Origin of the sequence: Streptomyces sp. NBC_01089 (genome assembly GCF_045162975.1) — a bacterium.
Classification (GTDB): Bacteria; Actinomycetota; Actinomycetes; order Streptomycetales; family Streptomycetaceae; genus Streptomyces.
Genome location: NZ_CP108660.1, coordinates 5705239 through 5762909, shown reverse-complemented (window position 1 = coordinate 5762909; position 57671 = coordinate 5705239). Strand labels below are relative to the sequence as shown.

The window sequence follows — 57671 nt, the reverse complement described above, 5'->3', positions numbered from 1 at the left end:
AGAGCCGCAGAACATTTACGAAAATCGCCGCACACCATCACCCGCACCGGCGGATCAGGAGCGCTCGGCCGCCACCAGCGCCGGGAACGCGTCGGCCAGCGCGAGCCGCCATTCGCGGAGCGGTTCGATCCCCGCCGCCGCCCAGCGGTCGTGCCCGAGGACGCTGTACGCGGGGCGCGGCGCCGGCCGCACGAACGCCTCGCTGGTCGTGGGCAGCACCCGCGCCTGATCGGCACCGAGCAGCCGGAAGATCTCCCGGGTGAGCCCGAACCAGGTCGTCGCACCGCCGCTGGTGCCGTGGTAGACACCCGCGGGCGCGGTCCCGGCCAGGGCGCCGGCGCCGAGGCGTACCAGGAGATCCGCCAGGTCGGCGGTCCAGGTGGGCTGGCCGCGCTGGTCGTCCACCACGTCCAGGGTGTCCTTGACGGCTTCGAGGCGGACCATCGTCCGGACGAAGTTGCCGCCTGCCGCCCCGTACAGCCAGGCCGTGCGGACCACGTATCCGCGCTCGGGCAGCACACTCAGCACGGCCTGCTCCCCGGCCAGCTTGGTGCGGCCGTAAGCGCTGCGCGGGGCCACCGGGGCGTCCTCCGCGTACGGCTCACTGCCGTCACCGGCGAACACGTAGTCCGTGGAGAGCTGGAGCAGCACGGCGCCGCTCTCCCGGCACGCCTCGGCCAGCACCCGGGGGCCCGTGCCGTTGACGGCGAGCGCCTGGTCCTCCTTGGACTCGGCGTCGTCGACCGCCGTCCAGGCCGCGCAGTTGACGACGACCGCCGGGCGGTGCTCCGCCAGTGCGGTGCGGACGGCTCGGGGGTCGGTGATGTCGAGCGCCGCGCGGTCCAGGCCGACCGCCGCTGTGCCGTCCTCCGCCAGCCGTACGAGGAGGTCACGGGCGAGCATCCCGCCCGCCCCGGTGACCAGCCAACTGCCGCTCATGTTCCACCTGTTCTCTGACTGCGTCGTCGTTCTCCGGTACGTCCGGTGTTCTCCGCCCACCCCACCCTGCGGGTCAGCCGAGCGCCGCGCGCTCCTTCAGCGGCTCCCACCAGGCGCGGTTGTCGCGGTACCACTGCACGGTCTCCGCGAGCCCGTCGGCGAAGTCCCTGCGCGGTTCGTACCCCAGCTCCGTACGGATCTTGGCGCAGTCCACCGAGTACCGGCGGTCGTGGCCCTTGCGGTCGGCGACGTACTCGACGCTGGTGTCCCAGTCGGCCCCGCACGCTTCGAGCAGCAGCCCGGTGAGCTCCTTGTTGGACAGCTCGGTGCCGCCGCCGATGTTGTACACCTCGCCCGCGCGGCCCTTCGTACGGACCAGCTCGATGCCCTGCACATGGTCGTCGATGTGCAGCCAGTCGCGGACATTGGCTCCGTCGCCGTACAGCGGGACGGGCCTGCCGTCCAGCAGGTTGGTGATGAAGAGCGGGATGACCTTCTCCGGGAAGTGGTGGTGCCCGTAGTTGTTGGAGCAGCGGGTCACCCGGACGTCCAGGCCGTGGGTGCGGTGGTAGGAGAGCGCGATCAGGTCGCTGGACGCCTTGGCCGACGAGTACGGCGAGTTGGGTTCGAGCGGGTGGGTCTCGGGCCAGGAGCCCTCGTCGATCGAGCCGTACACCTCGTCCGTCGAGATGTGCACGAACGTGTCGACGCCGGCCCGGTGCGCGGCGTCGACCAGGGTGTGGGTGCCGACCACATTGGTCCGTACGAATTCGGCGCCGCCGTCGATGGACCGGTCGACGTGGGACTCGGCGGCGAAGTGCACCACCTGGTCGTGCTCCGCCATCAGCCCGCCCACCAGCGCCGGATCGCAGATGTCGCCCTGCACGAAGGAGAACCCGGGGTGGTCCCTGACCTCGTCGAGGTTGGCCGGGTTGCCCGCGTAGGTGAGCTTGTCGAGCACGGTGACCGTGACATCGCCCGGGCCCTGGGGGCCGAGGAGCGTACGGACGTAGTGCGAGCCGATGAAGCCGGCGCCGCCGGTCACCAGAATCCTGTGTGTCATGAAGAGATCTGCACCTTGCTGTGGTCGCCGAGGACGAGTCGGTGGGCTGCTGGGCTGCGGGGCGAAGGCGTCACCTCGACGCCCCGGCCGATCAGCGAGGCCGCGATCCTGCGGACCCCGGTGATCGAGGAGTCGCGCAGGACGATGGAGTACTCGATCTCGCTGTCCTCGATCCTGCACCCCTCGGAGACCGAGGTGTACGGACCGACGTACGCGTCGCTGATCACCGTGCCGGCACCGATGATCACGGGGCCCACGATACGGCTGCGGGTGACCTGGGCGCCCTTCTCGATCCGCACCCGCCCGATGATCTCGCAGTTCTCGTCGGCCGTGCCGTCCTCGCAGGGCTCGACGGTCTCCAGGACCGCGCGGTTGACCTCCAGCATGTCCGTGACGTTGCCGGTGTCCTTCCAGTACCCGGAGATCGTCGTGGAGTGGACGTCCTTGCGCTGGTCGATCAGCCACTGGATGGCGTGGGTGATCTCCAGCTCACCGCGCCCGGACGGCCCGATGGAGCGGACGGCCTCGTGCACGGCCGGGGTGAAGAGGTAGACGCCGACGAGCGCGAGATCGCTCTTGGGGACCTCCGGCTTCTCCTCCAGCGCGACGACGCGCCCCTCGCCGTCCAGCTCGGCCACGCCGAACGCCGTCGGGTCGGGGACCTTGGTGAGCAGGATCTGGGCGTCGGGGCGTGAGGCACGGAAGCCGTCGACCAGACCGGTGATGCCGCCGACGATGAAGTTGTCACCGAGGTACATCACGAAGTCCTCGTCACCGAGGAAATCGCGGGAGATGAGCACCGCGTGGGCCAGGCCGCGCGGTGCCTCCTGCGGGATGTAGGTGACCTTGATACCGAACCGGGACCCGTCCCCGACGGCCTCACGGATCTCCTCGGCGGTGTCCCCCACGACGATGCCGACATCGGTGATGCCCGCGTCGGCGATGGCTTCCAGCCCGTAGAACAGCACAGGCTTGTTGGCCACCGGCACGAGCTGTTTGGCCGAGGTGTGGGTAATGGGGCGCAGGCGTGTGCCCGCACCGCCGGAAAGGACGAGAGCCTTCACGTTGTGTGTCCCTTGCGAGCAGTCGTCTGGCTTGATCCGTCCTGTGGGATTTTATCCATTTCCGCGTTGCGAAACCGTAAGGACAACGCCGTACGGCCGTCTGCGCGAGGGGCGCGAACGGCCGTACGGGAGGATCGGACTGAGGTCTTGTCAGTCGCCGACCGCTGAGTCGACCCGGGTGGCGTCCGAGTCGTTCAGGCCCGGTGAGCCCTCGGGTTCGGTGGCGCCCGTGCGCTGGGCGACGGCCGCGTTGCGCGCTTCGGCCTTGGCCGTGAGCGCCCGTACCGCCGCGTTGAACTGCTCCATCGAGGTCGGCTCGTCGGGGCCGAGCAGATACTGCTTCAGCTCCCGCCTGGCGTCGGCCAGCGGGTCGGCCGACGACTCGGTGATCGCCGTGAGCAGCTGGTCGATCTCCTTGGCGGTGTTGGAGAGGATCACGGCGGCTCGTACGGCGGTGTTCTGCCGCTTGAACTCGTCGGCGCCCAGTTCGGCCGAGTCGGTGACGGCGTACGGCTTGCCGCTCGCGATGAAGTCCGAGACGACGCTGGAGATGTCCGAGACCATGCCGTCCGACTCGTTGAAGCAGTCGTACAGATGCGGCCGGCCGCCGGTGATGACGCGGTGCTCCCAGTAGCCGAAGGTCCGCCAGTAGGCGCGGTTCCACTCGGTGCGCAGGGCCGCGGTCTCGTCCTCGCGCTCCGGGTCGGCCAGCGAGGCGCGGGACTCCTCGGACTCGTCGGCGCCCGACGGGCCACGTGCGGCCAGCTCGTCGAGCTTGGCCTCGATACGGGTCAGCTCGGCCTGGGCGGCGGCCCGGTCGGCCGCGCCGGCCGCTGCCTGCTCGGTCCAGCGTGGCTCGGCCGCGCGGTCGGCGGCGGCCTTCTCGACCATGGCCGTGATCCGCAGGTGCGCCGCCTTGGCCTGCGCGCTGCGGGTGCCGGTGAAGGGGTGCGGCTTGTAGAGCACCCGGACCGGCTGCTCGGCGCCGAGCAGCCGCTTGACGATGTTCTCCCCGGCGAGCAGCAGCGAGGTGTTGCCCGGGTTGTCGTCCCAGCCCTCCCAGGTGGGGGCGTACAGCACGGTCGGGATCTGCTGCTTCGGGGTGCCGGTCCAGCTCTCGATGGGGGCCAGCTGGGGGCGGCCCACCTCGACGATGTCCTCGTCGCGCACCCCGACGTCGGCCAGCGCGTAACGGTCACGGCCGGCCCGGCCCGCGGTCCACACCTCGTCGTACGCCTTGCTGTACGGGTTGACGCTGGCCAGCTTGTCGCTGTCGCCGTGCCCGATGAAGACGTGCTTGATGGTCGGGACGCGGAGCATGTGGATGTTCTTGCCGACGTTCGCCGCGTACAGGGCGACGCGCACGGTGGAGAGATCCATGTTCATCAGGTGCACACCGCCGGGCACGCACACCACGGGCACCGCGGTGGAGGCGAGCTGCGAGACGATGGCACGCTCGCGCAGGATGATCAGCGGGCGCCCCTCGGTCTGCGCCATCGTCTCCAGCCACATGTTCACCTGGTAGGCGGAGTCCCTGGAGCCCGAGAAGTAGAGGGCGACGGTCGGCCGGTACTCGCGCAGCCAGCCGTCGAGCCCGGCGAGCACCGCGGCGGCGGAGGGGACGCGGCGGCCCTTGAGGATGAACGGCACGAGCACGGCGATGTAGAGGACGCCGAGGACCAGCGTGATCAGTATGCCGAGGTAGCCGAAGTCGTCGGTGCCGGTCTTGGCCGCGATCAGCAGGCCGACCATCGCGAAGGCGTCCAGGTGGAGCATCTTCTCGGCGGCCCGGTTCAGCAGCCTGCGCGGCGGCGGGCCGGGGATCGGGATGGCGCCGAGGTCGACGTTGCGGGTGACCACCGGCATGGTGCGGCGCAGCCTGATGAGGGTGGTCAGTGTGCCGTGCGCGGCCTGCAGACCGTAGAAGAGCAGGAAGCAGGCGACGGCGGCGTAGTAGACAGTCTGCTCGGCGAGCTGAAGGCGGGCAAGCAGCAGAATAAGCAGCAGTTCGCGCAGGAGGAAGCGGATCGACAGGCCGGCCCTGACCTTGGCCAGGCGGTTGATGAGGTAGCTGCGGCGCTGGTGCAGGAACCAGTCGGACACATAGGTCACGAAGGTGGCCGCGGCGAAGAACCAGATATTGGGGATCAGCGCTGCGATCATCACGCACGGGTAGCTGAGCCCCATGAAGGCTGCGGCGATCAGCTCGGACCGGCTGCCTACGCGCGCCAGTCGAATGGCGGTCGAAATCACGAAGAACCTGCTCCAGGGGGTGCCGGTTTTATTCTGAGGGTACTGACGTGGGTACTGGCTCGGGGTATTTGATTCGGTGGGATGTGATCCGGGGATTTCACCGGAGGCTTTATTTGGGGAAATTGTGAAGGCCGGGCTTCACGCATTCGGGCCTCTGCGATTCGCGCGACGCGATCACAGAGGCCCGAAAAGAAACGTCCACTTATGCCAGGGAAGTATTACACATCTTCCTGACGGTCCAGCACTGAGGCCAGCGCCTGCTCGAACCCGGACGCCTCAGCGCTGGCGTCGCGCGTCGGGTCCTGCTGGCGTACGTCGATGACGTGGCCGGTCAGCTCGGAGAGCAGTACGTCGAGCGAGGTGCGGGCCACGGCCTCCGATGAGAGCAGGCTGCCCTCGGGCTCCTGGCCGAACGCCTTGGTGCGCATCGGGGTCGCCGTGCGCTCCGGGTTGACGCAGTTGACCCGGACACCGTCGCCGGCCCACTCGTCGGACAGGGCCTGGGTGAGATTCACCATGGCGGCCTTGGTGGAGGAGTACAGGCTGTACTCGGCGCGGCCGCGCGTGTAGCTGCTGGAGGTGTAGAGCAGCAGCTGGCCCTTGGTCTCCGCCAGGTACTTGTACGAGGCGCGCGCGATCTGCACCGGCGCCAGGTAGTTGACGTTCAGCGCTTCCTGGATGGTCGTGTTGTCCGTCTCGGCCAGCTTGCCGATGCGCAGCACGCCCGCGGTGTTGATGACGTAGTCGACCCGGCCGGTCTCCGCGTACGCCTTGGAGAGCGCGTCGTCGACGTGCTCCGGGTTCTCGACGTGCGTACCGGTGGTGGAGCGGCCCAGCGCGTACACCTTCGCGCCGTAGGACTCGGCGATCGTGGCGATGTCGGCGCCGATGCCGTACGAACCGCCGAAGACCACCAGGGTCTTGCCGGTCAGCAGCTCACGGTAGGCGGCCTCGTCGGCCTGGACCGGGGCGGCGGTGGAGGCCAGCTGGAACAGCTTGTCGGTGATGAAGACATCGACGGGCTGGGTGACCTTCATGTTGTACTCGTCGCCCGCGACGACGTAGATCGGCACGTCCGGCAGGTACTTGAGCACGACCGAGCAGTCGTCGGTGGCCTGGAAGTTCGGGTCGCCGGCCGCGACGTCGTACGCCCGGCGGATGGTGGAGAGCTTGAACGCCTGCGGTGTCTGGCCGCGGCGCAGCCGGGAGCGGTCCGGGACCTCGGTGATGAACTCGCCGTCCTCGCCGTGCGTACGGGTCACGATGATCGTGTCCGCGGACGGGATGGCGACGTCGACGGCCTGGTAGCGCTCCAGCGCGTCCACACAGTCCTTGATCACGCGCTGCGACAGCAGCGGGCGCACGGCGTCGTGGAAGAGGACGTTGCGGTCCTCGCCGTCGGCCAGTCCCTCGCCGAGGGCCGCGATGGCGCGCTCGGTGGTCTCGTTGCGGGTGGTACCGCCCTCGATGACCCGGGTCACCTTGGTGAGACCGGACTTGGCGACGATCTTCTCGACCTCCGGTACGTATCCCGGGGCCATCAGCACGATCACATCGTCGATGGAGTCGGCCTGCTGGAAAATCGTCAGGGTGTGCTCGATCACAGCCTTCCCGGCGATCTTCAGCAGTTGCTTGGGGATCGACAGACCCACGCGCTGGCCAGTACCACCGGCGAGAACGACTGCTGTAGTCCGGGGCTTGGTTGCTTTGTGCTGCACAGACACAGACGACCTACCTTGCGATGACGAGGGAACGGTGTGATGGTCGCACTCTCCGTGACCGTCTCGCAAGGTGGACGCCAAGCCTCCACAACCCTTGCGATACCGCCTGTTCACCCTAAGGGCAGGAAAGTGACTGGGATCCTCCCAGCCACTGTGAGTGACCGACGCCACAGGGTGCGAGGGTAACTCATGGCTGGACGTCCGCCACGGTGAGGGCCAGGTCGTTGCTCACCGTGTAGTACGGCCGCACCCTGACCCACTGCTTGGGCCTGCCGCGGACCTTGCGTACGGCCTTGCGGAGCGCGCCCCAGGGCCTCGTCTTGCGCACCAGGGACGGCGGGTAGGAGTAGACGCCCTTCTTGTCCACGACGTCGTCGAGTATCCGGCCGACCTTGACCGGGGGCTCCTGCGGCGCGTACCGCAGCCACACATCCCAGTAGTCGTTCCTGGTGAGCTGGCGGGCCGCGGGACCACCGGCCGGGAATGCGACCCGGAAGCCGTCCGTGCCCTCGCGGCTGCCGGGAAAGGAGAGTTCCTCACCCGCGCCGCCGCGGCGGCGCAGCAGCAGGACCGGGTCGCCGGAGGGCGCGGCCGCCCCCAGCAGCCGTCCGGACACGGTGAGCCGCGTGCCGTCGACAACGATGTCTCCGGCCTCGGCGTGCGCGGGCCGGTTCCAGCTACGCATGGTCAGGAAGCCCTTGTCCTTGAGCCGGTAGGCGACCTGGTTGCGTACCCGTTCGCCGCCCTCCGCGCGCAGCGGGCCGCGCTGGTCGACGGAGCGTGCGGCGATCCTCACCCGTCGCCCCGAGCCGGCCGCCTCGGCGTAGAAGTCCCAGACGCCCTCGGCGAATTCGCCGCCGGCCGGGACGACCGCGACACCCCGCGCGTCGAAGGCGTACGAGCGCTGGTCGCCTCGGTCGCCGGTGCGCGAGCAGAGCAGCCGCAGCCCGTCGTACGCCTGCGGGCCGTCGCGGCCGGGTACGAGCGTGACGGTCAGCTCGCCGTCCGGCCGCACCACGCAGTCCGCCTCCGGTGCGAAGGCAGGCCGGCCGGCGCGGGTCGCGGCCTGCGGGCGCAGCTCGGTGAAGAGGTCCTCGTACTGCTTGGTGACCTGACTGGGGTCGAAGCGGCGGGCGTTGGCCAGCGCGGCCGCGCTCATCCGGTGCCGCAGCTCCTCGTCACCGATGAGCTTCAGGAGCGCGGCGGCGACCGCGGCGCTGTCGCCGACGGGCACGAGAAGCCCGTCCACGCCGTCCTCGATGATCTCGCGGGGGCCGTAGTCGCAGTCCGTCGAGACCACGGGCAGCCCGCAGCGCATCGCCTCGACCAGCGTCATCCCGAAGGATTCGTGCCGGGAGGTGGACACGGCGATGGCGCCCTTGGCCCACTCGGGCTCGATGGGTGAGTGGGGGCCCATCAGATGGACCCGGTTGTGCAGGCCCCTGGCGTCGATCCGCTCCCTGAGCTTGGCGCGCTCGGCGCCGCCGCCGTAGATCCGCAGGGACCAGTCGGGGCGTTCGGCGACCACATCGGCGAAGGCGTCGACCAGCACCTGGTACTGCTTCTCGGGCGCCAGCCGCCCGGCGGCGACCACGGTGGTGCCGCTGCCGTCGGACGGCGCGACCGGCGGTTCGGGGACGCTGTTGGGGATCGAAAGCACCCGGGTCGCGGGCAGCGGCATCTTCTCCCGGTACACGGCCGCGTCGCCCTCGGAGACGGTCACGAAGGCGTCGAGCGCGGCCAGGTGCTCGTACAGCTGGGAGCGCAGGGCCTGCTTGTGGTGGTTGTGCGTCATGTGCTCCTGGCCGACGAGCACCGCTCCGGCCGGGGCGAACTGGGCGACGTACGCCACCAGGCCGGGGCGGGTGCCGATGACGACGTCCGCGTCCGATGTCGCGTAGTGGTCCCGTACCCGCTGGTCGCTGAGGGTGCTGTACTCCCTGAAACGCGCCTCGGCCGACGGCAGGCACTGCGAGGGCTGCTGGTGGAGCGGGTGCTCCAGCTCATTGGCCATCGAGGCGGGATCGGTGTCGACCAGGGGGACGACGGTGATCCGGGAGTCGATCCGGAACAGCGGTATCTCCCGGTGCCGGAAGACCGACACGATCTCCACGTCGTGCCGGTCGGCCAGCTCCTCGGCAAGGTTCAGTGTGGTCTTGATCGTGCCGCCGATCCCGTAGACCGTGTGGATGAGGAAGGAGATCTTCATCTGCCCCGTTACTCCGCTTCCGTAGCTCCGGGCCCGTGCACACAACCCCCGCCATGACATCGCGGGCCCGCGTTCATGAGTGGTTGGTCATCCACCCACTGGCAAGACATCCGATGGCAACCATCGGTTGTGCACTTTCGGGAAAAGATCGCGGAAATCGCCCGGCACGATGGCCCGGAACAGCCGGAGGCCCGGGAACGCGTCGGCGTTCCCGGGCCTCCGGGCCTTGCTGCGTGGTGACGTCAGAACCTGCGCGGTTCTGACGGGACCTGTCCGAACGGGACCTAGAACGGCTTGAACTCGTCGTACTCCTTGTCCGATTCGTCCCGCTCGGCCTGCCGGTCCCTGCGCTTCTGCTCCGCGGGGCGGGGCGCCTCAAGACGGTGGTCCTCGCCACGGCGGCCGAGCATCTCGGCGCCCGCCATCATCGTCGGCTCCCAGTCGAAGACGACCGCGTTGTCCTCGGCACCGATGGCCACGCCGTCGCCCGCACGGGCACCGGCCTTCATCAGCTGGTCCTCGACACCGAGGCGGCTGAGCCGGTCGGCGAGGTAGCCGACGGCCTCGTCGTTGCTGAAGTCGGTCTGGCGGACCCAGCGTTCGGGCTTCTCGCCCCGTACGCGGTAGACGCCTTCCTCCTCCTCGAAGCTGACCGTGAAGCCCGCGTCGTCGACGGCCTTCGGGCGGATGACGACCCGGGTGGCCTCCTCCGCCGGCTTCGCGGCGCGTGCGTCGGCGATGATGCCGGCCAGCGCGAACGACAGCTCCTTCAAGCCCAGATGGGCCACCGCCGACACCTCGAAGACCTGGTAGCCGCGGGCCTCCAGATCCGGGCGGATCATGTCGGCGAGGTCCTGGCCGTCGGGGATGTCGACCTTGTTGAGGGCGACGATGCGGGGCCGGTTCTCCAGGCCGCCGTACAGCTTGAGCTCCTCCTCGATCATGTCGAGGTCGGAGAGCGGGTCGCGGTCCGACTCCAGGGTCGCCGTGTCCAGCACGTGCACGAGCACCGAGCAGCGCTCGACGTGCCGCAGGAACTCAAGGCCGAGGCCCTTGCCCTGGCTGGCGCCGGGGATCAGACCGGGGACGTCCGCGATGGTGTAGACGGTCGAACCGGCCGTCACCACACCGAGGTTGGGGACGAGCGTGGTGAACGGGTAGTCGGCGATCTTCGGCTTGGCCGCGCTCAGCACCGAGATCAGCGAGGACTTGCCGGCGCTCGGGTAGCCGACGAGCGCCACGTCGGCGACGGTCTTGAGCTCCAGGACGATGTCCCGGGACTCCCCCGGCTCACCGAGCAGCGCGAAGCCGGGCGCCTTGCGGCGGGCCGAGGCCAGCGCGTGGTTCCCGAGGCCGCCGCGGCCGCCCTGGCCCGCGACGAAGGTGGTGCCCTGGCCGACCAGGTCGGCGAGGACGTTCCCGTCCCTGTCCAGCACGACGGTGCCGTCCGGCACGGGCAGCACGAGGTCGTGCCCGTCCTTGCCGGAGCGGTTGTCACCGGCGCCGGGCTGGCCGTTGGTGGCCTTGCGGTGCGGGCTGTGGTGGTAGTCGAGCAGCGTGGTGACCGCCTGCTCGACGACGAGGATGACGTCGCCGCCGCGCCCGCCGTTGCCGCCGTCGGGTCCGCCGAGCGGCTTGAACTTCTCACGGTGTACGGAGGCGCAGCCGTGGCCCCCGCTACCCGCGGCGGCATGCAGCTCGACGCGGTCCACGAAGGTGGTCATGGGTGTGCCTCCAGAAACATACGGAATTGTCTTAGCTGTAACACGCGAAAGGCGGACCGGCTTCCCGTAAGCAACGGGAAACCTGGTCCGCCCTCGACAGATCGCTCTACGGCAGCCTAAGGCTGTGCCTGTGCAGAGATCAGGCGACCGGAACGATGTTCACGACCTTGCGGCCGCGGTGCGTGCCGAACTCGACCGAACCGGGGTTCAGCGCGAACAGCGTGTCGTCGCCGCCACGGCCGACGCCGGTGCCCGGGTGGAAGTGGGTGCCGCGCTGGCGGACCAGGATCTCACCGGCGTTGACGACCTGACCGCCGAAGCGCTTCACGCCGAGCCGCTGAGCATTGGAATCGCGCCCGTTCCGAGTGGACGATGCGCCCTTCTTGTGTGCCATGTCTCCTCAGTCCCTTACTTCGCAGCCGCGGGGATACCGGTGACCTTGATCGCCGTGTACTGCTGGCGGTGACCCTGGCGACGGCGGTAGCCGGTCTTGTTCTTGTAGCGAAGGATGTCGATCTTCGCGCCCTTGTGGTGATCCACGACCTCGGCCTGGACCTTGATACCGGCAAGCACCCACGGGTCGCTGGTGACCGCGTCACCGTCGACCACGAGCAGGGTCGAGAGCTCGACCGTGTCGCCAACCTTGGCGGTGGGAATCTTGTCAACCTCAACGATGTCGTCGACAGCAACCTTGTGCTGACGACCACCGCTGCGCACGATGGCGTACACGCGGATCTCTCTTTCGCTCGGAATCGGCCCTCTGATGCCAGCCGCTCACACGGGTCCGGGGACCCGCGACGATCCGGATTGGACGAGCGGCCTCTCCCGGCGGAGCCAGGAGGGAGTTGCTCAGAGGGGCGGCGCACAGGAAACACGCCGAGGGGTAAGGCTACGGGGCCGGATCCAGGGGGTCAAACCGGCCCCTGGCGGGGGCCGGATTCCGTCAGGACACCCGGCGTACGGACAGAGGTGCGGCCCTCCCGGAGGAGGGCCGCACCTTGCGTCCGGCGGGGCCGGCCCGGGTCAGTCCTCCGTGGAGGCCGTGACTCCGGACGACGACTGGTCCTCGGCGGCGACGGTCTTCTTCGTCGCCTTCTTGGCCGTCGTCTTCTTGGCCGCGGTGGTCTTCTTCGCCGCGGTCTTCTTGGCGGCCGCCTTCTTCGCGGGCGCCTTCTTGGCCGTCTTGCGCGCGGCCGTCTTCTTGGCCGGTGCCTCGGGCTCCGCCGCGGGGGCCTCGTCCGACGGGGACTCGACCACGACGACCGCCGCGTCGGCCGCGCCCGCGGGGGCGGTGGCCTTACGGGTCGCCCTGCGGCGGGCCCGCGGCGGTGCGGCCTCGGCGGCCGGCTCGGCGGGGGCCTGCGGCTCCTCGGTCACCGGGGCGGCCGGGGCCTCGTCGACCACGATCTCCGCGGTCTCGTCGGCCGCCTTGGGCGCACCGGCAGGAGCCGTGGCCTTACGGGTCGCCCTGCGGCGCCCACGGGCCGGAGCGGCCTCCTGGACGGGCTCGGGCTCGGCCACCGGCTCAGCGGCGGGCTGCTGGGCCGCGGGCTGCTCGGCGACCGGCTCGGGAGCGGCCGGCTGCTCGGCGACCGGCTCGGCGACGGGTTCCGCGGCCGGCTCCTGGACAGCGGCTCCGGACTCCGGCTGCGCGCCCTTCGGGGCGCCGGCCGGGGCCGTCACCTTGCGGGTCGCCCTGCGGCGGCCACGGCTGCGCGTGGCGGCCGCCTCCGCCTCGGCGGGGCTGCTGTACAGCTCCTCGTCCGGCACGAAGCTCTCCGGCTCGTCCGGCACCGGGACGACATCGACGTACTCGGTGTCCGCCTCATGGCCGTGCGCCTCGTCGTGACCGTGGTCCGCGATGTGCTCGTGGTCGGCCGTGTGCTCGTGATCGCCGCCCGCGCCGCCGCGGCCGCGCTTCTTGGAGCGCTTGCCACCGCCACCGGGGGACGTCGGCTGCTCCATGTGCACGATGACGCCGCGCCCGTTGCAGTGGACACAGGTCTCGGAGAAGGACTCCAGGAGCCCCTGGCCGACCCGCTTGCGGGTCATCTGGACCAGGCCGAGCGAGGTGACCTCGGCGACCTGGTGCTTCGTACGGTCCCGGCCCAGGCACTCCAGCAGGCGCCGCAGCACCAGGTCCCGGTTGGACTCCAGCACCATATCGATGAAGTCCACCACGACGATGCCGCCGAGGTCGCGCAGCCGCAGCTGGCGGACGATCTCCTCGGCCGCCTCCAGGTTGTTCTTGGTGACGGTCTCTTCCAGGTTGCCGCCCTGCCCGGTGAACTTGCCGGTGTTGACGTCGACCACGACCATCGCCTCGGTCTTGTCGATCACCAGCGAGCCGCCGCTGGGCAGATAGACCTTGCGGTCCAGCGCCTTCATCAGCTGCTCGTCGATGCGGTACGTCGCGAAGACGTCGACCTCGGACGTCCAGCGCGAGAGCCGGTCGGCCAGGTCGGGGGCGACGTGGGCGACATAGCCGTGGATGGTGTCCCAGGCTTCGTCACCGCTGACGATGACCTTCGAGAAGTCCTCGTTGAAGATGTCGCGGACGACCCGGACGGTCATGTCGGGCTCGCCGTAGAGCAGCGTCGGGGCATTGCTGCTGCCGCCGCTCTTCGCCTTCTTCTCGATGTCCTCCCACTGCGCCTGGAGCCGCTCGACGTCACGGCGCAGCTCGTCCTCGCTGGCACCCTCGGCGGCGGTGCGCACGATGACACCGGCGTCCTCGGGGACGATCTTCTTGAGGATGGTCTTCAGCCGGGACCGCTCGGTGTCGGGCAGCTTGCGGCTGATGCCGGTCATCGAGCCCTCGGGCACGTACACCAGGTAGCGGCCGGGCAGCGAGACCTGGCTGGTCAGCCGGGCGCCCTTGTGGCCGATCGGGTCCTTCGTCACCTGGACGAGGACCGACTGGCCCGACTTGAGCGCGGTCTCGATACGGCGCGGCCCGTGGGCCATGCCGAGCGCCTCGAAGTTGACCTCACCGGCGTACAGGACGGCGTTGCGGCCCTTGCCGATGTCGACGAACGCGGCCTCCATCGACGGCAGGACGTTCTGGACCTTGCCCAGGTAGACGTTGCCGACGTAGCTGCTGGCCTGCTCCTTGTTGACGTAGTGCTCGACCAGCACGTTGTCCTCGAGGACACCGATCTGGGTGCGCTCGCCGTGCTGGCGCACCACCATCACGCGCTCGACGGCCTCGCGGCGCGCCAGGAACTCGGCCTCGGTGATGATCGGGACCCGGCGGCGGCCCTGCTCACGCCCCTCGCGGCGGCGCTGCTTCTTCGCCTCCATACGGGTGGAGCCCTTGATGGACTGGACCTCGTCGAAGCCGGTGCCGGGCTCACGCTCGGCCGCTTCCTTCTTGCGCGGCTCCCGGACCTTGACGACCGTACGCTCCGGGTCGTCGGCCACGGCGTCGGCGTCCGTGCCCGCGTCACCGCTGCGACGGCGGCGGCGCCGGCGACGGCGGCTGCTGCTGGACCCGGAGGCCGCGTGGTCGTCGTCCTCCTCGTCGCCGCCCGCGGAGCCTGAGCCCTCGTGGGTGTCGGTCTCGTCCGCGCTCTCCGCCTCGGCGTCGTCACGGTCGTGGTGGCCGTTGGTGTCGTGGTGCCCGTTGTTGTCGTGGTCGTCCGCGTCCCCGGACTCACCGCGACGGCGGCGGCGGCCGCCCCGGCGACGGCGGCGCGAGGGCCGGTCACCGTACTCGTCGGACTCGTCGCCCTGCTGTGTGTCGTCGGCCGACTGCTCCTCGGCCTCGGGCTCGTCGGCCACGGGCTGCGCGGCGGCGGGAGCGGCCGGCTGCTGCTCGGGGGCCTTCTCGGCCTCGGCGGACTCGCCCCGGCGACGGCGGCGACGGCCGCGGGTGCCGCCCTGCGGCGCTTCGGCCGGCTCGGGCGCCTTGGCGGTCTCGTCGACGGCGGCCGCGTCCTCCTCATCGGCCTCTTCCACGGGCCGTGCGGCGGCGGCCGCGGCAGCGGTCTCCGGCGTCTGGAACATCGGCTCGGCGAAGACCGGGGCCTGGAAAACGGCCACGGCGGGGCGCTGCGCGCGGCGGCGCGAGCGTCCGGGCTCAGGGGCCTCGGCGGGCTCAGCGGAACGCCGGCCCTTCTCCTGGCCCTTGTCCTTCTCCTTGTCGGCGACAGCGGTGAACTGCGGCGACTCGGCCCTGCGGCGCTTGCGTCCGCGCGGCGCCGCCTCGGTCTCATCGGCGAGCACCTCTGCCACGGCCTCGGGCAGGCTCTCGCCCGTGGCCTCGGGCTGAGCGGCCTCGGACTGGGCGGCCTCGGGCTGCGGGCTGGCGGCGGGCGAGGTGGCACGGCGCCGGCCACGGCCACGCGGCGCTTCGGCGGCGGGCGCCTCAGCTGCGGGAGCCTCGGCCTCGGCGGCCGGAGCCTGCTCGGCGGCGGGCTGCTCGGCTGCGGCGGGCGCGGTGGCCTTACGGGTGGCACGGCGGCGGGCACGCGCCGGAGCGGCGTCCTGCGCGGCCTCGGCCTGCTCGCCGGAGCCGGCGGACGGGGCGGTCTCCCCGGCACCGGCGGCGTCCGTGCCGGCCTCGGTCTCGGCGCTCTTCGGCGCACCAGCGGGCGCGGTGGCCTTACGGGTCGCACGGCGGCGGGCACGCGCCGGAGCGGCGTCCTGTGTCGCGGCGGACTCGCCCGAATCGGCGTTCCGCACGGTCTCTTCCGCCACAGCGGCCTCCGGCTCAGCAGCGGCCACGACGGCCTGGGTGGTCTGCGGCTCGTCCACCGGCGCGCCGGTGGACCGGGTGGCACGGCGGCGGGACCGCGTGGGCGCCGCCTCTCCGGCCGGTTCTGCCGGTGCCGCGGCGGCGTCCGCCTGCGGTGCGCCGGCGGGGGCCGACGCACGGCGGCGCGCACGGCCACGGGGTGCTTCGGCGGCCGGTGCTTCGGCGGCCGGCTCGGCGCTCACCGCGTCGACGGACGCCGGTGCGGCGGACACGGCCTCGGTGGTCGCGGCCTCCGCTGCCCCGGCGGGGCCTGCGGGTGCGGTCGCCTTGCGGGTCGCGCGGCGGCGGGCGGGCGGCGCCGTCTCACCGGCGTCGGAGCCGGCCGCGGTACCCTCCGCGGCCGGTATGGCCGGCGTCACCGTCTCGGCCGCTTCGGCGGTGGCGTCGCGCGCACCTGCCGGGGGGCCTGCGGGGCGCGACGCGGCCCTGCGCCGACGGCGCGGGGGCAGCGTGTCGCTGGGACTGTTCTCTTCGTTCGCTCCGGTGGTACCGGAATCGTTCGACTCAAGCATTGCGGGCGGTTCTCCCGTCACGCTCCCGGGCGCCGCGTCTGTGTCCGGTCCGGCACGGTCCGCGTCAGATACGCGGTTCCGCTCGTCCGGGGCGCGGGCGCCGCACGGGAGCTGATGTCTGGCTCGCCGGTTCCCTACGCGATGTACGTACGGCCTGGCGAAAGTCTTCTGGTCAGTGCGCTGCCCGACCCAGGTGGCTCCCGGATACGAGGGCTGCGCTACGACGACTGGTCCTTACGCGGCGGGACCGCCTCCGAGGCCCGGGGGCCGGGGAGGTCCGTCTCACACCGTCGCGGGTGTCCCGTCGGCGGGAAGCCGGTGGGTGGCGGTTCCGGCGGCCGTGGGTGGAGCGGCCGGGGCTGCCTCGCGGTCGGGCGAGAGCGGGTCGGTCACCGTGCCGGACTCCTCGTCGAAGAGCCCCTGCGCCAGCCTGGTCACCGCTGCGGGGACCGGCGGCGCGAGGTCGGCCACAACGCGGAGACCGGACAGGACGTCGTCGGGTCGCACAGCAGGTGTCACGTGCCGAACAACCAGCCGCAGTATCGCACAGCGCTCACCCCCCGGCCTATTGACCGGCTCGGCGTCGCCGGCTCCGGTGGATCCGGCGTCCGCGCCGGGCTCCGGGCGGACGGCCCGCAGACCGGCCACGGCGCTGCGGGCGTCGAAGGTCCGTACGCCGTTCTTGGTGCGGCGCTGGACCTCCACGGTTCCGGCCGTGGTGAAGGCGGCCACGGCACGCTCGACCTCGTCGAACTCGACGCCGTCCAGGCGCAGTTCCCATACGGAGGCGGTCAGCCGCTCGGCAAGGCCCGAGGTGCGTGCCTCGACCGCGTCGGTGATGTCGAGCCCGTCGGGGAGCGACTCGTCGAGCAGCTTGCGCAGCGTCTCGGGGTCACGCGCCTCGCTGAGGGCGATCTCCAGGAATTCGGCCTCACTGCCGGTGCCGGTGGGTGCGGCATTGGCGTACGAGACCTTCGGGTGCGGCGTGAAGCCAGCCGAGTACGCCATCGGCACCTCGGCTCTGCGCAGCGCCCGCTCGAAGGCACGCTGGAAGTCACGGTGGCTGGTGAACCGGAGGCGGCCGCGCTTGGTGTAGCGCAGTCGGATGCGCTGCACTGCCGGTGCGGGCGGCGGGCCTTCGGGCTGTCGCTTGCCCAGTGGTTCTTCTCCTCGGTGCGGGGCCGACGCGGGGGGCGCGCCGCCCTACTGCGGGGTTCCCGGGGCACCGGCCCGCCGGTTCACCCCTGCTCTCGCAGGGAGATCTCGGGTTCGGGTGCCGCCTCGGGGACAGTCGTTGTACTACCCAGAGTACGCGCTCGGGCCCCTATTGGTTCCCGGGCCTCCACCGGAGCCGGCCCGCCGGAGAGCGCCCGCCGCGCCTCGTGCCCGGCCCGACGGCGCCCGGGGCCCGTCCGGACCTCCGTACGGAACGGCCCGGCCACACGGGTGACCGGGCCGGACGTTCGCGTACTTCCGGAAGCCGCTCCGAGAGCGTTTCCTGGAGCCGCTCCCTGGAGCTACTTGTTGACGACGGTCAGCGGCAGCAGCTTCTTGCCCGTCGGACCGATCTGGATGTCCAGGTCGAGCTGCGGGCACACCCCGCAGTCGAAGCACGGTGTCCAGCGGCAGTCCTCGACCTCGGTCTCGTCGAGCGAGTCCTGCCAGTCCTCCCAGAGCCAGTCCTTGTCGAGACCGGAGTCCAGGTGGTCCCAGGGCAGGACCTCCTCGTACGTGCGCTCGCGGGTCGTGTACCAGTCGACGTCCACGCCGAAGTCGGGCAGCGTCTGCTCGGCGGCCTTCATCCAGCGGTCGTAGCTGAAGTACTCGCGCCAGCCGTCGAACCTGCCGCCGCCCTCGTACACCGCGCGGATGACCGAGCCGACCCGGCGGTCACCGCGCGAGAGCAGGCCCTCGACGATGCCGGGCTTGCCGTCGTGGTAGCGGAAGCCGATCGAGCGGCCGTACTTCTTGTCGCCGCGGATCTTGTCGCGCAGCTTGGTGAGCCGGGCGTCGGTGTCCTCGGCGGAGAGCTGCGGGGCCCACTGGAAGGGGGTGTGCGGCTTGGGTACGAAGCCGCCGATGGACACGGTGCAGCGGATGTCGTTCTGGCCGGAGACCCTGCGCCCCTCGGCGATGACGTTGACCGCCATGTCACCGATCTGCAGGACGTCCTCGTCGGTCTCGGTGGGCAGGCCGCACATGAAGTACAGCTTCACCTGGCGCCAGCCGTTGCCGTACGCGGTGGAGACCGTACGGATCAGGTCCTCCTCCGAGACCATCTTGTTGATGACCTTGCGGATGCGCTCGGAGCCGCCCTCGGGGGCGAAGGTCAGGCCGGACCTGCGGCCGTTCCTGGTCAGCTCGTTGGCGAGGTCGATGTTGAAGGCGTCCACCCGGGTCGACGGCAGCGAGAGGCCGACCTTGTCCTCGGTGTACCGGTCGGCGAGGCCCTTGGCGATGTCGCCGATCTCGCTGTGGTCGGCCGACGACAGCGACAGCAGGCCGACCTCCTCGAAGCCGGTCGCCTTGAGGCCCTTCTCCACCATGTCGCCGATGCCGGTGATGCTTCGCTCCCGCACGGGGCGCGTGATCATGCCGGCCTGGCAGAAACGGCAGCCGCGGGTGCAGCCGCGGAAGATCTCGACGGACATCCGCTCGTGGACGGTCTCGGCGAGCGGGACGAGCGGCTGCTTGGGGTAGGGCCACTCGTCGAGGTCCATGACGGTGTGCTTGGAGACCCGCCACGGCACGCCCGACCTGTTGGGCACGACCCGGCCGATGCGCCCGTCGGGCAGGTACTCGACGTCGTAGAAGCGCGGCACATAGACACCGCCGGTCTTCGACAGCCGGAACAGCACCTCGTCGCGCCCGCCGGGACGGCCCTCGGCCTTCCAGGCGCGGACGATCTCGGTGATCTCCAGGACGGCCTGCTCGCCGTCGCCGATGACCGCGCAGTCGATGAAGTCGGCGATCGGCTCGGGGTTGAACGCGGCGTGGCCGCCCGCGAGCACGATCGGGTCGTCGAGGGTGCGGTCCTTGGAGTCCAGCGGGATGCCCGCGAGATCCAGGGCGGTGAGCATGTTGGTGTAGCCGAGCTCGGTGGAGAAGGAGAGCCCGAAGACGTCGAACGCCTTCACCGGGCGGTGCGCGTCGACCGTGAACTGCGGCACCTTGTGCTCGCGCATCAGTTCTTCCAGGTCGGGCCAGACGCTGTAGGTGCGCTCGGCGAGCACTCCCTCGCGTTCGTTCAGCACCTCGTAGAGGATCATGACGCCCTGGTTGGGGAGCCCGACCTCGTACGCGTCCGGGTACATCAGCGCCCAGCGGACGTCGCAGCTCTCCCACTGCTTGACGGTGGAGTTCAGCTCTCCGCCCACGTACTGGATGGGCTTCTGGACGTGCGGGAGAAGCGCTTCCAGTCGCGGGAAGACCGACTCGACCGACTCGACAGGCATGGTGGTGTCTCTCATGAGCGGGCAGGGATGACCATCCAGCGTACCCCGGCGGCCGGCCCCCGCGGGACGCCCGGAAATCCGCCCGTCCCGAACCGGCCGGGTCCGTCCCCGTCCGGGACGGACCAGGCCGGTTCGCGGGCCACGGGTCAGGCCGACATGGGCCGCTGCACCCGGATCGACTGGAGCAGTCCGATCGCGACCCACACGGCGAACATCGAGGATCCTCCGTACGAGACGAACGGCAGCGGAAGCCCGGCCACCGGCATGATGCCGAGCGTCATCCCGATGTTCTCGAACGCCTGGAAGGCGAACCAGGCGATGATCCCGGCCGCGACGATCGTCCCGTACAGCTCGGTCGTCTCCCGGGCGATCCGGCAGGCGCGCCAGAGCACGATGCCGAGCAGGACCAGGATCAGCCCCGCGCCCAGGAAGCCGAGTTCCTCGCCCGCGACGGTGAAGACGAAGTCGGTCTGCTGCTCGGGGACGAACTGCCCGGTGGTCTGCGAGCCGTGGAAGAGGCCCGTCCCGTGCAGCCCGCCGGAGCCGATCGCGATCCGCGCCTGGTTGGTGTTGTAGCCGACGCCCGCCGGGTCGAGCGCGGGGTTGGCGAAGGCGGCGAAGCGGGCGATCTGGTACTCGTCGAGCAGCCCGGCCTTCCAGACCCCGATGGCGCCGACCACTCCGGTGCCGATGAGCCCGACCACCCAGCGGTTGGAGGCGCCGGAAGCGAGCAGGACTCCGAGGACGATCATGGCGATCACCATGACGGAGCCGAGGTCCGGCATCAGCATGATGATCAGGATCGGGATGGCGGCCACGCCGAGCGCCTTGGCGACCGTGCGGTGGTCCGGATGCTCCTGATCGCCCGCGTCCACCCGGGAGGCGAGGATCATCGCCATCCCCAGAATGATCGTGATCTTGGTGAACTCGGACGGCTGGAGGGAGAATCCGCCGCCGATGACGATCCAGGCGTGTGCGCCGTTCACGGTCTGCCCGAGCGGCGAGAGGACCGCGAGGATCATCAGCACGGAGAGCCCGAAGAGGATCGGGACCGCGCCGCGCAGGGTCCGGTGCCCGAGCCAGATGGTGCCGATCATCAGGGCGAACCCGATGCCGGTGTTCATGGCGTGGCGCAGCAGGAAGTAGTACGGGTCGCCGTGCGTGAGGGAGGTGCGGCCGCGGGTGGCCGAGTACACCAGCAGCATGCCGATGAACGACAGCGCGAGCGACGCCATCAGCAGCGGCCAGTCCAGCCTGCGCACCAGGGAGTCGCGGGCGGTCAGCTTGGACCAGGTGCCCTGCTCGGGGGCGTACCGCGCTACGGAGAAACCACCCATGGCCCTAGTCCCTTCTGCCCGGTGCGGCCGCGATCTCCTGCCCGCCCGACGAGGAGGGCGAGGGCGCAGGCGGCGACGGGTCGGGCTTGGGCGGTGTGATCTTGGGCGAGACGATCGCACCGTCCCTGTTGATCTTCGGCAGGGACGTCTCCGGCTTCGGCATGAGCGCCTTCTTGGGATTCGGCTTGCCGTCCTTGCCGATGCCGTACATCGCCTCGTAGATCTTGCGGACCGCGGGTCCCGCGGCACCTGAACCGGTACCACCCTGGGAGATCGTCATGATGATCGCGTAGTCCTTGGTGTACGTGGACAGCCACCCGGTGGTCTGCTTGCCGGCGACCTCCGCGGTGCCGGTCTTGGCGTGCAGGGTGATCTTGTCCTGCGGCCAGCCGCCGAACTGCCAGGCAGCCGTACCGCTGGTGACGACGCCTTCCAGGGCCTTGTTGATGTACGAGACGGTCGACTTGGTGTCGGGGAGCTTGCCGATGCTCTTGGGCTTGATCGGCTGGACCTTCTTGCCGTCGGCGCTGACGATCGCCTTGCCGACGCTCGGCTGGTACATCGTGCCGCCGTTGGCGAGCGCCGAGTAGATCACCGCCTCCTGCACCGGGGTGAGGAGCGTGTCGCCCTGGCCGATCGCGTAGTTGACGGAGTCACCGGCGCGGATCTGCTTGCCGTCGGTGCAGTTCTCGTACTCGATCTGCTCGACGTAGGTGCCGTTCTTCTTGCCCTGCTTGCACCAGAGGTCCTTGTTGGCCTCCCAGTACGCCTTCTTCCACTCGCGGTCCGGGACCCGGCCGGCGAGCTCGTTGGGCAGGTCGATGCCGGTCTTCTTGCCGAGCCCGAACTCGTGGGCCGTCTTGAAGAACCAGTCCTTCGGGTGCTTGGGGTTGTTGCCGCCGTCCTTCTTCCACTGGTCGTAGGCCACGTGGTAGAAGACCGTGTCGCAGGAGACCTCAAGGGCCTTGCCCAGGCTGATGTCCCCGTAGTTCTCGCCCTCGAAGTTCTTGAACTCGCGGTTGCCGATGGTCATCGACGAGGTGCAGGGGTAGCCGCCGTCCGGGGCGTACCCGGCGTTGATGGCGGCGCTGGTGGAGATGACCTTGAAGGTCGAGCCGGGGGCCGACTGTCCCTGGATGGCGCGGTTCAGCAACGGGTAGTTGGACGAGGTCTTGGTGAGCTTGTCGTAGTTCTTGGCCGAGATGCCGCCGCTCCAGACGTTGGGGTTGTACGTCGGAGCGCTGGCCATCGCGATGACCTGCCCGGTGTGTACGTCCATCACCACGGCCGCACCGGAGTCGGCCTTGTAGTTGGTGTGGGTGACCGAGTCATAGGTCTTGCGGAGGGCCTTCATGGCCGCGTCCAGTTCCTTCTCGGTGAGCGCCTGGACCCGGGAGTCGATGCTGGTGACCAGGGAGCTGCCGGGCTGTGACGCGGTCTGGCCGGCCTTCCCGATGACCCGGCCGAGGTTGTCCACCTCGTAGCGGGTGACGCCGGACTTGCCGCGCAGCTGCTGGTCGTACATGGACTCCAGACCGGCCCGGCCGACCTGGTCGGAGCGGAGCAGCGGGTTGTCCGTCTTGTTCGACTTGGCGACTTCCTTGTCGGTGACCGGGCCGAGGTAGCCGAGCACCTGGGCGGCGTTGAGCCCGCCGGTACCGGGGTAGCTGCGTACGGCGGTGGGCTCGGCGGTGATGCCGGGGAAGTCCTCGGTGCGCTCGCGGATCTGGAGTGCCTGCTGGGTGGTGGCGTCCTCGGTGACGGGGATCGGCTGGTACGGCGAACCGTTCCAGCAGGGCTTCGGGGTCTTCGCGTCGCAGAGCCTGACCTTCGCGATGACGTCCGCGGGCTTCATCCCCAGCACACCGGCCAGCCGGGTGAGGACGGCTTTGCCATTGTCGCTCATCTTCATCAGGTCGGTGCGGTTGGCGGAGACGACAAGCTTGGTCTCGTTGTCGGCGATCGGCACCCCGCGCGCGTCGACGATGGAGCCACGGACGGCGGGTTGGACGACCTGCTGGACGTGGTTGTTCTTGGCCTCCGCGCTGTACTCCTGGCCGTTGCGGATCTGGAGGTACCAGAGCCGGCCGCCGAGGGTGAGGAGGAGGGAGAAGACAAGGATCTGGATGACAACGAGCCGGATGCGGACCCGCGAGGTCCGTCCGGTCTCGGGAATATTGCTCACAGCCGTGCCCCACTGATCGTCCGGCTGGGATCCGACGGCCGTGCCCCCGCGTGTCGCAGTGTCACAGCCTCTTGACCCCCTTGATGCGTCCGGCCTTCGCCGCGCGTGACTTGGCCGCCTTCATCCGCATACCGCCGCGCTGGCCGCCGATCTTCAGTCCGGTGCCCGTCGCCAGCCAGCCGGTCGCGATGTCGCTCGTGACACCGCCGCTGTCGCGGCCCTCGGCGAGCGGGTCGCGCTCGGCGCGTCTCGCCAGCGCCATGATGAAGGGGACGGTGAACGGCGCGAGCAGCAGGTCGTAGATCGCCGCGCTGAACAGCAGCCCGAGCAGGCCCACATGGCGGGCGGCGGTGTCACCGACGAGGGAGCCGACCCCGGCGTAGAGCAGGGTCGAACCGATGGCGGCCGCGACCACCACGACCATCGGCCCTGTGACGGACCTGAGGCGGCCGTTCTCCGGCTTGGCGAGCCCGGCCGCGTACCCGATCACGCACAGCACCAGCGCGTACCGCCCGGCGGCGTGGTCGGCGGGCGGGGCCAGGTCGGCCAGCAGGCCGGCGCCGAACCCGATGAAGGCGCCCCCCACATGGCCGTACACCAGGGCGAGTGCGACCACGGTGAGCAGCAGCAGGTCCGGGACAGCGCCGGGGAGTTGGAGTCGGGCGAGCACGCTCACCTGGATCACCAGGGCGACCACCACCAGCGTGGCCGAGAGCAGCATCCGGTTGAGGCGCATACGGATCAGCTCCTCCTACTGGGGGGCGTTGGGGTCGGTGTTGGGGTCGGCGTTGGGATCGGTGTTGGCGTTGGGATCCGCGTTGGCGTTGGGGTCGGTGTTGCCATTGGGGTCCGTGTTGCCGTCGGCGCCGGGTGACGGGGTGACCGTGACCGTGACGGTGGGCGCGGGCTTCGCCTTGGCGGGCTTGGCCGGCAGGACCGTGTCGCGCGGGTTGCTGCGCGGCGGCTCGACGACGACGCCCACCAGGTCGAGCTTGGTGAAGTTGACGAACGGGCGGACGTAGACCGTACGGGTGAGGTCGCCGCCCGACGGGTCGACGCGGGTGACCTTGCCGACGGGGACGCCCGGCACGAACGGCTTGTCGTTGCTTGAGCCGAAGGTGACCAGCCGGTCGCCCTTCTTGACCTCGGCCTTGCCGTTCAGGAACTGGACGGCGAGCGGGCGGTCGCCGCGGCCGGTGGCGAAGCCGACCTCGTCGGTCTTCTCCATCCGGGTGCCCACGGTGAAGTCGGGGTCGTTGGCGAGCAGCACGGTGGCGGTGTGGGGGCCGACGGTGGTGACCCGGCCGACGAGTCCGTCGCCGTTGAGCACGGTCATGTCCCGCTTGATGCCGTCGGAGGTCCCGGTGTCGATGGTGATCGTCCAGGAGAACCCCTGGGCCGCTCCTATGGCGATGACCTGGGCGCCCTTGATCCCGTACTGGCCCGCGCCCGCGGTCTTGAGCATGCTGTCGAGCTGGCGGACGCGGCTGCGGTTGCGGTCGCTGCTGCCGAGCTGCTGCTTCAGAGCGGTGTTCTCACGCTGCAGCGCGCTGATGCGGCTGTGCCGGTCGCCGGAGTCCCGTACTGCACCGATGGCGTTGCCGACCGGGTTCACGGCGTCCGCGACACCGCTCTCGACCGGTCCGAACACGGTGGCGGCGGCGTGCCGGGCGCCATCCACCGGAGACGCCTCACCGCCGCGGATGTCCACCGTGATCAGCGCGAACGCGATGGCGATCAGCAGCACCAGGAGCAGCCGGCTCTCTCGTGTGTCCCTCACGTGCGGAGGCCGTGCCTTCCTCGTCGGAATTCATATGCGTTTATGGAGTTCTGCGTCTGCGGAGGCCGACAGAAATCAAGTCGAACTCTTTACTTCAACGATCCGCCGTACGGGGCGGACATGCCCCGTACGGCGGAAGAGCGTGGTCCGTCACCGGCGGGGCTGGGCGTCCAGTACCTGCTGGAGCGCCTCGAACTCCTCGACGCACTTGCCCGATCCGAGGGCCACCGAGTCCAGCGGGTCCTCGGCGATATGGATCGGCATTCCCGTCTCGTGGCGCAGCCGCTCGTCCAGACCGCGGAGCAGCGCCCCGCCGCCGGTGAGGACGATGCCGCGGTCCATGACGTCACCGGAGAGCTCGGGCGGGCACTTGTCGAGCGTCGTCTTGACCGCGTCGACAATGGCGTTGACCGGCTCCTCGATGGCCTTGCGGACCTCGGCAGCGGAGATCACCACGGTCTTGGGCAGCCCCGACACGAGGTCGCGGCCGCGGATCTCGGTGTGCTCGTCCTTCTCCAGGTCGAACGCGGAGCCGATGGTGATCTTGATCTGTTCGGCGGTGCGCTCACCGAGGAGGAGGGAGTACTCCTTCTTGATGTGCTGGATGATCGCGTTGTCCAGCTCGTCGCCCGCGACCCTGATCGACTGGGCCGTGACGATGCCGCCGAGCGAGATCACCGCGACCTCGGTGGTGCCGCCGCCGATGTCGACCACCATGTTGCCGGTGGCCTCGTGGACGGGCAGGCCCGAGCCGATGGCGGCGGCCATGGGCTCCTCGATGATGTGCACCTGGCGGGCGCCCGCCTGGGTGGACGCTTCGATGACGGCGCGGCGCTCGACCCCTGTGATGCCGGAGGGGACACAGACGACGACGCGCGGCCGGGCCAGATAGCGGCGCTTGTGGATCTTCAGAATGAAGTAGCGGAGCATCCGCTCGGTGATTTCGAAGTCGGCGATCACGCCGTCCTTCAGCGGCCGTACGGCAACGATGTTGCCCGGCGTACGGCCGATCATCTTTTTCGCCTCGGCGCCTACGGCGAGGATCCCGCCGGTGTTGGTGTTGATGGCGACGACGGAGGGTTCGTTGAGGACGATCCCTCGACCCCTGACGTACACCAGCGTGTTGGCAGTCCCGAGGTCGATAGCCATGTCACGGCCGATGAACGACATTGAGTTCCCCTTGTTCCCCATGAGGATGCGTCGGGCCTTCCCAAGTGGAGCGATTGGCTTTTTGGTAGGCGAAGTGAGCGCTGTGGGTGTGAAGGCTTCCATCGTAGTGCCGCCTGCACGGACACCGCGCGAGGGTCCTCCGCCATGTGGGCGGAAGTTGTGCCCGCCTCAGTCATGGTGACGTCATGTCGGTGCGATGCGTTCCCGAAATCGCCCGGCATATGCCGAAGGGCGACCGAATTAATTCGGTCGCCCGAGGCTGTGAGCGCTATTCGGCTGACATGACGTCAGGATACGCCCGGGAAAAAAATCTTCAATTCTCGCTCCGCGGACTCCTCCGAGTCCGAGGCGTGGATGAGATTCTCCCGGACGATGGTGCCGAAATCGCCACGAATGGAGCCGGGCGCTGCGGCAATCGGGTCAGTCGGACCCGCCAGGGCGCGGACGCCCTCGATGACCCGCTCGCCCTCGACGACCATCGCGACGACCGGACCCGAGGCCATGAACTCGACCAGCGGCTCGTAGAAGGGCTTGCCCTTGTGCTCGCCGTAATGCTGCTCCAGCGTGTCCTGGTCCAGCGTGCGGAGCTCCAGCGCCGAGATGGTCCAGTTCGCCTTGCGCTCGATGCGGCCGATGACCTCGCCGACCAGGTGGCGGCGTACGGTGTCGGGCTTGAGCAGAACGAGCGTGCGCTGGCTCACTGTGCGGACTCCTTCAGTACGGCATGACGGGTTACGGGGATACAGGCTGCCGAGATACCGGGATACGGATCACGGCCCTCAGGTTACAGGGCTCTGTCGTGCGCCTATTACGCAGCGTCAGGCCCTGCGGATGCCTGCTCCGCCCAACGGGCCTTTGCCGCGTCGATGATCCGTCCGTAGTGGACCGACGCCCACCACAGTCCCGCGAACGCCACCCCCAGGATGAACATCACCGGCACGATGAATCCGCTGGCGACCAGCGCGATCTGGAGCGCCCAGCCGATCTGGACCGCACCCGGACGGCTCAGCATTCCGCACAGCAGCACCGAGAGGAGCATGCCGATACCGCACACCGTCCAGACGGTGGCCTCCGACAGATCGCCCTTCATGGCGACGAGACCGGCGAACCCGATCACGAAGAACTCACCGATCAGGGTGGACGCGCAGAGTGTGCGCATGGGTCAGTGCCTTCCCAGAAGCAGCCGGGCCTCGCCGACCGTGATCACGGAACCGGTGACGAGGACGCCCGCTCCGGCGTACTCGTCCTCCTCCTCGGCGAGCGTGATCGCCGCCTCCAGAGCGTCGTCGAGCCGGGGCTCGACGACCACGCGTTCGTCGCCGAAGATCTCGACGGCGATCGTGGCCAGGTCGTCCGCGCTCATCGCGCGGTGCGTGGAGTTCTGGGTGACCACGACCTCGGCAAAGATCGGCTCGAACGCTTCGAGCAGCCCGCGGACGTCCTTGTCACCGCTCGCCCCGACCACGCCGATCAGCCGCGAGAAGCTGAACGCCTCGGTGACACCCGCGGCCGCTGCCAGTGCGCCGCCCGGGTTGTGCGCCGCGTCCAGGACGACTGTCGGCGAGCTCCGTACGACTTCGAGGCGGCCCGGCGACGTGACCGACGCGAACGCCTTGCGGACCACGTCGATGTCGAGCCGCTGCGCCTGCTGCGCGCCGACCCCGAAGAACGCCTCGACGGCGGCGAGCGCCACCGCCGCGTTGTGCGCCTGGTGGGCGCCGTACAGCGGGAGGAAGATGTCCTCGTAGTCACCGCCGAGGCCGCGCAGCGTCAGCAGCTGGCCGCCGACGGCGATCTCCCGGCTGCCCACACCGAACTCCATGCCCTCGCGGGCGACCGTGGCGTCCATCCCGACGGCCTTCTTCAGCATCACCTGGGCGGCGTCGACCGGCTGCTGCGCCAGGATGACCGTCGCGCCCTGCTTGATGATCCCGGACTTCTCGCCGGCGATCTCGGCGGGCGTGGAACCGAGGCGGTCCGTGTGGTCCAGCGAGATCGGGGTGACGACGGCGACGGGCGCCTCGATGACGTTCGTCGCGTCCCAGCTGCCGCCCATCCCGACCTCGATGACGGCGACGTCCACCGGCGCGTCGGCGAAGGCCGCGTAGGCCATCCCGGTGAGCACCTCGAAGAACGAGAGCCGGTGCTCCTGCTGCGCGTCGACCATGCCGACGAACGGCTTGATCTCCTCGTACGTCTCGATGAACCGCTCGGCGCCGATCGGCTCGCCGTTGAGGCTGACGCGCTCGGTGATCGACTGGACGTGCGGGGACGTGTACCGCCCGGTGCGCAGCTCCAGGGCTCCGAGCAGCGCCTCGACCATGCGCGCCGTCGACGTCTTGCCGTTGGTGCCGGTGATGTGGATCGAGGGGTACGCGCGGTGCGGATCGCCCAGGACGTCGAGCAGCGCCTCGATCCGTACGAGGGAGGGGTCGAGCCGGGTCTCGGGCCAGCGGCCGACGAGCTCCTGCTCCACCGCGCGCAGCGCCCTGTCCACCTCCGGGTCGGCGGGGCGCGCGGGCACTGCGTCACCGGGCGGAGGTCCGCCGTGGGTGCGCAGGGTGCGGCTGCCGGCCTCGATCACCGCCTGGTCGGGGGACGACGGGGTCTCCCCCGCTGATTCCGCACTGTCGGCTGGGGGAAGGTCGGTCGCTGCGTCGACGATTTCGTCGAAAGGGTCGGACTCGCTCACAGGACCAGTCTACGGAGGTCCCGGCGCGCCCGGACCTCGCCCGTCCCGTCCGGGCGCCGACCCCCGGTTCGGAGCACTCCGACGCGCGGAACACCCGCTTATCGGGGCAGACTTACCAATCATGGACATAGGCATTGATCTCGGTACGGCGAACACACTCCTCTACGTCCGCGGCAAGGGCATCGTGCTCAACGAACCCTCCGTGATGGCGGTGCGCGACCACAGCCGCGGGGCCCCGGCCATCGGCGACGAGGCACGCGAGAGCCTCGGGCGCACCCCGGAATCGGTCACCGCGCTCCGCCCGATGCGGGACGGGGTGATCGGCGACTACGAGGCCGCCAGGGAAATGATCCGGTACTTCGTACGCAAGGGCCTCCAGGGCAGACGGGCACGTGTCCGGATGGTGGTCTGCATGCCCACCGGGGTGACCCCGGTGGAGCTGCGGGCGATCGTGCAGGCGGCGCAGGAGGCGGGCGGCCGTACCGTCCATCTGCTGGACGAGTCGATGGCGGCGGCGATGGGCGCGGGGCTGCCGGTGGACGAGCCGCGCGGCTCGATGGTCGTCGACATCGGGGGCGGTACGACCGAGATTGCCGTGATCTCCATGGGCGGCATCGTCACCTCGCGGTCGCTGCGGCTGGCCGGCGACCGGATGACCTCGGCGATCACCGACCACATCCGGCAGGAGCGCAGCCTGCTGATCGGGGAGCGGACCGCGGAAGAGGTCAAGCTGGAGATCGGGTCGGCGTGGCCGGTCCCGGACGACGAGGCGCTGGAGACCCGGACCTGCACGGTGCGGGGGCGCGAGAGGACGAACGGGGTACCGACCGCGCTCATCCTCACCGCACCGGAGATCCGTGCCGCGATGGACGAGCCGATCGAGGCCGTCGTCGCCGCGGTGCAGTCGACCCTGGCGGAGTGCCCGCCGGAGCTGGCGGCCGATGTGATGAAGCACGGCATCGTCCTGACGGGCGGCGGTTCGCTGCTGCCCGGACTGGATCTGCGGATCGCGGAGGCCACCGGCATCGGCGTGACCGTGGCCGAGTCGCCGCTGGAGTGTGTGGCGCTGGGGACGGGCAAGTGCGTCGAGGAGTTCGACGCGGTGACCGCCAAGGTGCTGACGCCCACCACGTGACGGCCCGGGCGTGGCGCCCCGGGTACGACGCGGAAGACAGGAAAACGGGAAAACGGGAAGACCCCCGGCGGAACCGGGGGTCTTCGTCGTACGCGCGCTGGGCTCCGCTACGCCTGCGGCAGTCCGTCGAGCTGGGCCTGGATCCGCTCCATGTCCGTCTCGGCCTTGGCGAGGCGGGTACGGATCTTGTCCACCACGTTGTCCGGCGCCTTCGCCAGGAACGCCTCGTTGCCGAGCTTGCCCAGCGCCTGCGCCTTCTCCTTCTCGGCGGCGCCAAGGTCCTTGGCCAGCCGCTTGCGCTCGGCCGCCACATCGATCGTCCCCGACAGGTCGAGCGCGACCCTGGCGCCCGCGACCGGCAGCGATGCGGTGGCGTGGAAGCCCTCCCCCGCAGGCTGGAGCCGCAGCACCTGGCGGATGGACGCCTCGTGGGGCGCCAGCGCCGTACCCGCCAGGTCGAGCTGGGCCGGGACCTTCTGGCCCGGCTGCAGCCCCTGGTCCGAGCGGAAGCGGCGGACCTCGGTGATGACCTGCTGGACCAGCGTGATCTCCTGCTCGGCCGCGGGGTCACGGAAGCCGGAGTCCTTCGGCCAGTCGGCCACGACGACGGACTCCTTGCCGGTGAGCGTGGTCCACAGCGTCTCGGTGACGAACGGGACGATCGGGTGGAGCAGCCGCAGCATCACATCGAGGACCTCACCGAGGACCCGCGCCGAGACCTGCGCCGCCTCGCCGCCCGCGAAGAACGTCGTCTTCGACAGCTCGACGTACCAGTCGAAGACCTCGTCCCACGCGAAGTGGTAGAGGGTGTCGGCGAGTTTGGCGAACTGGTAGTCGTCGTAGTACGCGTCCGCCTCGGCGACGACCGCGTTGAGCCGCGACAGGATCCACCGGTCGTTGGCCGACTGCTTCTCGGCCGGCGGCAGTTCGCCCTCGACGGTGGCGCCGTTCATCAGCGCGAAGCGGGTCGCGTTCCAGATCTTGTTGGCGAAGTTGCGCGACGCCTTGACCCAGTCCTCGCCGATCGGCACGTCCGCACCGGGGTTGGCGCCGTTGGCCAGGGTGAAGCGGACGGCGTCGGAGCCGTACTCGTCCATCCAGTCCAGCGGGTCGACCACGTTGCCGAAGGACTTGGACATCTTCTTGCCGTGCTCGTCGCGGACGAGACCGTGCAGTGCGATGGTCTTGAACGGGGCCTGCCCGTCCATCGCGTAGAGACCGAACATCATCATCCGGGCGACCCAGAAGAAGATGATGTCGTGGCCGGTGACCAGGACGTCCGTCGAGTAGAACTTCTCCAGGTCCGGGGTCCGCTCCGGCCAGCCCAGCGTGGAGAACGGCCACAGGCCCGAGGAGAACCAGGTGTCGAGGACGTCCTCGTCCTGGTGCCAGCCCTCACCGGTGGGCACCTCGTCGTCCGGTCCGACGCAGACGACCTCACCCGCCGGGCCGTACCAGACGGGGATCCGGTGGCCCCACCACAACTGGCGTGAGATGCACCAGTCGTTGAGGTTGTCGACCCAGTCGAAGTAGCGCTTCTCCATCTCCTTCGGGTGGATCGTGACCCGGCCGTCACGGACCGCGTCGCCCGCCTCCTTGGCGAGCGTCTCGACCTTGACCCACCACTGGAGCGAGAGCCGGGGCTCGACAGTCGTCTTGCAGCGCGAGCAGTGGCCGACGGAGTGCGTGTACGGGCGCTTCTCGGCGACCACACGGCCCTGCTCCCGCATGGCCTCGACGATCGTGGCGCGCGCCTCGAACCGGTCGAGCCCGTGGAAGGGGCCCGGCACGGTGATGACACCGCGCTCGTCCATGATCGTCATGGACTCCAGGCCGTGCCGCTGGCCGATGGCGAAGTCGTTCGGGTCATGGGCGGGCGTCACCTTGACGGCGCCGGTCCCGAACTCGGGGTCGACGTGTGCGTCGGCGACGACCGGGATGGTCCGGTCGGTCAGCGGCAGCTTGATCCGCTTGCCGATGAGGTGCGCGTACCTGGCGTCGTCGGGGTGGACCGCGATCGCGGTGTCACCGAGCATCGTCTCGACCCGGGTGGTCGCGACGATCAGGGTCTCGTCACCCTCGCCGTACTTCAGCGAGACCAGCTCGCCGTCGTCGTCCTGATAGTCGACCTCGATGTCGGAGATCGCGGTGAGACAGCGCGGGCACCAGTTGATGATGCGCTCGGCGCGGTAGATCAGCTCGTCGTCGTAGAGCTTCTTGAAGATGGTCTGGACGGCCTGGGACAGCCCCTCGTCCATGGTGAACCGCTCGCGGGACCAGTCGACCCCGTCCCCGAGGCGGCGCATCTGCCCGAGGATCTTGCCGCCGTACTGCTCCTTCCACTGCCAGACGCGCGCGGTGAACTCCTCGCGCCCCAGGTCCTGGCGGGACTTGCCCTCCTCGGCGAGCTGCTGCTCGACCTTGTTCTGGGTGGCGATACCGGCGTGGTCCATCCCTGGCAGCCACAGCGCCTCGTACCCCTGCATGCGCTTACGGCGGGTGAGGGCGTCCATCAGCGTGTGCTGGAAGGCGTGGCCCAGGTGCAGGGCGCCCGTGACGTTCGGCGGCGGGATGACGATGGTGAAAGGGGGCTTCTCGCTCTTGGCGTCGGCCTCGAAGTAACCGCGCTCCACCCAGCGCTCGTACAGCTTCCCCTCTACCTCGGCCGGCGCGTACTGGGTCGGCAGTTCGGTGGTGGGCGCTGGCGTCTGCGAAGAGTTCTCGGTCACGGGCCTAGTTTAAGGGCGTCACGGTCCCGTACTGAAACGGGAATCTTTGGTGAGACTGTGGCCCCCGTCTCCCCGGTGTGCCAGGACGTCCGTCAGGATGTCCGCATCACGTAAGTACGCAGAGGGGGATCCCAGTCCATGAGCTACAACCAGCCGGGGCCGTACGGACAGCAGCCACAGCAACCGGGGCCGTACGGGCAGCAGCCGCCCCCGCAGCCGGGCCCGTACGGACAGCCGCCGCAGCCCCAGCAGCAGCCCGGCAATCCGTACGGCCAGCCGGGCGGCCAGCCGCAGCCCGGCTACGGCTACCCTCAGCAGCCCCCGCAGGGCGTCCCGCCGCAGCCGGGGTACGGCTACCCGCAGCAGCAGCCCGGCCAGCCGAACCCGTACGCCCAGCAGCCCCAGCAGCCCCCGTACGGGCAGCAGCCCGCGTACGGCCAGGTGCCGCCGCCCCCGCAGTCCCCCAAGAAGAAGACCGGGCTCATCGTCGGCGCGGTGATCGTGGTGGTCGCGGTGATCGGCGGCGGGGTCTATCTGCTGACCTCCGGCAGTGACAGCGGTTCGCTCGCCGACGACGGGCCGCACAAGCTGACGACACCGGCCAAGGTGCTCGGGAACTACAAGCGCAACGGCGAGAACCGACCGGCGCAGGACGCGTCTTCCGCCGATGCCGAGGGACTGGCCAGCAGCGGTATCACCCAGGCCAAGTCGGTCGGCGCCATCTACTCCACGGTCGACCTCAGCGATCCGGCGAAAGCGAACCCTCTCGCGCTCGCCGGAGCACGGTCCATCAGCTTCGAGGGCCTGTACGGCAAGGTGAAGGATCCGGCAGCAACGGTGGACGCCGGATTCGCCGCTTTCAAGAAGAACAACAAGGACAGCAAGGTGAAGTGGATCGGGGATCCCCAGTCCGCCAGCCCCGACAGCCTCGACGGCGCTGTGATGAAGTGCCAGCAGGCCCAGGGCCCGAACCCCGCCACCAAGAAGATGAACACGCAGTACTTCTGCATGTGGGCCGACTACAGCACGCTCGGAATCGGCATCCCGACCCAGGGTGCGGGTGACGGCCTCAGCCTGGACGAGTCGGCCAAGGTGACAGCCGATCTCCGCAAGGACGTCCGCGTGCCCCTCAAGTAGCGGGAAGCCCGCACAGACAGCGCATAGGGCGCCCGGTCGGCAAGCCGACCGGGCGCCCCAACGTCGTACGTATGGCCGCAGGCGCTACGCGGACTTCTCGTGCCGCCCGTCGTTGCCGACGATCCGCGGCTCGCGCGGGACCAGCGTCGGGTTCACATTGTCCCGGACGACGTCCGCCGTGATGACGACCCGGGCGACGTCCTTGCGGGACGGCACCTCGTACATCACCGACTGGAGGACCTCCTCCATGATGGCGCGCAGACCGCGCGCCCCGGTGCCGCGCAGGATCGCCTGGTCGGCGATGGCCTCCAGCGCGGGACGGTCGAAGTCCAGCTCCACACCGTCGAGTTCGAAGAGGCGCTGGTACTGCTTCACCAGGGCGTTCCGCGGCTCGACCAGGATCTGCAGCAGGGCCTCGCGGTCCAGGTTGTGCACCGAGGTCAGGACGGGCAGCCGGCCGATGAACTCGGGGATCATCCCGAACTTCACCAGGTCCTCCGGCATGACCTCCTGGAACTGGTCGCTCGCCTCGATCTCCCGCTTGGAGCGGATGGTCGCACCGAAGCCGATGCCCTTCGCGCCCGCCCGGGACTCGATGATCCGCTCCAGGCCGGAGAACGCGCCGCCCACGATGAACAGCACGTTCGTGGTGTCGATCTGGATGAACTCCTGGTGCGGGTGCTTGCGGCCGCCCTGCGGCGGCACCGAAGCGGTGGTGCCTTCCAGGATCTTCAGCAGGGCCTGCTGGACGCCCTCGCCGGAGACATCACGCGTGATCGACGGGTTCTCGCTCTTGCGGGCGACCTTGTCGATCTCGTCGATGTAGATGATGCCGGTCTCGGCCTTCTTGACGTCGTAGTCGGCGGCCTGGATCAGCTTGAGCAGGATGTTCTCGACGTCCTCGCCGACATAGCCGGCCTCCGTGAGCGCTGTCGCGTCCGCGATGGCGAACGGGACATTGAGCATCCGGGCCAGTGTCTGGGCGAGCAGCGTCTTGCCCGAGCCGGTGGGGCCCAGCAGCAGGATGTTGGACTTGGCCAGTTCGATGGCGTCCTCGCGGCTGCTGCCGCCGCCGTTCTCACCGGCCTGGACGCGCTTGTAGTGGTTGTAGACCGCTACCGAGAGGGCCTTCTTCGCGGGCTCCTGCCCGACGACGTACCCCTCGAGGAACTCATAGATCTCACGCGGTTTGGGCAGTTCCTCCCACCGCACTTCGGAGGTCTCCGCGAGCTCTTCCTCAATGATCTCGTTGCAGAGATCAATGCACTCGTCGCAGATGTACACCCCGGGGCCTGCGATGAGCTTCTTCACCTGCTTCTGGCTCTTGCCGCAGAACGAGCACTTGAGCAGGTCGCCGCCATCACCGATGCGTGCCACGAGGTGCTTCCCCTTCGCCTGGGAGGCGCCACGTTCAGCGTCTCCTGGTGCCTCATATTCGACGGTACCTTGCCGGGCCCCTCGTTCGGGCCCCCCTTGGCACGGTTCACTTTGACGTGCACCGTGCCAGGGGACGGAAGGTAAATCAAACGGCCATCAGGTGGTCATCATCCCCACGGAGCCCTTACGGGTGGAAACGATCTGGTCCACAAGGCCGTAGGCCAGGGCATCCTCGGCCGTGAGGATCTTGTCGCGCTCGATGTCGTCGCGGATCTTCTCCACCGGCGTCGTGGAGTGCTTGGCCAGCAGATCTTCCAACTGGGTCCGCATACGCAGGATTTCGTTGGCCGCGATCTCCAGGTCGGAGAGCTGCTCACGGCCGGTCTGCGACGAGGGCTGGTGGATCAGCACCCGGGCGTTCGGCAGGGCCATCCGCTTGCCGGGCGTGCCGGCCGCCAGCAGGACCGCGGCGGCGGAGGCCGCCTGGCCCATGCAGACCGTCTGGATGTCCGGCTTCACGAACTGCATCGTGTCGTAGATCGCGGTCAGCGCGGTGAACGAGCCACCGGGGCTGTTGATGTAGATGGAGATGTCCCGGTCCGGGTCCATCGACTCCAGGCAGAGCAGCTGCGCCATGACGTCGTTGGCGGAGGCGTCGTCGATCTGCACACCGAGGAAGATCACACGCTCCTCGAAGAGCTTCGCGTACGGGTCGTACTCGCGCACACCCTGCGAGGTGCGCTCGACGAAGCGCGGAACGATGTAGCGGTTGTCGACCTGCGGGCCGGTGTAGAGGCCGCTGGCGGAGGCGGAGTAGTCGTTCATGCTGGTGTTCACCATCCTGGTGGCGTTCAAGTGGTCGGTCGGGTTCGGAGGCAGGGATGCGGGGCGTCAGGCCCCGGTGCCGCCGCCGCCCGGAACGCCCGAGGCGGAGGAGATGATCTCGTCGATGAGGCCGTACTCCTTGGCCTCGTCCGCGGTGTACCAGCGGTCGCGGTCACCGTCACGGATGATCGTGTCGACGGTCTGGCCGGAGTGCCGGGCGGTGATCTCCGCCATGCGCTTCTTCGTGCGCAGCAGCTGCTCGGCCTGGATCTTGATGTCCGATGCGGTGCCGCCGAGACCGGCCGAGCCCTGGTGCATCAGGATGTCGGTGTTGGGGAGCGCGAAGCGCTTGCCCGCGGTGCCGCCGGTCAGCAGGAACTGGCCCATCGAGGCCGCGAGGCCCATACCGATGGTGACCACGTCGTTCGGGATGTACTGCATGGTGTCGTAGACCGCCATGCCCGCCGTCACCGAGCCGCCGGGGCTGTTGATGTAGAGGTAGATGTCCTTTTCCGGGTCAGCGGCAAGGAGGAGCAGCTGCGCGGTGATCTTGTTGGCGATCTCGTCGTCGACCTGCTGGCCGAGGAAGATGATCCGCTCACCGAGCAGTCGGTTGTAGACCTGGTCGCCGAGGCCGCCACCGATGTTGGGCTCGCCGGCGGCGTAGGGCATCAGATTCGTCACGTATCCACCTGCTCGTCTCTGACGGCTCCGGCCGTCTCAGCGTCTTCGTACAGCAGGAGTCCGGGGGTGGTTGCCCACTCCGGGCTTTCCTCTTCATGGACCCTAACGCGCAGGTGGGACAACGCCATCCCGCTTCCCGAACTGTTCGCTGGGAGCGCAAGGTGGGGCAGGCGCCACAGGGGCAGGCCCCTGGGGCCCCGTCCGCGCGTACGACGAAGGGTCCGGACGTGCAGCACGCCCGGACCCTTCGATCGAGTTCAGAACCGGCCGGGCCGCGGAACGGCCCGGTCGAGACCGGTGGAGGCTCAGACCTCCGGCTTGGCCTCGGTCTCCTCGTCGGACGCCTCGGCGGCCTCGGTGACCGCCACGTCCTCGGCGGCCTCGTCCTCGTCGTCGCTCAGGTCGACGACCTCACCGTTGGTGTCCTTGACCTTGACGGCCTCGACGACGACCGCGAGGGCCTTTCCGCGGGCCACCTCGCCGACGAGCATCGGGACCTGGCCACCCTCGACGACCGCCTGGGCGAACTGGTCGGGGCTCATGCCGGAGGACTGCGCACGCCGCATGAGGTGCTCGGTGAGCTCCTCCTGGTTGACGTTCAGCTTCTCCTTGTTGACCAGCTCGTCGAGAATGAACTGGGTCTTGATGCCCTTCTCGGCCTGCTCCTTGGTCTCGGCGGTGAACTCTTCCTCGGTCTTGCCCTGGATCTCCAGGTACTTGGCGAGGTCGAGGCCCATCTGGCCGAGCTGGTGGTGCTCCAGGTTGTGCTTGCGGGTGTTGATCTCGTCCTCGAGGAGCTTCTCGGGGATCGGGACCTCCGCCAGCCTCAGCAGCTCGTCGAGGACGCGCTCCTGGGCCTGGGTGGCCTGCTCGTACTGCTTGGTGTTCTCGAGGCGCTTGCGGCTGTCGGCCTTGAGCTCGTCCAGCGTGTCGAACTCGCTCGCCAGCTGGGCGAAGTCGTCGTCAAGACCGGGAAGTTCACGAGCGGCGACAGCGGTGACCTTGACGGTGACCTCGGCGGGCTTGCCCTCGGCGGAGCCGCCCTTGAGCTCGGAGGTGAAGGTGGCCTCGCCACCGGCCTCCAGGCCGGTCACGGCCTCGTCGATCCCGTCGAGCAGCTCACCGGAGCCGACGGTGTACGAGACACCCTCGGCCACGCCGTCCTCCAGCACCTCGCCGTCGACCTTGGCCTCCAGGTCGATGGTGACGACGTCACCGTCGGCGGCGGCGCGCTCGACCGGGTTGGTGGACGCGAAGCGGCCACGCAGCTCCTCGACGGCCTTGTCGACGTCCTCGTCGCTGACCTCGACCGCGTCGACCTCGACCTCGATGCCGGAGTAGTCCGGGATCTCGATCTCGGGCCGGACGTCGACCTCGGCGGTGAAGGCGAGCAGCTCGCCGTCCTTGAGCTCCTTGATGTCGACCTCGGGCTGGCCGAGGACATTCAGCTCACCCTCGTTGACGGCCTCGGTGTAGAACTTCGGGAGGGCGTCGTTGACGGCCTCCTCCAGCACGGCACCGCGGCCGAAGCGCTGGTCGATCACGCGGTTCGGGATCTTGCCCTTACGGAAGCCCTTCACCGTGACCTGCTCGTTGATCTTCTTGTACGCCGCGTCGAGGCTGTCCTTGAGCTCCTCGAAGGGCACCTCGATGCTGAGCCGAACCCGAGTCGGGTTCAGGGTCTCCACGGCGCTCTTCACGGTTCGGTCTCCTTGGGGGCTGACTTCAGAATCCTGCCCGGTTGAGAGACACGCGGGCACACAGCTTGCATAGTAACGGCAAGCAGGAGGAGACCCACAATGCGATCTTGCTGCTGGTCGGGGTGGCCGGATTCGAACCGACGACCTTCCGCTCCCAAAGCGGACGCGCTACCAAGCTGCGCCACACCCCGTCGGTGCGAGACGTAGGGTACATGGCCGCCCGCCCTGCCGCGGCAGCTTTACCCGCTGCCACACGGTGCGGGACGGGTGTGCGCGGACCGGGTCCGACCCGCTACGATGCTTCTCGTGCCGCGGTCGCTCCGACCGGCGGCGCCTGCGGGCGTAGCTCAATGGTAGAGCCCTAGTCTTCCAAACTAGCTACGCGGGTTCGATTCCCGTCGCCCGCTCCGCACAGCACACGGCCCGGCCGGTGAGTCTTCTCACCGGCCGGGCCGTTGCCGTTCCCGCGCCTGCCGTTCCCGCGTCTGTCGGTCCTGTGCCTGATCGTTCCCGTGCCTGCGTCCCGGCGCCGTCACCTCAGGCCGCACCGGAGAACGGTGCGGCCGGGACGGGCCGGCCCGACTGCCGGACAGCCGCTAGAACTTGATCTGGTTGATCGTGTCGGCTATCGAGTTGAGGAACCTGTTGATCGACGGAGCCATGCCCGTCGACGCCAGGAAGAAGCCGAACAGCATGGCGACGATCGCCGGACCGGCCTTGATGGATCCACCGCGGATCAACACCACAAGGACGATCGCCAACAGCAGCACCACTGACAGTGAAATGGCCACAACTGATCACAACCCTTGGTCGGTCCGCCTTGCCGGCCGGGAACGATGCCGCTCCAGCACTTCTTCCGCGGCTCCATGGTGCCACCAACAGCCCTGTGGTTGTTGCCCGGTGACGAAACGGCACCGATCGGATCGCGCCATCCCGCACTCCCCGCGCCCGCGCCCCGGGCGCCCGGCGCGGGGGCGCCTCCGGGGAGCGCGACGGCAATTTCAGGACGGTGCGGCCCGCCACTCGCGGGGCTAAATCCGAATCGATCGTTTCACTGTCCACACATTACGTTCACAGGTGATTGCGATAAGAGTGGACTGCCCCCGAACCGGCCCCGAAACAGGCCCTGAAGCCCGTCGTTATGCACCATTTAAGTGGGATGAGACACCCCATATGCATACATAAGATCAGGGTAGTAAAGGTAAGCCGCGGGGGTACACGTACGGCGAATATCACAGCCGCCCGACATCCACTGAGAGGGTTTTACGGATTCCCTCACGCGACGCTAGGGTTCCTCGAATGGTTCATGCTCCACACGAATATCAGCGGGCCCCACTCCCCCTGGCGCGGGAGACGGAACCCGAAACCTCCACAGTCTCACAGGCGCCGGACAGACCTGGCACAGCGCAGGCACAGGCGCCCGCCCCCGGCGCCAAGAAGCAGCGCAACGCGCTCTTCGACAACGCGAAGTTCCTGGCCATCGTGCTCGTGGCCATGGCACACGCGTGGGAGCCGATCATGGACGGCAGCCGCACCACACGGGCGCTCTACATGTTCGTCTACACGTTCCACATGCCCGCATTCATCATTATCTCGGGATATTTCTCCCGTAGTTTTGACATGCGCCCCGACCGGCTCCGCCGGCTCGTGACGGGTGTCGTCGTTCCTTATGTGATCTTCGAGACCACTTACTCGCTCTACGAGAAGTGGGGCAACAACGACCCGGGTCACGAGATCAGCCTGCTCGACCCGTACTTCCTGACGTGGTTCCTGATCGCCCTCTTCATCTGGCGGATCACCACGCCGATCTGGCTCAATCTGCGCTATCCGCTGACCATCTCGCTCGTCATCGCGATGCTCGCGTCGGTCACCCCCAACATCGGTGACGACCTCGATCTGCAGCGGGTGCTCCAGTTCCTGCCGTTCTTCGTGCTGGGCCTGAAGCTCAAGCCCGAGCACTTCGAGTGGGTGCAGCGCAAGGGTGCCCGGCCGGTGGCCGTCGTGATCATGCTGGCCACGGTGGTGTTCGCCTACTGGGCGGCGCCCAGGATGACGCTCAACTGGTTCTACCGGGGCACCAGCGCCCAGCAGCTCGGCGTCGACTGGTGGGAGGGCATCGTGATGACCCTCGGCCTCACCGTCTGCGGGCTGGTGCTGACCGCCTGCTTCCTGGCCCTGGTACCGCGCGGCAGGACCTGGTTCACCGCGCTCGGCGCCGGCACGCTCTGCGGCTATCTGCTGCACGGCCTGCTGATCAAGACCATCGAGTACGCGGGCCTGATCGACGACTACGGCTGGCTGAAGAGCCCGCTGGGCGAGATCTTCGCGACCGTGTTCATGGCGGCGGCCGTGACACTGTTCTGCACCCCGCCGGTGCGGCGTGTGATGCGCTTCGCGACGGAACCCGAGATGAAGTGGGCGTTCCGGTCCGACCCGGTGGAGAAGGCACGGGAGCGGGAGCGCGAGAAGGTTCCGGCCTGATCCGAGCAGCAGCCCGGGGACCGGGCCCGGATGTTCTGAGCTGAACCAGCAGCACCGCACCGCCCGCGTTGAGCCCCGTACGACGGACCGCCGTCGTACGGGGCTCAACCGCGTCAGGGGGGAGCGCCCGGGCAGGCTCGGGCCCCCTTACAGCAGCATCGGCCCCGCGTCGCTGTCCCGGCAGATCAGCAGCAACGCCCTGTCGTCGTTGACGTCCTTGGCGACCGCCTCGATCAGATGCCACGCCGCGCCCTCGAAGGTACTGGCGACATAGCGGTCGGCCTCCCCTGTCAGCCGGTCGATCCCCTCGCTGATGTCGCGGTCGGGCGCCTCGACGAGGCCGTCCGTGAAGAGCATCAGGACGTCGCCCGGGCCGAGCGACCCCTTGGCCGCGTCGAACTGGGCGCCGTCGTAGACCCCGAGCAGCGGGCCCTCGCCCGACTTCTCCTCCCAGAGGCCGCTGCCCGCGTGGAGCTGGAGCGCCGGGAGGTGGCCTGCCGAGAGGAGTTCGTACTCCCCGGTGTCCAGGTCGAGGACCAGATGGATCGAGGTGGCGAACCCCTCGTCCCAGTCCTGGCGCAGCAGATAGCCGTTGGCGGCCGGCAGGAACTCATGGGGCGGGAGCGAGCCGAGGAGCCCGCCGAAGGCGCCCGAAAGCAGCAGCGCCCGGGAGCCCGCGTCCATCCCCTTGCCGGAGACATCGGTGAGGACGACCTCAAGGACGCGTCCGCCGCTGGTGCGCGCGGCGACCACGAAGTCGCCCGAGAAGGACTGCCCGCCGGCCGGCCGCAATGCCATCTCGCGGTGCCAGCCCTGCGGAAGCCGCGGCAGTTTGCTCTGGACGCGGATCCGTTCGCGCAGGTCGAAGAGCATGGTGCCGCCGCGCCGCCACGGCACCCCGACCCGGCTGCGGAACTGCGCGATGAGCAGCCCGAAGAGCCCGCAGGCGGCCACCGTGAGGACCGTGCCCGGGGTGACCGGCGCGGCCCCGTCGGCATACGGGCCGAGCTTGACCGACTCGACGATGAGGGCGGCGGCCGCAGCCGCGTAGAGGCCCAGCAGGCTCGCCGGGCGCAGCAGCAGTCCGCCCGCCACGATGGGCAGGACCAGCGTCGACGGTGAGCACCAGACCGGGGTGAGGATGGTCGCCCAGGCCAGGGCGGGGACGGTCAGCAGGAGGGTGGCGAGGGCGAGCCCTTCGGAGCCGTCGCCACGGAAGTAGTCGACACCGGACCGGCGCAGCACGGTCCTGGCCCGGTGCACCGACTTCCGCATCCGGGCCGTGAACGCTTCTTCTCCGACGCGACCGGCCATGGCTCGGACCTTATCCACCCGTGCGGGTCTTGCGCAGGGGGACCCTGTGACCTCGCGTTCGAAATTGGCTCGCCCGGTGTGGGACCCGCTGGTAGGGATGGTTCATGGACCCAGAGCTGAGAGTGCTGAGCCGCGACACCATGGACACCTGGTACGGGGGCCTGCTGCGGGCCTTCGGCGGAGTGGACGAACCGCCCGATGAGCGTGCGCTCTGGGACGATCTCACCGAGTTCGAGCGGTCGATCGGCGCCTGGGACGGCGACGAGTGCGTGGGGACGACGGGGGCGTTCAGCTTCACGCTCTCGGTGCCCGGCGGCGGTTTCGTGCCGGCGGCGGGTGTGACGATGGTGAGTGTGGCGGGGACGCACCGGCGGCGCGGGATCCTGACGTCCATGATGCGGCGGCAGTTGGACGACGTACGGGCGCTCGGTGAGCCGCTGGCCCTGCTGACCGCTTCGGAGCCCGCGATCTACGGCAGGTTCGGATACGGCATCGCCTCACGGCAGTTGACGGCCGAGATCGACACCTCGCGGGTGACGCTCGCGGTCCCGCCGGGGACCGATGCCGTACGGCTGCGGTACGCGCCGGTCGAGGAGTCGGCGGCGCGGTGCGAGGCTCTGTATGTACGCACCATCGGTTCACGTCCCGGGATGCTCGGGCGCACGCCCGGCTGGGAGCGGTTGCCGCTGCTCGATCCGCCCTCCGAGCGCGACGGCGGGTCGCCGCTCCAGTGTGTGATCGCCGAGCGGGACGGCGAGACGGTGGGGTACGCCCGTTTCCATACGAAGCCCGAGTGGGACGCGGCGGGCCCCAGGGGCTCTGTCCGGCTGCGTCATCTCGACGCGGTGGATCCGGCGGCGAGCGCCGCGCTGTGGCGTTTCCTGTTCGGGATCGACCTGACGTCGACGCTGCATGTCCGCAACCGGCCGCTGGACGACCCCTGGCAGTATCTGGTGTCGGACCTCCGCAGGTGCCGGCTCCAGGTCCGTGATGTGCTGCATCTGCGGCTGGTGGATGTGGGAGCGGCGCTCGCGGCGCGCGCCTACCGGGCCCCGGTGGATGTGGTGTTCGGCGTCCAGGACGACTTCTGCCCCTGGAACAGCGGGCATTGGCGGCTGACCGGGGACAGCGGGGGCGCGACCTGTGTGCGGACCGATGATCCGGCTGATCTGGAGCTGTCCGTACGGGAGTTGGGCGCCGCCTATCTGGGCGGTACGGCGCTCACCGCGCTGGCGGACGCCGGTCTGGTGCGGGAGCTGCGGCCGGGGACGCTGGCGGGGGTGTCGCTCGCCTTCGGCTCGGACACGGCGCCCTGGCTGCCGCACGGCTTCTAGCCGCACGGCTCCCACTCACAGGGCTCCCCGTCGCAGGACTCCCAGTTGCACGGCTCCCGGGCCGCACGGATTCGGGCTGCCCGCGCGGAAGCCCCTAACGCCGCTGGCAGTCCGGGCACCAGAAGAGGTTGCGGGCGGCCAGCGGCGCGGTGCGGATCTCGGTGCCGCAGAGGTGGCAGGGCATCGCGGCCCGGCGGTAGACGTACACCTCGCCGCCGTGGTCGTCGACCCGCGGCGCCCGCCCGGTCGCCTCGGGCATGTGCTCGGGGCGGACGGTGTCGATGCGGTTGTTCCGTACGCCCTCGCGCATCAGGGCCACGAGATCGGCCCAGACCGCGTCCCATTCGGCGCGGGTCAGGTCCTTGCCCGCGCGGTACGGGTCGATGCCGTGCCGGAAGAGGACCTCGGCGCGGTAGACGTTGCCGACCCCCGCGATCACCTTCTGGTCCATGAGCAGCGCGGCGACGGTGGTACGTGAGCGGGAGATCCGGGTCCAGGCACGGTCCGGGGAGTCGCCGGGCCTGAGCGGGTCGGGGCCGAGCCGGTCGTGTATCGCCTGCTTCTCGCCGTCGGTGATCAGCGCACAGGTGGTCGGGCCGCGCAGGTCGGCGTACGCGTCGTCGTTGACCAGGCGCAGCCGGACCGTGTCGGTGGGCGGCACGGCGGGCGCGGTGCCGAAGCCGAGCTTCCCGAACAGGCCGAGGTGGATGTGGACCCAGCCGCCGGCGCCGAAGCCCAGGAACAGATGCTTTCCGTGTGCCTCGGCGGTCTCCAGGGTGCGGCGGTCGATGAGCGCCGCGCTGCCGGAGAACTTGCCCTGCGGACTGGAGGCGCGCACAGGCCGGCCGCCGAACCTCTCGAAGTGGTCGGCGGCCAGTCGGTGGATCGTGTGACCCTCGGGCACTGCGAAGTTAGTCCTTCTGCGGGTGGTGGGCCGGGACGGGCGGGAGGTCGCCGGTCGCCTCGTACGCGGTGAGCATGTCGATGCGGCGCTGGTGGCGCTCCTCGCCCGAGTACGGGGTGGCGAGGAAGATCTCGACGAACTTCACCGCCTCCTCCTGCGTGTGCATCCGGCCGCCGACGGAGATGACGTTGGCGTTGTTGTGCTCGCGGCCGAGCGCGGCGGTCTGCTCGCTCCAGGCCAGTACCGCCCGGACGCCCTTGACCTTGTTGGCCGCGATCTGCTCGCCGTTGCCGGAGCCGCCGATGACGACGCCGAGGCTGTCGGGGTCTGCGGCCGTTTTCACGGCGGCCCTGAGGCAGAACGGCGGGTAGTCGTCCACGGCGTCGTAGATGTGCGGGCCGCAGTCCACGGGCTCGTGGCCGTGGGCGGTGAGCCATTCGACGAGGTGGTTCTTGAGTTCGTATCCGGCATGATCGGAACCGAGGTACACGCGCATGCTTCGAGTGTGGCACGCCGGGTAGGTGGGACGCCTGGTCGGGGCACGTAAAGCGTGACCCGTTCGCGACAATTAAGGACAGAGAGCATGGGCGCTGCACCTCCTTCTCGGGTCGCTGACAGATCGCCGGGCGGGGACTCCCCCGGCGGTGATTCACCGGACGGACTTCAGGCCGGCCTGAAGAACCGCCATCTTTCGATGATCGCCATCGGTGGCGTGATCGGTGCGGGGCTCTTCGTCGGCTCGGGGGCCGGCATCAACGCCGCGGGCCCCGGCATTCTGCTCTCCTACGCACTGACCGGACTGCTCGTCGTCCTGGTCATGCGGATGCTGGGCGAGATGGCCGCCGCGGATCCGGTCTCGGGTTCCTTCTCCACGTACGCCGACCGGGCGCTGGGCCGGTGGGCCGGGTTCACCATCGGCTGGCTCTACTGGTTCTTCTGGGCCGTGGTCCTCGCCGTGGAGGCGACCGCGGCCGCGTCGATCCTCACCGGGTGGGTGCCCGCGATACCGCAGTGGGCGTGGGCGCTGCTGGTGATGCTGGTGCTGACCGGCACCAACCTCGTCTCGGTCGGCTCGTTCGGTGAATTCGAATTCTGGTTCGCCGGGATCAAGGTCGTCTCGATCATTGCCTTCATCGTGATCGGTCTGCTCGCCGTCTTCGGTCTGCCGCCGGGCGGCGACCCGGCAGGGATGAGCAATCTGACGGGGCACGGCGGGTTCCTGCCGAACGGGCCCGGCGCGATTCTCTCCGGGATGCTGCTGGTCGTCTTCTCCTTCATGGGCTCGGAGATCGTGACGCTGGCAGCCGCCGAGTCGCCCAACCCGGTGCAGGCCGTCCGCAAGGCGGTCAACAGTGTGATCTGGCGGATCGCGCTCTTCTACATCGGTTCGATCTTCGTCATCGTGACGCTGCTGCCGTGGGACTCCAAGGCGGTCACGGCCAGTCCCTATGTCGCGGTGCTCGACTCGCTGGACATCCCGGGGGCCGGCACGATCATGGACATCGTGGTGCTGACCGCGGTGCTCTCCTGTCTCAACTCCGGTCTGTACACGGCTTCCAGGATGGCCTTCTCGCTCGGTCAGCGCGGTGACGCCCCCAAGGCGTTCGCCACGGTCAACCGGGGCGGTGTGCCGGCCGTCGCGATCTGGGCGTCCGTCGCCTTCGGTTTCGTCGCGGTGTTCTTCAACTACATCGCGCAGGACACCGTGTTCCAGTTCCTGCTGAACTCGTCGGGCGCGGTGGCCCTCTTCGTCTGGCTGGTCATCTGCTTCTCGCAGCTGCGGATGCGCCGCAGGATCGAGCGGGAGAACCCGGAGCTGCTGACCGTACGGATGTGGCTGTACCCGTATCTGACCTGGGCGACGATCGCCCTGATCCTCTTCGTGGTCGGCTACATGCTGTACGACACCGAGGGGCGCAAGCAGATGCTGCTCTCGGTGCTCGCGGCGGTGCTGGTGCTGGTGGTCGCGGTGGTACGGGACCGGCGGCGCAGGGCTCTCGCGCCGGCTCCGGTGGAGGCCGACGGCTGACGGCTGACGGCTGACGGCAGGCATCAGGACGTACATGCGGGAGGGGCCGCACCCGGTTCGCCGGGTGCGGCCCCTCCCACTTGTCTGTCCGTTGTACGTCCGTGTCCGGCGGGGTCAGCCGCGGCGGCCCGCCAGCTTCCAGGCGCTCGGCAGCGCGCCCATCGCGAGGGCCGCCTTCAGCGCGTCGCCGATGAGGAACGGGACGAGCCCGGCGGCGATGGCGGCCGAGGCCGACATGCCGGTGGTCAGCGCCAGGTACGGGACGCCGACCGCGTAGATGATCGCGGAGCCCAGCACCATGGTGCCCGCGGTGCGCAGCACGGAGCGGTCGCCGCCGCGCCGGGCCAGGGCGCCGACCACGGCCGATGCCAGCAGCATGCCGAGGACGTAGCCGAAGGTGGCACCGCCGGGGCCCGCCTTGCCGTCCGCGAACCACGGCATACCCGCCATGCCCACCAGCGCGTACACCGCGAGCGAGAGGAAGCCGCGGCGCGCGCCGAGCGAGGCGCCCACCAGGAGCGCGGCGAAGGTCTGGCCGGTGACCGGGACCGGGGAGCCGGGGATCGGCACGGCGATCTGCGCCGCGATGCCGGTGAGCGCGGCGCCGCCGAGCACGAGCGCGATGTCGCGCGTACGGGTGGCCGGCAGCAGATCGGCGAGGACCGCTCCGGGGCGGGTGGTGGCGGCAGCAGTGCTCATCGGGACTCCGCGGGTGAGGGCAGGTGGGGACAGGCTGACGTTAGCGCGGCGGGCGGGTGCGCAACACCATCAGCGGCCCACAAAGCGGAGGTTGGGGCTTTGGTTGGTTTCATACAAAGGGTGCGGTTCAACCGTCTTCGCGCGTGATGCTCGTCACTGGAGGTCCAGGCAGGTAGATCTCCGTTGCGGAACGGGTGGCCCCTTGGGGACACTGTGGGATCTCACCAAAACGTCCGTTCCCATCATCCAGAGCATCGCGAGCGTCGAGCACCATGTCCGAACCTCTCCGGGCGGAGCCTCTCTCCGCCGGGCTGAAGCAGCGCCATCTGACCATGCTCGGCCTGGGCGGGGTGATCGGCGCCGGGCTCTTCGTGGGTTCGGGCGCGGGCATCGCCGTGGCCGGCCCCGGCATCGTCGTCTCCTATCTGATCGCGGGGACCCTCGCGATGCTCGTGATGCGGATGCTCGGCGAGATGTCGTCGGCGCTCCCCGCGTCCGGCTCGTTCTCGGTGCACGCGGAGCGGGCGCTGGGGCGCTGGGCCGGATTCACGGTGGGGTGGCTGTACTGGTTCCTGCTCGTGGTCGTCCTCGCCGTGGAGGCGACGGCCGCGGCCCAGATCGCCAACGGCTGGGTGCCCGGGGTCCCGCAGTGGACCTGGGTGCTGGCCTTCATGGTGGTCTTCACCGTCGCCAACCTCGCGGCCGTACGGAACTTCGGCGAGTTCGAGTTCTGGTTCGCGGCCCTGAAGGTCGGCGCCATCGTCCTCTTCCTGGTGCTCGGGCTGCTGGCGGTCTTCGGTGTGCTGCCGGACACCGACCCCGTCGGGCTGACCAACCTCACCGGGCAGGGCGGCTTCCTGCCGCACGGCTGGCACGGCGTCATCTCCGGTGTGCTCGCGGTCGTCTTCGCCTTCGGCGGTCTCGAGGTCGTGACGATCGCCGCGGCGGAGACCGAGAACCCGGTGCGGGCGGTCGGGCGTGCGGTGCGCAGCGCGGTGTTCCGGATCCTCTTCTTCTACGTGGGGTCAATGCTGGTCATCGTGGCGGTGCTGCCCTGGAGCGCACAGCAGGCGGGGCTCTCCCCGTATGTGACGGTGCTCGACTCGATCGGCGTGCCGTCGGCGGGGACCATCATGAACATCGTCGTCTTCGTGGCGATGCTCTCCGCGCTGAACGCCAATCTCTACGGCTCCTCGCGGATGATCTTCTCGCTGGCCGAGCGGGGTGAGGCGCCGCGCGGGCTGCTCAAGGTCACCGGCAGCGTGCCGCGCCGGGCGGTCCTGGCGTCGGTCGCCTTCGGGTTCGTGTCGGTCCTGCTCAACCTGGAGTGGCCGGACTCGGTGTTCCTCTACATGCTCAACGCGGTCGGCGCGGTCCTGCTGTTCGTGTGGGCGCTGATCGCCGCCAGCCAGCTGAGGCTGCGCCGCAGGATCGAGCGGGACACCCCGGAGCTGCTGCAGCTGCGGATGTGGGGCTTCCCGTGGCTGAGCTGGGCCACGCTGGCCGGTCTGGCCGTGGTCTTCGTGCTGATGCTGACCGATGACACCGCGCGCCCGCAGCTGCTGTGGTCGCTGGGTGCGACGGCGGCGGTGCTGGTGGCCGCGGGCGTACGGGAGTTGGGGACGCGGCGCCGACCTGACGCCGTCGGAGGCTGACGGCCAGCGGCCCTCGCGGCCGGAAGAACCGGAAGGGCGGGTGCCGTACAGGGCGCCCGCCCTTCCGGCTGTCCACCGCAGGCGCACTCGTCCGTGCGGCGGCGCCCCCGCACGGTGGTACGGCGGGGCCTCCCGCGTCCTATCTGCACCTGCTGCTAGCCTGCACTTGCATACAGCTTGCAATAAGCAGTCGGAGGGCTCGGACGACATGGCGACTTACACACTTCCTGAACTTCCGTACGACTACGCGGCGCTGGAACCGGTGATCAATCCCCAGATCATCGAGCTGCACCACGACAAGCACCACGCGGCCTATGTGAAGGGCGCCAACGACACGCTGGAGCAGCTGGCGGAGGCGCGCGACAAGGACCAGTGGGGCGCGGTGAACGGCCTGGAGAAGAACCTCGCGTTCCATCTCTCCGGTCACATCCTGCACAGCATCTACTGGCACAACATGACCGGTGACGGCGGTGGCGAGCCCCTGGACAAGGACGGCGTCGGCGACCTCGCCGGTGCGATCGCCGAGTCGTTCGGCTCCTTCGCCAAGTTCAAGGCCCAGCTGACCAAGGCCGCAGCGACCACCCAGGGTTCGGGCTGGGGCGTCCTCGCGTACGAGCCGGTCAGCGGGCGGCTCATCGTCGAGCAGATCTACGACCACCAGGGCAACGTCGGCCAGGGTTCGGTGCCGGTCCTGGTCTTCGACGCCTGGGAGCACGCCTTCTACCTGCAGTACAAGAACCAGAAGGTGGACTTCATCGAGGCGATGTGGAAGGTCGTCAACTGGCAGGACGTGGCGAAGCGTTACGCCGCAGCCAAGGAGCGCGCCGACGTGCTGCTGCTCGCGCCGTGACAGCCCCGCGCCATGACGGTGCGGCACCCCTGACGTCCTGCTCGTGATCGTCTTCTCAACCTTCACCTGCGGGCGGATGAAAAGCAGCCGGCCCCCACGAGGACATGACTCGCGGGGGCCGGCTGTCGGCGTATCGGCGACCTTTTCCATCTCGCGTGCCCAGCACCACAGTCGGCAGGTATGCCGGATCGGAGAGGGTCAGCGAAAAGCTCGTGAACAGCGGCTCCACCAGGTCGACGGCGGGATCCGGCTCCCTGCGAGCCAGAGGCGTGCCGTGCACCCCTCGTCCGGCGGCTGGCCTAAGACGGCACTGTCGACGGCTGCGGAGCCGGGACAGATCCCCTCGGCGGTGACCGCCGCGCCCATGAGTCCGGGTGCAAGACGGTCACTGGCTGCCTTCCAAAAGGCCCCCCTGCCTCGTGTTGGCCCTTCATGGCGAGCCAGGGAACACGGCTGCGGCACTCCTCATCCCGGCAGCTCGTCTCACGCGCAAGCCGCGTCATGGGTACCGTGCTGGAGACGAACTCTGTGCGGACAGACCGGCGGTCGCGCCGGATCGTTACGGTTGAGGCGGGCATTCCGCCCTTGCACCGGCTCCACGAGGTCTACCGGGTCACTGACCGCCAGGGGCACGAACCGCGCGAGCACCGCTTCACGCTCTCACCGACGGCCGACATGCTCCTCCACGAGGTACTCACCGAACCGGAGGAGAAGGCCGCGGAGTTCGTTGAGATGTTCCGCGCCTGCTTCCTCGCCGAGCCCACCCCTGCCATGTTGGCGCTCAAGGAGCTGAAAGACGCAGGCCACCTCGTGGGGCCGGTCATCACCAACAACTTCGATGTCCTGGCCGCCCTCGCCGGGCTCGACGAGTGCTTCATGCGCCGGTACGACCAGGCCGTGCCCGACGTCGAATGGATCGACGGCGCCAAAGCCCTCCTCGTCGTCGGCCTGCATGCCGATCGACGCAAGGTGCAGGCTCGCGTCCGCGAACGCGGTATGCAGGTTGTCTACCTCGATCCGGAGGGCTTCTGGCGCGACGGCGAGTTCATGCCGTACCCGCTGGAAGGGCCCCAGGACGGTGACCTGGTATGCCGGGCCACCGCCGCCGAAGCGCCGCCCGCAGTCGTCAACCTCCTGAAGCAGCAGCGCGATTGACCGGCCTGCACGATGAGGGTCGCGCCGGGTGCAAGCGCTAGCGTGACGCGCCCGGCCCGTCCCGGACTCACCGGGCGGGCGAGAACAGGGAAAGGAGCGTCGACCCATGCGCGTATCCGTCATCGGCTGTGGTCACCTGGGCATCCCCCACGCCGCTGCCATGGCCGAGATCGGCCACGAGGTCATCGGCGTGGACCTGGACCAGGCGAAGATCGACCGCCTCAACGCCGGCGAGTGCCCCATCTACGAGGAGGGCCTCCCGGAACTCCTGGCCGCCCACACCGCGTCCGGGCGGCTGCGGTTCACGACCAGCCTCGCCGAGGCGGGCGAGTTCGCGGACGTCCATTTCCTAGCTGTGGGCACGCCCATCGACGCAGACGGACGGAGCTACGACACCGGCCAGGTCTTCGGCGCCGCCCGTGCCCTCGCCCCGCACCTGACCCGCCCGACCGTGATCATCGGCAAGTCCACGGTCACCGTCGGAACCTCCCGCGACCTGGGCGCACTCCTCGCGCGCCTCGCCCCGGCCGGCGAGGACGTGGAGGTCGTCTGGAACCCGGAGTTCCTCCGCGAGGGCCACGCCATCGACGACACCCTGCGCCCCGACCGGATCGTGGTCGGCGTCCCTTCGGCCCGCGCGGAGGACGTCGTACGCCAGGTGTACGCGCCGCTCCTCGCCGACGGCATCCCGCTGTTCGTCACGGACCCGGCCACCGCCGAACTGATCAAGGGCGCGGCGAACGCGTACCTCGGCATGAAGATCTCCTTCATCAACGGCGTCGCTGACATGTGCGCCGCGGCGGGGGCCGACGTCCAGCAGCTCACCGAGGCCATCGGCGTCGACCCGCGCATCGGCCGCGGCGGCCTGAACGCCGGGCCCGGCTACGGCGGCGGCTGCCTCCCGAAGGACGTCCGTGCCTTCACCGCCTCTGCCCGCGCCCTGGGCGCCGCCGAGGCCGCGACCCTGTTGCGCGCGGCGGAAGAGGTCAACGAATCACGCCCCACCGCCGCGCTCAAGCTCATCGAGCAGGCCCTCGGCCGCCCCGTGGACGGCGTACGCGTCACGGTCTGGGGCGCCTCCTTCAAAGCCGGCACCAACGATGTCCGCGAATCCCCGGCCCTGGCGATCGCCGCCCTCATGCACCAGCGCGGCGCGACGGTCACCGTTCATGACCCGCACGCCGTACCCACGGCACTACGCCGCAACCCCGAACTCGGCTACGCCGATACTCTCGACGCCTCCGTCCAGGACGCCGAACTGATCGTCCTGGCCACCGAGTGGCCCCACTTCCGCGAGGCCGACCCCAAGGCCCTCGCCCCACTGGTTGCGGACCCGGTCCTCGTCGACCTCCGCAACCTCATCGACGCCGACGCCTGGCGCATGGCCGGATGGACTGTACGCCAGCTCGGACGCCCCGCACAGGAATAACCGAACCCATCGACCGGAGGTCCGACGTCGGCAAGGTCGCTGAGGAAGCCGGCGAGGCGATGCACTACATCGACCCCACGGGCGCCCGTGCCACGTTCGACGAAATCCTCCACCGCCGGACGCGGAGGGGCAGCGAGGCCGCTGCTGCCGTCTGACGGCCTCCGGACGTGGCCGTCGACCACACCAGGTGAGCGCGATCGACGGCCACGTCCGAAGGGAGCCAGGATAGATGGTGGGCAAAGGTAGTTACGCTCAAGGCGAAGCTCAAACTGCCCTCAAATTCATGTAGCTCCTCGCACCGCTCCCGGATAATTACGCTCCCAATCATGGAGCCCCCGGGGAGGGGTCAATGGAATTGCTGTATAAATTCTTCGCGTCCATTGAGGGCCGCGTGACACAGCCCTGGCTTGCCATTCCCTTGAAGGTCGCCTTCGTTGCCATCATAATGCTCGGCGCACTCACAGTCGCCCGGTTCCTGACCATCAAATTCTGGGTGGAAGTAAGCGTGCGCGTCGAGCGGCGGATTTGGTATTCAGACGTCCTGGAATCCGCCAGCGAGATCGGTGTTCGTGTGGGGAATCTCGGCTGGCGAAGTAATCTACCGCGCTCGTGGACCAATCTGGGGCGAAGGAGCCCAGTGTGGCTCCTTCGCTATTCGATGGCACGTCGCCTTGTCGGGCAAGTCTCTGTGGAGAAGTTCGAAAGGATGACAAAAAGGAGGAACATTCTAGAGCAGTTGTCGCGGATACCGAAGAGGGTCGTCAATTTTGCTTCTCGGCGATCCTTGGTTCTCCTCGCATCGGGCGCAGCGGTGTATCAGTACGAGCGCCCAGGGAGAACTAGGGGTGATCTCCAGATCATTGCAGATGAAATCCCCCGGATCGCAGAGCAGAGGACATGGGTGCCGATCCTGGCCCTGGCTGTCGGAGTATTCGCATGCACTCGAAGCGGAAGTTTGATCGACAGGATCAGGGCGAGGGACGAGGCGGCAAAGGACGTGAACCGCATGCTTGCCGAGCTCCTTGCCAAACTCTCCAAATTGGACGTCGCGCTTAAGTAACTGGCGCTCGGTGCGATCGTCGATGCCCTCACCTTTCTGTCGGATGCCCGCCCGGCCGACCCATGCTGGCCGGGTTGGCCGGCGCCGGGGCATCAACATTGGCCGTGCACGCGCTAATCCAGTGAGGCGGGCATCCTTGGCACACGACAGAGCAGCACGCCACCACCACAGGCACCCGGTCGGAGCTCGGAGCGCCAATCACGGACGACCTCACGCATACTCCAGTATGCTTGCTGTATGTCCTCAACGACTCGCATCACCGTCACCCTCCCCAGCGACCAGGTGGCGGAGCTACGCAAGCTCACGGACAACGTCTCCGGCTATGTGGCGGAAGCCGTCGCCCGCCAGATCCGGCACCAGCTCTTGGGCGATGACCTCCGCCGCCACGAGGAGGAGCACGGAACCTTCAGCAACGAGGAGCTCGCCGAGGCCCGCGCGAAGATCTTCGGATCTGTCGGCTCCTCCAAGGGCGCGGACGCCGCGTGAGTGAACGCATCGAAAGCGTCGTCCTGGACTCGGAAGGGCTCTCCGCCTGGATCGCCCAGGACCGCAGGCTCCTCGCGATACTGCAGGTCTTCCACGACATGGGAGCCGACCTGGTGATCGGGGCAAACACCATCGTGGAAGTCACCCACTCCCGCACCAACATGCCTCGCCTGAACTGGGCCCTGTCCCGTATCAAGGTGGAACCGGTCACCGAACAAGCGGCGAAAGCGGCAGCGGAAATCCTCAAAGCCGCCGGACTGCACGGGCACAAGTACGCCATCGACGCCACGGTCGCCGAGGTCGCCCTGCGCCAGCCGAAACCGGTAGCCCTCCTGACCTCCGACAGCGACGACATGACCAAGCTCTGCGGCAGCCAGGTCCGCCTCATCCCTCTCTGACCCACCAGCCCGCCCGGACGGACGGAGCACGCACCTCGCACGGCTCGTTGCACTGCCGGCCCTCGTGCCCCGTCCGTGCCCAGCAGCGCGGACAACAGCGGTCAGATGCGGCTCCCAGAGAACGGGACCGTCCATCTACCCAATGCGCAATCGCAGTTCGGAGTCCTTTTGACAACCCAAGAACCGCTGATTCAGCGCCTCAGTCGAAGATCGGCCCCTGCGTCCGGGTCCGCTTGATCTCGTAGAAACCGGGGATCGAGGCGACCATCAGGGTCCCGTCCCAGAGCTTCGCCGCCTCCTCGCCCTTGGGCGCCGGGGTGACGACCGGTCCGAAGAAGGCGATCTGCTCGCCGTCGGAGCCGGGGACCGCGATGACCGGGGTGCCGACCTCCTGGCCGACCTTGTCGATGCCCTCGTGGTGGGAGGCGCGCAGCTCGGCCTCGTAGTCGTACGGGCTCTGGTCCGCGTAGTCGAGCAGTTCGGCGGGCAGACCCACCTCGTCCAGCGCGGCCGCGATCGCCTCACGGGTCGCACCCTGGCCCTCGTTGTGGAAACGGGTGCCGAGCGCGGTGTACAGCTTGCCGACGACCTCGTCGCCGTGCTTCTGCTGGGCGGCGACGACGACCCGCACCGGCGCCCACGCCCTGGAGAGCGTCTCGCGGTACCCCTCGGGCAGGTCGTCGAGCCGGTCCTCGTTGAGGACGGCCAGGCTCATGACGTGCCAGCGGACCTCGACGTCCCGGACCTTCTCCACCTCGAGCATCCAGCGGGATGTCATCCACGCCCAGGGGCACAGCGGGTCGAACCAGAAGTCGACGGGGGTCTTCTCGGACATGTCTCTCCTCGGGAGGCGCACTTCTCGACTGCGGCAACTCTTCCGCGACAACGCCCCGGGCGGGCCCCGCCATTCCCGGATGCCGCCCCCGAGCGGCGCGTGGGAGGATTCGGACAACGGATCGTAACCACAAAGGAGTGCCCGTGCCCGGTGAGAACCTGTCCCGCGACGAAGCCCGGAGGCGGGCCGAGCTGCTCTCCGTCGACGGGTACGCGGTCGCCCTCGATCTGCGTTCGGCGGTCGGGGACGGCCCGGAGGACGAGCCGCGTACGTTCCGCTCGGTGACGACCGTGCGGTTCCGCTCGGCCGAGGCCGGTGTCTCCACCTTCGCCGATCTGATCGCCCCGTCGGTGACATCGGTGCGGCTGAACGGGCGGGAGCTGGACCCGGCCACCGTCTTCGACGGGTCGCGGATCGCGCTCGACGGGCTCGCCGCCGAGAACGTCCTGGTCGTGGACGCGCAGTGCGCGTACAGCAGGACCGGCGAGGGCATGCACCGCTTCGTCGACCCGGAGGACGGCGAGGTCTATCTGTACACGCAGTACGAGCCCGCCGACTCGCGCCGGGTCTTCGCCAACTTCGAACAGCCCGACCTGAAGGCGCCCTACACCTTCGAGGTCACCGCACCCGACGGCTGGACGGTGTGGAGCAACGGCGTCGGCGAGCGGACCGGCGAGGTGTGGAGCTTCGCCGAGACCAAGCCGATCTCCACGTACATCACCGCGGTCGTCGCGGGCCCGTACCACCACGTGACGGATGTGTACCGCAGGACCCTGGAGGACGGCACCGAGCTGGAGATCCCGCTCGGCGCGCTCTGCCGCAAGGGCCTCGCCAGGCACTTCGACGCCGACGACATCTTCCTGGTCACCAAGCAGGGCCTCGACTTCTTCCACGACCACTTCGACTTCCCCTACCCCTTCGGCAAGTACGACCAGGCGTTCGTGCCCGAGTACAACCTCGGCGCGATGGAGAACCCGGGTCTGGTCACGTTCCGCGAGGAGTACGTCTACCGGGGCAAGGTGACCCGCGCGGCGTACGAGCGCCGGGCGAACGTCATCCTGCACGAGATGGCCCACATGTGGTTCGGCGATCTCGTCACCATGGTCTGGTGGGACGACCTGTGGCTGAAGGAGTCCTTCGCGGACTTCATGGGTTCCTTCTCGATGGTGAACGCCACCCGCTTCACCGACGGCTGGATCACCTTCGCCAACAACCGCAAGGCGTGGGCGTACCGGGCCGACCAGCTGCCGTCCACCCACCCGGTCACGGCCGACATCCGTGACCTGGAGGACGCCAAGCTCAACTTCGACGGGATCACCTACGCCAAGGGCGCCTCGGTGCTCAAGCAGCTGGTCGCCTATGTCGGGCAGGACGCCTTCCTCGAGGGCGCCCGCCGCTACTTCAAGCGGAACGCGTACGGCAACACCCGGCTCGGCGACCTGCTGTCGGTGCTGGAGGAGACCAGCGGCCGGGACATGGTGTCCTGGTCGCGCTCCTGGCTCCAGACGGCCGGGGTCAATTCGCTGACGCCCACCGTCGTCCACGACGCCGAGGGCCGCATCACCGAGCTGACCGTCCTGCAGGACGCGGCCGACGCGTACCCGGAGCTGCGCCCGCACCGGGTCGCCGTCGGTCTCTACCGGGTCCAGGACGGGGTGTTGGCACGGTACGCGCGCGCCGAGGCCGATGTGTCGGGACCGCGTACGGTCGTCGCCGAGCTGGCCGGGGCCGAGCGGCCCGATCTGGTGCTGGTCAACGACGACGACCTCACGTACTGCAAGATCCGCTTCGACGAGGACTCGCTCGACACGCTCCGCGCGCACCTCGGCGACATCACCGATCCGCTCGCGCGGGCGCTCTGCTGGTCGGCGCTGTGGAATCTCACCCGGGACGCGCTGATGCCGGCCAGGGACTTCATCGCCCTGGTCCTGCGGTTCGCGGGCCGCGAGTCGGACATCGGTGTGCTCCAGATGCTGCACTCCTGGGCGCGGAGCGCGCTGCTGCACTACGCGGCGCCCGACTGGCGCGAGGAGGGCGGGCGGCTGCTCGCCGATGGCGCGCTGCGCGAGCTGCGGCAGGCCGAGCCGGGCAGCGAGGCCCAGCTGACCTGGGCGCGGTTCTTCGCGGCCACCGCGACGACTGACACCGATTTCCAGCTGATCGAGGGGCTGCTCGACGGCTCGGCGAAGGTCGACGGGCTCGATGTGGACCAGGAGCTGCGCTGGGAGCTGCTGGCCCCGCTCGCCTCGCACGGCGTCGCCGACGAGCAGGGCATCGCGGCGGAACTGGCCCGCGACGACACGGCGTCCGGCAAGCGGCACGAGGTGCGCGCGCTGGCCTCGCGCCCGTCGGCGGCGGTCAAGGCCGAGGCGTGGGCGGCGCTCGTGGAGTCCGACACGCTCTCCAACGCGCTGGTGGAGGCGACGATCGGCGGGTTCGGACAGGCGTCGCAGCGTGAGCTGACCGCGCCGTACGCGCCGAAGTACTTCGAGGTCATCGAGCGCATCTGGGCCGAGCGTTCGATCCAGATCGGGATGCTCGTCGTACGGGGGCTCTTCCCCGGGCTGCAGGACAACCCGTCGACGCTGGACG

General features: G+C 69.2%; 44 protein-coding genes and 2 tRNA genes (1 of these 46 running past the window's edge). 14 read left to right on the top strand and 32 right to left on the bottom strand.

The window, feature by feature from the left end; genetic code table 11:
- Positions 1–54: 54 nt before the first annotated feature.
- The 20 genes from rfbD to OG510_RS25730 form a co-directional block, all read right to left on the bottom strand.
- Complete coding sequence (rfbD, locus tag OG510_RS25825) at positions 55–939, bottom strand: dTDP-4-dehydrorhamnose reductase (protein WP_406139906.1); 885 nt, start codon at positions 937–939, stop codon at positions 55–57.
- Between the two features lie 73 nt (positions 940–1012).
- Positions 1013–2002, bottom strand: a complete 990-nt coding sequence (gene rfbB / locus OG510_RS25820; RefSeq protein ID WP_406139904.1) for a dTDP-glucose 4,6-dehydratase — start codon at positions 2000–2002, stop codon at positions 1013–1015.
- Positions 1999–3066 carry a glucose-1-phosphate thymidylyltransferase gene (locus OG510_RS25815; RefSeq protein ID WP_406139903.1) on the bottom strand — a complete coding sequence of 356 codons (1068 nt, stop codon included), beginning with the start codon at positions 3064–3066 and terminating at the stop codon, positions 1999–2001. The genes rfbB and OG510_RS25815 overlap by 4 nt, the downstream gene beginning before the upstream one ends.
- Before the next feature lie 150 nt (positions 3067–3216).
- Positions 3217–5319 carry a hypothetical protein gene (locus OG510_RS25810; RefSeq protein WP_406139902.1) on the bottom strand — a complete coding sequence of 701 codons (2103 nt, stop codon included), beginning with the start codon at positions 5317–5319 and terminating at the stop codon, positions 3217–3219.
- A 218-nt stretch (positions 5320–5537) separates the two neighbouring features.
- Positions 5538–7043, bottom strand: a complete 1506-nt coding sequence (locus OG510_RS25805) for an SDR family NAD(P)-dependent oxidoreductase (RefSeq protein WP_406139901.1) — start codon at positions 7041–7043, stop codon at positions 5538–5540.
- A gap of 184 nt (positions 7044–7227) precedes the next feature.
- Positions 7228–9249 carry a glycosyltransferase gene (locus OG510_RS25800; protein WP_406139900.1) on the bottom strand — a complete coding sequence of 674 codons (2022 nt, stop codon included), beginning with the start codon at positions 9247–9249 and terminating at the stop codon, positions 7228–7230.
- A 284-nt stretch (positions 9250–9533) separates the two neighbouring features.
- Positions 9534–10973 (bottom strand): GTPase ObgE, encoded by a 1440-nt coding sequence (obgE, locus tag OG510_RS25795; RefSeq protein ID WP_406139898.1) that lies wholly within the window; start codon positions 10971–10973, stop codon positions 9534–9536.
- Positions 10974–11112: 139 nt separating this feature from the next.
- Positions 11113–11367 carry a 50S ribosomal protein L27 gene (rpmA, locus tag OG510_RS25790; RefSeq protein WP_164265539.1) on the bottom strand — a complete coding sequence of 85 codons (255 nt, stop codon included), beginning with the start codon at positions 11365–11367 and terminating at the stop codon, positions 11113–11115.
- Positions 11368–11381: 14 nt separating this feature from the next.
- Entirely contained in the window at positions 11382–11702 is a 321-nt protein-coding gene (gene rplU, locus OG510_RS25785) for a 50S ribosomal protein L21 (protein ID WP_164265538.1), read from the bottom strand.
- A 294-nt stretch (positions 11703–11996) separates the two neighbouring features.
- The gene (locus tag OG510_RS25780) at positions 11997–16244 is read right to left on the bottom strand and encodes an Rne/Rng family ribonuclease (protein ID WP_406139897.1); all 4248 of its coding nucleotides are present in this window, start codon (positions 16242–16244) and stop codon (positions 11997–11999) included.
- Between the two features lie 282 nt (positions 16245–16526).
- A complete protein-coding gene (locus OG510_RS25775; protein WP_406139896.1) occupies positions 16527–17360 on the bottom strand; it encodes a TIGR03936 family radical SAM-associated protein in 834 nt (277 codons plus the stop codon).
- A 401-nt stretch (positions 17361–17761) separates the two neighbouring features.
- Positions 17762–19699, bottom strand: a complete 1938-nt coding sequence (locus tag OG510_RS25770; RefSeq protein ID WP_406139894.1) for a TIGR03960 family B12-binding radical SAM protein — start codon at positions 19697–19699, stop codon at positions 17762–17764.
- 146 nt (positions 19700–19845) lie between these two features.
- Positions 19846–21036 carry a rod shape-determining protein RodA gene (rodA, locus tag OG510_RS25765; RefSeq protein ID WP_406139893.1) on the bottom strand — a complete coding sequence of 397 codons (1191 nt, stop codon included), beginning with the start codon at positions 21034–21036 and terminating at the stop codon, positions 19846–19848.
- 4 nt (positions 21037–21040) lie between these two features.
- Entirely contained in the window at positions 21041–23221 is a 2181-nt protein-coding gene (gene mrdA / locus OG510_RS25760; protein WP_406139891.1) for a penicillin-binding protein 2, read from the bottom strand.
- A 61-nt stretch (positions 23222–23282) separates the two neighbouring features.
- Positions 23283–23957 (bottom strand): rod shape-determining protein MreD, encoded by a 675-nt coding sequence (gene mreD / locus OG510_RS25755; protein ID WP_406139889.1) that lies wholly within the window; start codon positions 23955–23957, stop codon positions 23283–23285.
- A gap of 15 nt (positions 23958–23972) precedes the next feature.
- Positions 23973–25001: a rod shape-determining protein MreC gene (gene mreC / locus OG510_RS25750; RefSeq protein WP_406139887.1), complete on the bottom strand. Its 1029-nt coding sequence runs from the start codon at positions 24999–25001 to the stop codon at positions 23973–23975.
- Between the two features lie 150 nt (positions 25002–25151).
- Positions 25152–26171, bottom strand: a complete 1020-nt coding sequence (locus OG510_RS25745) for a rod shape-determining protein (protein ID WP_164261203.1) — start codon at positions 26169–26171, stop codon at positions 25152–25154.
- 287 nt (positions 26172–26458) lie between these two features.
- A complete protein-coding gene (gene ndk, locus OG510_RS25740) occupies positions 26459–26872 on the bottom strand; it encodes a nucleoside-diphosphate kinase (RefSeq protein WP_164261200.1) in 414 nt (137 codons plus the stop codon).
- Positions 26873–26979: 107 nt separating this feature from the next.
- Entirely contained in the window at positions 26980–27330 is a 351-nt protein-coding gene (locus tag OG510_RS25735; protein ID WP_406139886.1) for a DUF4233 domain-containing protein, read from the bottom strand.
- A 3-nt stretch (positions 27331–27333) separates the two neighbouring features.
- Positions 27334–28863, bottom strand: a complete 1530-nt coding sequence (locus OG510_RS25730; RefSeq protein WP_406139884.1) for a bifunctional folylpolyglutamate synthase/dihydrofolate synthase — start codon at positions 28861–28863, stop codon at positions 27334–27336.
- Positions 28864–28984: 121 nt separating this feature from the next.
- Between OG510_RS25730 and OG510_RS25725 the strand changes: the two genes are divergently transcribed.
- Positions 28985–29998 (top strand): rod shape-determining protein, encoded by a 1014-nt coding sequence (locus OG510_RS25725; RefSeq protein WP_406139882.1) that lies wholly within the window; start codon positions 28985–28987, stop codon positions 29996–29998.
- 107 nt (positions 29999–30105) lie between these two features.
- On the opposite strand, the gene OG510_RS25720 is transcribed toward OG510_RS25725, so the two are convergent.
- Entirely contained in the window at positions 30106–32727 is a 2622-nt protein-coding gene (locus OG510_RS25720; RefSeq protein WP_406139881.1) for a valine--tRNA ligase, read from the bottom strand.
- Between the two features lie 138 nt (positions 32728–32865).
- Between OG510_RS25720 and OG510_RS25715 the strand changes: the two genes are divergently transcribed.
- Positions 32866–33864 carry a hypothetical protein gene (locus OG510_RS25715; protein WP_406139880.1) on the top strand — a complete coding sequence of 333 codons (999 nt, stop codon included), beginning with the start codon at positions 32866–32868 and terminating at the stop codon, positions 33862–33864.
- 84 nt (positions 33865–33948) lie between these two features.
- Here OG510_RS25715 and clpX read toward each other — a convergent pair whose 3' ends face one another.
- From clpX to OG510_RS25690, 5 genes are all read right to left on the bottom strand, one after another.
- Positions 33949–35241, bottom strand: coding sequence for an ATP-dependent Clp protease ATP-binding subunit ClpX (gene clpX / locus OG510_RS25710; protein ID WP_164261170.1), 1293 nt, complete (start codon positions 35239–35241; stop codon positions 33949–33951).
- Positions 35242–35397: 156 nt separating this feature from the next.
- On the bottom strand, positions 35398–36081 hold the full coding sequence (locus tag OG510_RS25705; protein ID WP_164261167.1) for an ATP-dependent Clp protease proteolytic subunit: 684 nt from the start codon (positions 36079–36081) through the stop codon (positions 35398–35400).
- A gap of 51 nt (positions 36082–36132) precedes the next feature.
- The gene (locus tag OG510_RS25700) at positions 36133–36738 is read right to left on the bottom strand and encodes an ATP-dependent Clp protease proteolytic subunit (protein WP_164261228.1); all 606 of its coding nucleotides are present in this window, start codon (positions 36736–36738) and stop codon (positions 36133–36135) included.
- A gap of 317 nt (positions 36739–37055) precedes the next feature.
- Complete coding sequence (gene tig / locus OG510_RS25695) at positions 37056–38450, bottom strand: trigger factor (protein WP_406139878.1); 1395 nt, start codon at positions 38448–38450, stop codon at positions 37056–37058.
- A 114-nt stretch (positions 38451–38564) separates the two neighbouring features.
- Positions 38565–38641: transfer RNA gene (locus OG510_RS25690), tRNA-Pro, on the bottom strand.
- A 145-nt stretch (positions 38642–38786) separates the two neighbouring features.
- Here OG510_RS25690 and OG510_RS25685 point away from each other — a divergent pair.
- Positions 38787–38857: transfer RNA gene (locus OG510_RS25685), tRNA-Gly, on the top strand.
- Positions 38858–39046: 189 nt separating this feature from the next.
- Here the strand turns inward: OG510_RS25685 and OG510_RS25680 are convergent.
- Positions 39047–39241: a hypothetical protein gene (locus OG510_RS25680; protein WP_164261160.1), complete on the bottom strand. Its 195-nt coding sequence runs from the start codon at positions 39239–39241 to the stop codon at positions 39047–39049.
- Positions 39242–39749: 508 nt separating this feature from the next.
- Here OG510_RS25680 and OG510_RS25675 point away from each other — a divergent pair.
- Positions 39750–40931, top strand: coding sequence for an acyltransferase family protein (locus OG510_RS25675; RefSeq protein ID WP_406139877.1), 1182 nt, complete (start codon positions 39750–39752; stop codon positions 40929–40931).
- 147 nt (positions 40932–41078) lie between these two features.
- On the opposite strand, the gene OG510_RS25670 is transcribed toward OG510_RS25675, so the two are convergent.
- Positions 41079–42245 carry a PP2C family protein-serine/threonine phosphatase gene (locus OG510_RS25670; protein ID WP_406139875.1) on the bottom strand — a complete coding sequence of 389 codons (1167 nt, stop codon included), beginning with the start codon at positions 42243–42245 and terminating at the stop codon, positions 41079–41081.
- A 104-nt stretch (positions 42246–42349) separates the two neighbouring features.
- On the opposite strand from OG510_RS25670, the gene OG510_RS25665 reads away from it, so the two are divergent.
- Complete coding sequence (locus OG510_RS25665; protein WP_406139874.1) at positions 42350–43579, top strand: GNAT family N-acetyltransferase; 1230 nt, start codon at positions 42350–42352, stop codon at positions 43577–43579.
- A 94-nt stretch (positions 43580–43673) separates the two neighbouring features.
- Here the strand turns inward: OG510_RS25665 and OG510_RS25660 are convergent, their stop codons facing one another.
- Both OG510_RS25660 and OG510_RS25655 read right to left on the bottom strand, forming a co-directional pair.
- The gene (locus OG510_RS25660) at positions 43674–44483 is read right to left on the bottom strand and encodes an Fpg/Nei family DNA glycosylase (protein WP_406139873.1); all 810 of its coding nucleotides are present in this window, start codon (positions 44481–44483) and stop codon (positions 43674–43676) included.
- A gap of 7 nt (positions 44484–44490) precedes the next feature.
- Positions 44491–44979 carry a ribose-5-phosphate isomerase gene (locus OG510_RS25655; protein WP_164261143.1) on the bottom strand — a complete coding sequence of 163 codons (489 nt, stop codon included), beginning with the start codon at positions 44977–44979 and terminating at the stop codon, positions 44491–44493.
- Between the two features lie 87 nt (positions 44980–45066).
- Between OG510_RS25655 and OG510_RS25650 the strand changes: the two genes are divergently transcribed.
- Positions 45067–46512, top strand: a complete 1446-nt coding sequence (locus OG510_RS25650; protein ID WP_406139871.1) for an amino acid permease — start codon at positions 45067–45069, stop codon at positions 46510–46512.
- Between the two features lie 114 nt (positions 46513–46626).
- Here OG510_RS25650 and OG510_RS25645 read toward each other — a convergent pair whose 3' ends face one another.
- On the bottom strand, positions 46627–47211 hold the full coding sequence (locus OG510_RS25645) for a biotin transporter BioY (RefSeq protein WP_406139869.1): 585 nt from the start codon (positions 47209–47211) through the stop codon (positions 46627–46629).
- Positions 47212–47483: 272 nt separating this feature from the next.
- On the opposite strand from OG510_RS25645, the gene OG510_RS25640 reads away from it, so the two are divergent.
- From OG510_RS25640 to OG510_RS25610, 7 genes are all read left to right on the top strand, one after another.
- Entirely contained in the window at positions 47484–48866 is a 1383-nt protein-coding gene (locus OG510_RS25640) for an amino acid permease (RefSeq protein ID WP_406139868.1), read from the top strand.
- Between the two features lie 208 nt (positions 48867–49074).
- A complete protein-coding gene (locus tag OG510_RS25635) occupies positions 49075–49716 on the top strand; it encodes a superoxide dismutase (protein ID WP_356825844.1) in 642 nt (213 codons plus the stop codon).
- Between the two features lie 501 nt (positions 49717–50217).
- Positions 50218–50871 (top strand): hypothetical protein, encoded by a 654-nt coding sequence (locus tag OG510_RS25630; RefSeq protein WP_406139866.1) that lies wholly within the window; start codon positions 50218–50220, stop codon positions 50869–50871.
- Positions 50872–50977: 106 nt separating this feature from the next.
- Positions 50978–52300 carry a UDP-glucose dehydrogenase family protein gene (locus OG510_RS25625; RefSeq protein ID WP_406139865.1) on the top strand — a complete coding sequence of 441 codons (1323 nt, stop codon included), beginning with the start codon at positions 50978–50980 and terminating at the stop codon, positions 52298–52300.
- Between the two features lie 349 nt (positions 52301–52649).
- Positions 52650–53360 (top strand): hypothetical protein, encoded by a 711-nt coding sequence (locus OG510_RS25620; protein ID WP_406139864.1) that lies wholly within the window; start codon positions 52650–52652, stop codon positions 53358–53360.
- Positions 53361–53597: 237 nt separating this feature from the next.
- Positions 53598–53846 (top strand): hypothetical protein, encoded by a 249-nt coding sequence (locus OG510_RS25615; protein ID WP_406139862.1) that lies wholly within the window; start codon positions 53598–53600, stop codon positions 53844–53846.
- A complete protein-coding gene (locus tag OG510_RS25610; RefSeq protein WP_406139861.1) occupies positions 53843–54244 on the top strand; it encodes a PIN domain-containing protein in 402 nt (133 codons plus the stop codon). The genes OG510_RS25615 and OG510_RS25610 overlap by 4 nt, the downstream gene beginning before the upstream one ends.
- Before the next feature lie 199 nt (positions 54245–54443).
- Here OG510_RS25610 and OG510_RS25605 read toward each other — a convergent pair whose 3' ends face one another.
- On the bottom strand, positions 54444–55079 hold the full coding sequence (locus OG510_RS25605; RefSeq protein ID WP_406139859.1) for a DsbA family protein: 636 nt from the start codon (positions 55077–55079) through the stop codon (positions 54444–54446).
- A 143-nt stretch (positions 55080–55222) separates the two neighbouring features.
- Here OG510_RS25605 and pepN point away from each other — a divergent pair, with 143 nt between their 5' ends.
- On the top strand, positions 55223–57671 hold the 5' portion of the coding sequence (gene pepN, locus OG510_RS25600; protein ID WP_406139857.1) for an aminopeptidase N. It continues 137 nt past the right edge of the window; only the first 2449 of its 2586 coding nucleotides appear in the window; its start codon is at positions 55223–55225; the stop codon falls past the right edge of the window.

Coding starts and splice junctions, on each gene's coding strand:
- rfbD (WP_406139906.1), bottom strand. CDS start 939: ATGAGCGGCAGTTGGCTGGTCACCGGGGCGGGCGGGATGCTCGCCCGT.
- rfbB (WP_406139904.1), bottom strand. CDS start 2,002: ATGACACACAGGATTCTGGTGACCGGCGGCGCCGGCTTCATCGGCTCG.
- OG510_RS25800 (WP_406139900.1), bottom strand. CDS start 9,249: ATGAAGATCTCCTTCCTCATCCACACGGTCTACGGGATCGGCGGCACG.
- obgE (WP_406139898.1), bottom strand. CDS start 10,973: ATGACCACCTTCGTGGACCGCGTCGAGCTGCATGCCGCCGCGGGTAGC.
- rpmA (WP_164265539.1), bottom strand. CDS start 11,367: ATGGCACACAAGAAGGGCGCATCGTCCACTCGGAACGGGCGCGATTCC.
- OG510_RS25780 (WP_406139897.1), bottom strand. CDS start 16,244: ATGCTTGAGTCGAACGATTCCGGTACCACCGGAGCGAACGAAGAGAAC.
- OG510_RS25770 (WP_406139894.1), bottom strand. CDS start 19,699: ATGCCTGTCGAGTCGGTCGAGTCGGTCTTCCCGCGACTGGAAGCGCTT.
- rodA (WP_406139893.1), bottom strand. CDS start 21,036: ATGGGTGGTTTCTCCGTAGCGCGGTACGCCCCCGAGCAGGGCACCTGG.
- mreD (WP_406139889.1), bottom strand. CDS start 23,957: ATGCGCCTCAACCGGATGCTGCTCTCGGCCACGCTGGTGGTGGTCGCC.
- OG510_RS25745 (WP_164261203.1), bottom strand. CDS start 26,171: ATGTCGTTCATCGGCCGTGACATGGCTATCGACCTCGGGACTGCCAAC.
- OG510_RS25735 (WP_406139886.1), bottom strand. CDS start 27,330: ATGCGCACACTCTGCGCGTCCACCCTGATCGGTGAGTTCTTCGTGATC.
- OG510_RS25725 (WP_406139882.1), top strand. CDS start 28,985: ATGGACATAGGCATTGATCTCGGTACGGCGAACACACTCCTCTACGTC.
- OG510_RS25715 (WP_406139880.1), top strand. CDS start 32,866: ATGAGCTACAACCAGCCGGGGCCGTACGGACAGCAGCCACAGCAACCG.
- OG510_RS25705 (WP_164261167.1), bottom strand. CDS start 36,081: ATGGTGAACACCAGCATGAACGACTACTCCGCCTCCGCCAGCGGCCTC.
- OG510_RS25700 (WP_164261228.1), bottom strand. CDS start 36,738: ATGCCCTACGCCGCCGGCGAGCCCAACATCGGTGGCGGCCTCGGCGAC.
- OG510_RS25675 (WP_406139877.1), top strand. CDS start 39,750: ATGGTTCATGCTCCACACGAATATCAGCGGGCCCCACTCCCCCTGGCG.
- OG510_RS25670 (WP_406139875.1), bottom strand. CDS start 42,245: ATGGCCGGTCGCGTCGGAGAAGAAGCGTTCACGGCCCGGATGCGGAAG.
- OG510_RS25665 (WP_406139874.1), top strand. CDS start 42,350: ATGGACCCAGAGCTGAGAGTGCTGAGCCGCGACACCATGGACACCTGG.
- OG510_RS25655 (WP_164261143.1), bottom strand. CDS start 44,979: ATGCGCGTGTACCTCGGTTCCGATCATGCCGGATACGAACTCAAGAAC.
- OG510_RS25650 (WP_406139871.1), top strand. CDS start 45,067: ATGGGCGCTGCACCTCCTTCTCGGGTCGCTGACAGATCGCCGGGCGGG.
- OG510_RS25645 (WP_406139869.1), bottom strand. CDS start 47,211: ATGAGCACTGCTGCCGCCACCACCCGCCCCGGAGCGGTCCTCGCCGAT.
- OG510_RS25640 (WP_406139868.1), top strand. CDS start 47,484: ATGTCCGAACCTCTCCGGGCGGAGCCTCTCTCCGCCGGGCTGAAGCAG.
- OG510_RS25635 (WP_356825844.1), top strand. CDS start 49,075: ATGGCGACTTACACACTTCCTGAACTTCCGTACGACTACGCGGCGCTG.
- OG510_RS25630 (WP_406139866.1), top strand. CDS start 50,218: ATGGGTACCGTGCTGGAGACGAACTCTGTGCGGACAGACCGGCGGTCG.
- OG510_RS25625 (WP_406139865.1), top strand. CDS start 50,978: ATGCGCGTATCCGTCATCGGCTGTGGTCACCTGGGCATCCCCCACGCC.
- OG510_RS25620 (WP_406139864.1), top strand. CDS start 52,650: ATGGAATTGCTGTATAAATTCTTCGCGTCCATTGAGGGCCGCGTGACA.
- OG510_RS25615 (WP_406139862.1), top strand. CDS start 53,598: ATGTCCTCAACGACTCGCATCACCGTCACCCTCCCCAGCGACCAGGTG.
- OG510_RS25605 (WP_406139859.1), bottom strand. CDS start 55,079: ATGTCCGAGAAGACCCCCGTCGACTTCTGGTTCGACCCGCTGTGCCCC.